This window comes from Caballeronia sp. GAFFF1, from assembly GCF_023630705.1.
In the GTDB taxonomy this organism is placed as follows: Bacteria; Pseudomonadota; Gammaproteobacteria; order Burkholderiales; family Burkholderiaceae; genus Caballeronia.
Map to the genome: position 1 here is coordinate 287,570 of NZ_JALQEM010000041.1, position 57,671 is coordinate 345,240.

Annotated in this window: 50 protein-coding genes and 1 riboswitch (1 of these 51 cut by a window edge); of the genes, 16 read left to right on the forward strand and 34 right to left on the reverse strand. The window is 63.6% G+C overall.

What is annotated here, in order from left to right; translation table 11 throughout:
- From NCR37_RS26650 to NCR37_RS26725, 16 genes are all read right to left on the reverse strand, one after another.
- Positions 1 to 670, reverse strand: partial view of a GntR family transcriptional regulator gene (locus NCR37_RS26650; RefSeq protein ID WP_250475802.1) — the 5' portion only. 53 nt of this gene lie to the left of the window's left edge; the window shows 670 of its 723 coding nt (coding positions 1–670); its start codon is at positions 668 to 670; its stop codon lies off the left edge, out of view.
- 520 nt (positions 671 to 1,190) lie between these two features.
- Positions 1,191 to 1,847, reverse strand: coding sequence for an HAD family hydrolase (locus NCR37_RS26655; RefSeq protein ID WP_250475803.1), 657 nt, complete (start codon positions 1,845 to 1,847; stop codon positions 1,191 to 1,193).
- A gap of 7 nt (positions 1,848 to 1,854) precedes the next feature.
- The gene (locus NCR37_RS26660; RefSeq protein WP_250475804.1) at positions 1,855 to 3,381 is read right to left on the reverse strand and encodes a xylulokinase; all 1,527 of its coding nucleotides are present in this window, start codon (positions 3,379 to 3,381) and stop codon (positions 1,855 to 1,857) included.
- A gap of 11 nt (positions 3,382 to 3,392) precedes the next feature.
- Positions 3,393 to 4,367 (reverse strand): shikimate dehydrogenase, encoded by a 975-nt coding sequence (locus NCR37_RS26665; protein WP_250475805.1) that lies wholly within the window; start codon positions 4,365 to 4,367, stop codon positions 3,393 to 3,395.
- Complete coding sequence (locus NCR37_RS26670) at positions 4,364 to 5,011, reverse strand: glucose-6-phosphate isomerase (protein WP_250475806.1); 648 nt, start codon at positions 5,009 to 5,011, stop codon at positions 4,364 to 4,366. Before NCR37_RS26670 ends, NCR37_RS26665 begins: the two co-directional genes overlap by 4 nt.
- 3 nt (positions 5,012 to 5,014) lie before the next feature.
- Positions 5,015 to 6,403, reverse strand: a complete 1,389-nt coding sequence (locus NCR37_RS26675; RefSeq protein ID WP_250475807.1) for an FAD-binding oxidoreductase — start codon at positions 6,401 to 6,403, stop codon at positions 5,015 to 5,017.
- A gap of 37 nt (positions 6,404 to 6,440) precedes the next feature.
- Entirely contained in the window at positions 6,441 to 7,226 is a 786-nt protein-coding gene (locus NCR37_RS26680; RefSeq protein WP_250475808.1) for an SDR family NAD(P)-dependent oxidoreductase, read from the reverse strand.
- Positions 7,223 to 7,987 carry a ribose-5-phosphate isomerase RpiA gene (gene rpiA, locus NCR37_RS26685; RefSeq protein WP_250475809.1) on the reverse strand — a complete coding sequence of 255 codons (765 nt, stop codon included), beginning with the start codon at positions 7,985 to 7,987 and terminating at the stop codon, positions 7,223 to 7,225. Before rpiA ends, NCR37_RS26680 begins: the two co-directional genes overlap by 4 nt.
- Positions 7,988 to 8,027: 40 nt before the next feature.
- Entirely contained in the window at positions 8,028 to 8,873 is an 846-nt protein-coding gene (locus NCR37_RS26690; protein WP_250475810.1) for a MurR/RpiR family transcriptional regulator, read from the reverse strand.
- Positions 8,873 to 9,586 (reverse strand): HAD-IA family hydrolase, encoded by a 714-nt coding sequence (locus tag NCR37_RS26695; RefSeq protein ID WP_250475811.1) that lies wholly within the window; start codon positions 9,584 to 9,586, stop codon positions 8,873 to 8,875. The genes NCR37_RS26690 and NCR37_RS26695 overlap by 1 nt, the downstream gene beginning before the upstream one ends.
- The gene (xylB, locus tag NCR37_RS26700; RefSeq protein WP_250475812.1) at positions 9,583 to 11,097 is read right to left on the reverse strand and encodes a xylulokinase; all 1,515 of its coding nucleotides are present in this window, start codon (positions 11,095 to 11,097) and stop codon (positions 9,583 to 9,585) included. The genes NCR37_RS26695 and xylB overlap by 4 nt, the downstream gene beginning before the upstream one ends.
- Positions 11,098 to 11,136: 39 nt before the next feature.
- On the reverse strand, positions 11,137 to 12,591 hold the full coding sequence (locus tag NCR37_RS26705; RefSeq protein WP_250475813.1) for an aldehyde dehydrogenase family protein: 1,455 nt from the start codon (positions 12,589 to 12,591) through the stop codon (positions 11,137 to 11,139).
- 14 nt (positions 12,592 to 12,605) lie between these two features.
- Entirely contained in the window at positions 12,606 to 13,643 is a 1,038-nt protein-coding gene (locus tag NCR37_RS26710; protein WP_250475814.1) for an ABC transporter permease, read from the reverse strand.
- Between the two features lie 11 nt (positions 13,644 to 13,654).
- On the reverse strand, positions 13,655 to 15,217 hold the full coding sequence (locus tag NCR37_RS26715) for a sugar ABC transporter ATP-binding protein (protein ID WP_250475815.1): 1,563 nt from the start codon (positions 15,215 to 15,217) through the stop codon (positions 13,655 to 13,657).
- Positions 15,218 to 15,286: 69 nt separating this feature from the next.
- The gene (locus NCR37_RS26720; protein WP_250475816.1) at positions 15,287 to 16,381 is read right to left on the reverse strand and encodes a sugar ABC transporter substrate-binding protein; all 1,095 of its coding nucleotides are present in this window, start codon (positions 16,379 to 16,381) and stop codon (positions 15,287 to 15,289) included.
- A 769-nt stretch (positions 16,382 to 17,150) separates the two neighbouring features.
- Positions 17,151 to 17,948, reverse strand: coding sequence for a spherulation-specific family 4 protein (locus NCR37_RS26725; protein ID WP_502800600.1), 798 nt, complete (start codon positions 17,946 to 17,948; stop codon positions 17,151 to 17,153).
- 53 nt (positions 17,949 to 18,001) lie between these two features.
- A riboswitch (cyclic di-GMP riboswitch) is annotated at positions 18,002 to 18,089 on the reverse strand.
- A gap of 268 nt (positions 18,090 to 18,357) precedes the next feature.
- Between NCR37_RS26725 and NCR37_RS26730 the strand changes: the two genes are divergently transcribed.
- Positions 18,358 to 19,053 carry a hypothetical protein gene (locus NCR37_RS26730; protein ID WP_250475817.1) on the forward strand — a complete coding sequence of 232 codons (696 nt, stop codon included), beginning with the start codon at positions 18,358 to 18,360 and terminating at the stop codon, positions 19,051 to 19,053.
- A 298-nt stretch (positions 19,054 to 19,351) separates the two neighbouring features.
- Complete coding sequence (locus NCR37_RS26735) at positions 19,352 to 21,610, forward strand: two-partner secretion domain-containing protein (protein WP_250475818.1); 2,259 nt, start codon at positions 19,352 to 19,354, stop codon at positions 21,608 to 21,610.
- A 225-nt stretch (positions 21,611 to 21,835) separates the two neighbouring features.
- On the opposite strand, the gene NCR37_RS28455 is transcribed toward NCR37_RS26735, so the two are convergent.
- Positions 21,836 to 23,389: a methyl-accepting chemotaxis protein gene (locus NCR37_RS28455; RefSeq protein ID WP_284507036.1), complete on the reverse strand. Its 1,554-nt coding sequence runs from the start codon at positions 23,387 to 23,389 to the stop codon at positions 21,836 to 21,838.
- A 511-nt stretch (positions 23,390 to 23,900) separates the two neighbouring features.
- Between NCR37_RS28455 and NCR37_RS26750 the strand changes: the two genes are divergently transcribed.
- Complete coding sequence (locus NCR37_RS26750; RefSeq protein WP_250475819.1) at positions 23,901 to 26,648, forward strand: hybrid sensor histidine kinase/response regulator; 2,748 nt, start codon at positions 23,901 to 23,903, stop codon at positions 26,646 to 26,648.
- A 333-nt stretch (positions 26,649 to 26,981) separates the two neighbouring features.
- The gene (locus NCR37_RS26755) at positions 26,982 to 27,632 is read left to right on the forward strand and encodes a hypothetical protein (RefSeq protein ID WP_250475820.1); all 651 of its coding nucleotides are present in this window, start codon (positions 26,982 to 26,984) and stop codon (positions 27,630 to 27,632) included.
- 104 nt (positions 27,633 to 27,736) lie between these two features.
- Here NCR37_RS26755 and NCR37_RS26760 read toward each other — a convergent pair whose 3' ends face one another.
- The 3 genes from NCR37_RS26760 to NCR37_RS26770 form a co-directional block, all read right to left on the reverse strand.
- Positions 27,737 to 28,087 (reverse strand): hypothetical protein, encoded by a 351-nt coding sequence (locus tag NCR37_RS26760; protein ID WP_250475821.1) that lies wholly within the window; start codon positions 28,085 to 28,087, stop codon positions 27,737 to 27,739.
- 102 nt (positions 28,088 to 28,189) lie between these two features.
- Positions 28,190 to 29,416, reverse strand: coding sequence for an MFS transporter (locus NCR37_RS26765; RefSeq protein WP_250475822.1), 1,227 nt, complete (start codon positions 29,414 to 29,416; stop codon positions 28,190 to 28,192).
- A gap of 455 nt (positions 29,417 to 29,871) precedes the next feature.
- Positions 29,872 to 30,948, reverse strand: a complete 1,077-nt coding sequence (locus NCR37_RS26770) for an MBL fold metallo-hydrolase (protein WP_250475823.1) — start codon at positions 30,946 to 30,948, stop codon at positions 29,872 to 29,874.
- A gap of 131 nt (positions 30,949 to 31,079) precedes the next feature.
- Between NCR37_RS26770 and NCR37_RS26775 the strand changes: the two genes are divergently transcribed.
- Positions 31,080 to 31,382, forward strand: coding sequence for a hypothetical protein (locus tag NCR37_RS26775; protein WP_250475824.1), 303 nt, complete (start codon positions 31,080 to 31,082; stop codon positions 31,380 to 31,382).
- 57 nt (positions 31,383 to 31,439) lie between these two features.
- Positions 31,440 to 31,793: a cupin domain-containing protein gene (locus NCR37_RS26780; protein WP_250475825.1), complete on the forward strand. Its 354-nt coding sequence runs from the start codon at positions 31,440 to 31,442 to the stop codon at positions 31,791 to 31,793.
- A 7-nt stretch (positions 31,794 to 31,800) separates the two neighbouring features.
- On the opposite strand, the gene NCR37_RS26785 is transcribed toward NCR37_RS26780, so the two are convergent.
- Positions 31,801 to 32,820: a GlxA family transcriptional regulator gene (locus NCR37_RS26785; RefSeq protein ID WP_250475826.1), complete on the reverse strand. Its 1,020-nt coding sequence runs from the start codon at positions 32,818 to 32,820 to the stop codon at positions 31,801 to 31,803.
- Between the two features lie 119 nt (positions 32,821 to 32,939).
- Here NCR37_RS26785 and NCR37_RS26790 point away from each other — a divergent pair, with 119 nt between their 5' ends.
- Positions 32,940 to 33,581: an HD domain-containing protein gene (locus NCR37_RS26790; protein WP_250475827.1), complete on the forward strand. Its 642-nt coding sequence runs from the start codon at positions 32,940 to 32,942 to the stop codon at positions 33,579 to 33,581.
- A gap of 20 nt (positions 33,582 to 33,601) precedes the next feature.
- Here the strand turns inward: NCR37_RS26790 and NCR37_RS26795 are convergent, their stop codons facing one another.
- Positions 33,602 to 34,369, reverse strand: a complete 768-nt coding sequence (locus tag NCR37_RS26795; RefSeq protein ID WP_250475828.1) for an SDR family oxidoreductase — start codon at positions 34,367 to 34,369, stop codon at positions 33,602 to 33,604.
- Between the two features lie 576 nt (positions 34,370 to 34,945).
- Here NCR37_RS26795 and NCR37_RS26800 point away from each other — a divergent pair.
- Complete coding sequence (locus tag NCR37_RS26800; RefSeq protein ID WP_250475829.1) at positions 34,946 to 36,703, forward strand: hybrid sensor histidine kinase/response regulator; 1,758 nt, start codon at positions 34,946 to 34,948, stop codon at positions 36,701 to 36,703.
- Between the two features lie 39 nt (positions 36,704 to 36,742).
- Here the strand turns inward: NCR37_RS26800 and NCR37_RS26805 are convergent, their stop codons facing one another.
- From NCR37_RS26805 to NCR37_RS26820, 4 genes are read right to left on the reverse strand one after another with little or no spacing between them, the layout of a single operon-like run.
- On the reverse strand, positions 36,743 to 37,195 hold the full coding sequence (locus NCR37_RS26805) for a thioesterase family protein (protein ID WP_250475830.1): 453 nt from the start codon (positions 37,193 to 37,195) through the stop codon (positions 36,743 to 36,745).
- A gap of 3 nt (positions 37,196 to 37,198) precedes the next feature.
- Entirely contained in the window at positions 37,199 to 38,146 is a 948-nt protein-coding gene (locus NCR37_RS26810) for an L-carnitine dehydrogenase (protein ID WP_250475831.1), read from the reverse strand.
- 19 nt (positions 38,147 to 38,165) lie between these two features.
- Positions 38,166 to 39,095 carry a 3-dehydrocarnitine:acetyl-CoA trimethylamine transferase CdhC gene (gene cdhC / locus NCR37_RS26815; protein ID WP_250475832.1) on the reverse strand — a complete coding sequence of 310 codons (930 nt, stop codon included), beginning with the start codon at positions 39,093 to 39,095 and terminating at the stop codon, positions 38,166 to 38,168.
- A gap of 58 nt (positions 39,096 to 39,153) precedes the next feature.
- Positions 39,154 to 40,092: a choline ABC transporter substrate-binding protein gene (locus tag NCR37_RS26820; protein WP_250475833.1), complete on the reverse strand. Its 939-nt coding sequence runs from the start codon at positions 40,090 to 40,092 to the stop codon at positions 39,154 to 39,156.
- Positions 40,093 to 40,272: 180 nt separating this feature from the next.
- Between NCR37_RS26820 and NCR37_RS26825 the strand changes: the two genes are divergently transcribed.
- A complete protein-coding gene (locus NCR37_RS26825) occupies positions 40,273 to 41,244 on the forward strand; it encodes a GlxA family transcriptional regulator (protein ID WP_250475834.1) in 972 nt (323 codons plus the stop codon).
- A gap of 2 nt (positions 41,245 to 41,246) precedes the next feature.
- Here the strand turns inward: NCR37_RS26825 and NCR37_RS26830 are convergent, their stop codons facing one another.
- The 3 genes from NCR37_RS26830 to betC all read right to left on the reverse strand — a co-directional run bounded on the left by NCR37_RS26830 (position 41,247) and on the right by betC (position 45,100).
- The gene (locus tag NCR37_RS26830) at positions 41,247 to 42,422 is read right to left on the reverse strand and encodes a porin (RefSeq protein WP_250475835.1); all 1,176 of its coding nucleotides are present in this window, start codon (positions 42,420 to 42,422) and stop codon (positions 41,247 to 41,249) included.
- Between the two features lie 153 nt (positions 42,423 to 42,575).
- Positions 42,576 to 43,523, reverse strand: a complete 948-nt coding sequence (locus tag NCR37_RS26835) for a choline ABC transporter substrate-binding protein (protein WP_250475836.1) — start codon at positions 43,521 to 43,523, stop codon at positions 42,576 to 42,578.
- A 41-nt stretch (positions 43,524 to 43,564) separates the two neighbouring features.
- The gene (gene betC, locus NCR37_RS26840; RefSeq protein ID WP_250475837.1) at positions 43,565 to 45,100 is read right to left on the reverse strand and encodes a choline-sulfatase; all 1,536 of its coding nucleotides are present in this window, start codon (positions 45,098 to 45,100) and stop codon (positions 43,565 to 43,567) included.
- 127 nt (positions 45,101 to 45,227) lie between these two features.
- Here betC and NCR37_RS26845 point away from each other — a divergent pair, with 127 nt between their 5' ends.
- The 6 genes from NCR37_RS26845 (at position 45,228) to NCR37_RS26870 (ending at position 51,541) form a co-directional block, all read left to right on the forward strand.
- Positions 45,228 to 46,127 (forward strand): choline sulfate utilization transcriptional regulator, encoded by a 900-nt coding sequence (locus NCR37_RS26845; protein WP_250475838.1) that lies wholly within the window; start codon positions 45,228 to 45,230, stop codon positions 46,125 to 46,127.
- Positions 46,128 to 46,248: 121 nt separating this feature from the next.
- A complete protein-coding gene (gene betI / locus NCR37_RS26850) occupies positions 46,249 to 46,836 on the forward strand; it encodes a transcriptional regulator BetI (protein WP_250475839.1) in 588 nt (195 codons plus the stop codon).
- A 30-nt stretch (positions 46,837 to 46,866) separates the two neighbouring features.
- Positions 46,867 to 48,336 carry a betaine-aldehyde dehydrogenase gene (betB, locus tag NCR37_RS26855; protein ID WP_250475840.1) on the forward strand — a complete coding sequence of 490 codons (1,470 nt, stop codon included), beginning with the start codon at positions 46,867 to 46,869 and terminating at the stop codon, positions 48,334 to 48,336.
- 11 nt (positions 48,337 to 48,347) lie between these two features.
- Positions 48,348 to 50,069, forward strand: a complete 1,722-nt coding sequence (gene betA / locus NCR37_RS26860; protein ID WP_250475841.1) for a choline dehydrogenase — start codon at positions 48,348 to 48,350, stop codon at positions 50,067 to 50,069.
- Positions 50,070 to 50,113: 44 nt separating this feature from the next.
- On the forward strand, positions 50,114 to 51,070 hold the full coding sequence (locus NCR37_RS26865; RefSeq protein ID WP_284507037.1) for a choline ABC transporter substrate-binding protein: 957 nt from the start codon (positions 50,114 to 50,116) through the stop codon (positions 51,068 to 51,070).
- A gap of 123 nt (positions 51,071 to 51,193) precedes the next feature.
- Complete coding sequence (locus NCR37_RS26870; RefSeq protein ID WP_250475983.1) at positions 51,194 to 51,541, forward strand: DMT family transporter; 348 nt, start codon at positions 51,194 to 51,196, stop codon at positions 51,539 to 51,541.
- 21 nt (positions 51,542 to 51,562) lie between these two features.
- Here the strand turns inward: NCR37_RS26870 and NCR37_RS26875 are convergent, their stop codons facing one another.
- The gene (locus NCR37_RS26875; protein WP_250475842.1) at positions 51,563 to 52,162 is read right to left on the reverse strand and encodes a cytochrome b; all 600 of its coding nucleotides are present in this window, start codon (positions 52,160 to 52,162) and stop codon (positions 51,563 to 51,565) included.
- Between the two features lie 320 nt (positions 52,163 to 52,482).
- On the opposite strand from NCR37_RS26875, the gene NCR37_RS26880 reads away from it, so the two are divergent.
- A complete protein-coding gene (locus NCR37_RS26880) occupies positions 52,483 to 53,607 on the forward strand; it encodes a VIT1/CCC1 transporter family protein (protein WP_250475843.1) in 1,125 nt (374 codons plus the stop codon).
- Positions 53,608 to 53,632: 25 nt separating this feature from the next.
- Here the strand turns inward: NCR37_RS26880 and NCR37_RS26885 are convergent, their stop codons facing one another.
- From NCR37_RS26885 to NCR37_RS26900, 4 genes are all read right to left on the reverse strand, one after another.
- Complete coding sequence (locus NCR37_RS26885; RefSeq protein WP_502800601.1) at positions 53,633 to 54,289, reverse strand: ankyrin repeat domain-containing protein; 657 nt, start codon at positions 54,287 to 54,289, stop codon at positions 53,633 to 53,635.
- On the reverse strand, positions 54,286 to 54,876 hold the full coding sequence (locus tag NCR37_RS26890; protein ID WP_250475985.1) for a c-type cytochrome: 591 nt from the start codon (positions 54,874 to 54,876) through the stop codon (positions 54,286 to 54,288). The genes NCR37_RS26885 and NCR37_RS26890 overlap by 4 nt, the downstream gene beginning before the upstream one ends.
- A 14-nt stretch (positions 54,877 to 54,890) precedes the next feature.
- Positions 54,891 to 56,630, reverse strand: coding sequence for a pyrroloquinoline quinone-dependent dehydrogenase (locus NCR37_RS26895; protein ID WP_250475844.1), 1,740 nt, complete (start codon positions 56,628 to 56,630; stop codon positions 54,891 to 54,893).
- A gap of 185 nt (positions 56,631 to 56,815) precedes the next feature.
- On the reverse strand, positions 56,816 to 57,115 hold the full coding sequence (locus NCR37_RS26900) for a hypothetical protein (RefSeq protein ID WP_250475845.1): 300 nt from the start codon (positions 57,113 to 57,115) through the stop codon (positions 56,816 to 56,818).
- Positions 57,116 to 57,671 lie beyond the last annotated feature (556 nt).

Here is a 57,671-nt window from a genome sequence, read left to right on the forward strand (position 1 = left end):
GCCATTCGAGCGGCTGCCGGTCGTAGCCGAATGCAAGACGTTCGATGACGACGGCCGGCGCGCCCGGTTCGATGTTCAGGAGTCTCGCGTGCCGTGAGCCGATGGCTTCGACGGTCAGGGTTTCAGTGGCGGACGCCACGATCTGATTGCACTGCGTTTCGTACACCGGGTAGAGAAGATCGCCGATCTCGTGCAAGTCCATCTTGGCAAACGCCGCAAAGCGCGCGTACGGCAACCATATTTCTTCGGCGAGCATCGGCACGCCGTCGATCAGCCGCAAACGCGACATCTGAATCACGCGAGCCGTCCGTGCTATTTGCAGTGTCGCGGCGACTGCCGATGGCGCATCGACGATCTCCCGGCGCAAGATCCGGCTCTCCGGGATGCGGCGTTCGCCTTGTCGCGTCTGGAAGCGGAAGAAGCGAAACAGCGAACCGTCGAAGTTCGCGCGGCGCACGAACGTCCCTCTGCCCTGGAATCGTTCGAGAAGACCTTCAGCCACGAGCAGATCGACGGCCTTTCTCACCGTACCGACGGCCACGCCGTAGCTTTGAGAGAGCGCCTGCTCGGTGGGAATCGCTTCGCCCGGTCGCCAATGACGCCCCGCGATCAGGGCAACCATTTCGTCGCGCAAGCGCTGGTAACGCGGCAACCGGTCATCGGACTGCATGGTGTCTCTCCGTCGAATTCATATAGATGATTACATGTTTTCGACGTTTGACGGATGGGGGATAACCCTGCTCGAAGATCGCGGGAACAGTTCAGGTTGCTCGCGACCGGACGTGCGAACGTTGTTGCCTGGCGCGGAAGGAACAGAGTGGAATGGCGAACGACTGAGCGTTGGTTCGCACGATGAAGAATGATGGCCGATAGCGTCAGAAGCCGTTCGGCCGCCGCATTTCCGGCTGCTATCCGGACTACCTTGCTGATGCTGGGCACATGGAGACTCAGCCTAGCGTTGAGGATCGAGTCCTCTTCGAGCGCCGAAGCGGTGTCGGACGCAATGCGAGCGATTGGACTTCAGCGAAGGTCTGACGTCCCGTCACGTAGACGCTTCGCTAACTCATTGCATTCTTGAACGCGCTCATGCCGCGCACCCATGCGAGCGGCGTCGACCATGTTGGCGGACATGCGCCGTCATGACGCAAGCGTTCAAGACATGGCGTTGACTGCGGCCCGAGGTCACCGCTCTATCGCAACGCCTCAAGGGGGAGCCCGAGCTTCGCCGCGAGTTCATCCAGCGAGCGCACGATGTCCGCTTCGGAGGGGAAGAGCGCGGCGGCTTCATCGTCAATAGGCCAGCCGATCACGCGCATGTGCGCGGCGATCGCTCCGAGCGCGCCCGTCGGACTGTCCTCGACCGCGACGACCTCTTCCGGCGCGAGCCGCAAAAGCCACGCTGCGCGTACGTACGGCTCCGGGCTCGGCTTGCCGTGACGCACGTCGTTGACGCTGACCGTGATGAGCGAGGGATCTTCGATTCCGAGCGCGCGCAGGTTCGCTTCGAGCAACATGCGCGACGCGTTCGATACGATCGCCTGCGTGATGCCGGCCGCCTTCGCCGCGCGATACACCTCGAGCGCGCCGGGACGCGGCGTGAGCTTCGGCGCGCCGTTCAGGTACGAGCGCGCCCGAAACGCCGACCATTCGCCGAAATCGACCGTCAGCCCGAATCGTTCACGAACGAGCGCATGCACTTCGCGCCCGGTCTTGCCGAAGACGAGCGGATGCATTTCATGACCCGCCTGCACGCCGTGATGCGCGAGCGCCTCGACGAGCGTCGCCAGATGCAGCGACTCGCTCTGGATGAGCGTGCCGTCCATGTCCCACAGAATTGCCTTGATCAAAGCCTGATTATCCTTGTCGTGCATGCGCTGCGAACGCGTGTGCGTCGAGCGCGTCGAGATCGTCGTAGAACTGCTGCGCCTGCGCGTAAAGCCCCTCGAAAATGGGCATCATGCGATCGTACCTGTCGCTTGCGCGCGGGTCGGGCTGCACTTCGCTCTGGAACTTGACGAAGGCGCTGACCGCATCCGCGAGACGCGCGAACTGTCCGTGCGCGGTGGCCGCGAGGACAGCGCAGCCTATCACGCCGCACTCCACTTCGGCAGGAACGAGAATCGGCGTGCGATACATGCTCGCCTTGATCGCGAGCCACAACGCGGCCCGCGCGCCGCCGCTCGCCGCCACGATCCGGTCGACGCCGCCGTCTTCCGGCCGAAGCAGCGCAATCTGACGCCGCACCGCGAACGCAACGCCTTCGAGGACCGCGCGATGCAAGTGCCCCAATCCGTGCCTGGCCGTGATGCCGAAGAATTGGGCGCGCGAGTTGGCGTGTTCGCCCAATCGCTCGCCTGTGAGATATGGGAGGAAGAACAGGCCGTCCGAACCGACAGGCGCGCTCGCGGCCTTCTGCGTGATGACATCGTAGGACAAGGCATTCTCATGGAACGCACGCCGCGCCCAGCGCATCGCGTCGCCGCCGGAATCCAGCAGCATGAAGCGGCCCCACGAACCGTCGCATGTCACGAGATTGGAGACGTCCGGGTGCAGCATCGGCGTATCGGCCATCACGGTGATGATCGACGACGTTCCCGTGATATCCGACGCGAGCCCCGGCGCATGAACGCCCGAGCCGAGCACCGATACCGGATAATCCGCCCCGCCGACGAGCACGGGCGTTCCCTCACGCAAGCCGGTCTGCGTGGCGGCATCTTGAGTGACGCCGCCGAGAATGTCGAGCGGCGCGCGGATCGGCGCGAGCTTCGCGGCATCGAGGCCGAAGGCGTCCAAAAGCGCGCAGGACCATGTGCGAGTGGATGCATCCATCAGATAGCTGGTCGATGCATCGCTCCAGTCGCATGCGCGCTCGCCCGTCAGCCGGAAGTTCACGTAGTCCTTCGGCATGAACACGGTCGTCGCGCGCTCGAACGCGGCGGGATCGTTCGCCTTCAGCCATTGCAGCTTGAAAGCGGGCCACGCGGGCGTCGCGGGATTGGCGGCCTGCCTTGCATGCGACGCGTAATCGGCTCGCGCTCGAAACGCGGAGACTTCGGCACTGGTGCGCTTGTCGTTCCAGAGCGGTGCGGTGTCGCGCGTGAGGTTGCCGTCGTCATCGATCAGGACGGTGCCGTGCATCTGGCCGCACGCGCACACCGCAACGACACGCGCCGCTGCACCCGGGACGCTCGCCAGCACTTCGCGAATGGAACGCGCGGCGCCCGACCACCAGTCGGCCGGACGCTGTTCGGACCAGCCGTAGCGCGGCACGATCTGCTCATGCTCGTGCGCGGCGATACTGCGCACGACGCCGCGCGCATCCACGAGCGCGGCGCGCACGCTGCCCGTGCCCACATCGATCGCGAGATAGAAGGCGTCCATCAGCCTCGGCGTCAGGCAGCGCCTGCGCGCGGCGCGGGCTTGCCTGCATCGGCGGCGATGCGGCAGAGCGCCTCGAAGGCCGGCCCGCGCGTCGCGATATCGACATGAAAAACTTCGGCCATCACGCGCGTCCAGCCGTAGATGAAGTAAGTCCAGCCGTCCTCGACCTGCAAGCGCCTGCGCTCACGCTGCGCCCGCGCCTGATCCAGAAACACGAGATCGCCGCGATAGTTCAGCTCCCATGCGATCGCGCGTTCGGGAAACACGGCGGCGCCCGTGAGCGGCGAGCCCGGCCTGTCCTTGCCGAGCCCGGTTGCATTGATGACGAGCGCCCCCGGCGACAGCCGCGCCATCACGCGGTCGTTGTCGTCGGGTTGAGAGACGAGCACGTATTCGCAGGGCACGCCGAGATTGAGCTCACGGTGAATGCGTTCGATGTCCCGCAAACGTTCGTGCGACGGGTCCGACACGATCACCTTCGAAGGCCGGTCCGCGCCCCGTTTCGCCTGCATCAGATGCCACGTGATCGCGATGGCCGATCCGCCCGCGCCCATCACGAACACTTCCGCTTTCGAGGTCGCAAAGTGCTGCGCGGGCACGAAGCCGTCGAGCGCAAAGCCGGCGGTAATCGGGTCTTTGGCGTGGCAGACGAACTTGCCGTCGCGCTTAGACAGGCAACTGGTCTCGTTCATTGCCCGCGCGTATTCGTCGATCTCGTCGAAGAGATCGTGGCACGCGGCATACAGGTCGATCTTGTGCGTCGTGACGAGCGCGCCGAGCGAAAGCGGATCATCGCGCAGAAAGCGCACCGCCTCGCGATACGCCTCGTGATCCGCATGCGGCGCGAAGTCGATGCCCTTCATCTGCACATCGCCCAAACCGAGATGCCTCGCCCACTCGGGAAACACGCGCATGATCGAACTCTGCGCGGTGGTCACGCCGATGAACCAGAACGTGGGCTTGCTTGCCGCTTCGTATGCCATCATTCGCGCTCCGTTCGTGCCAGCAGACCGGCGATCTGCGCCTCATTGCGCGCGACATACGCCGGGTTCGCCTCGCTGCGATAGCCGCCCCTGCCGTCATCGACAATGCGCAGCTTCATGCCGTTGGCGCGCTCGATGATCGCGTAGTCCTGCCCGGCATCCGCGGGATAGCAGAACAGCATGACGAAATCGTCGCTACCCAGATTCACCGAGCGATGAATCCATCGCGGCGGCACGTAGCACACGGTATGAGCCTCGATGTCGACGATACGCGTCTCGCCGTCGGGCGACTCCATCAACATGAGTCCATGCCCCTTGAGTCCGAAGTAGAGCTCGGGCCTGTCGATGTTCGCGTGAATGTGCCCGCGCGTCATGAAGAACTCGTTGCCCACCTTGCCGGGACTCATGCGCGTGACGCCGGTGATCAGGTCGCCCGGCGCGTCGCTCGGACGATGATCGGTCACGTCGTACACGACCTCGTCGCCGCGCGCGGCAGCCAGCGTGGAGAAGGCATCGGCATCGCCATAGAGGCCGTCAAGATCCTTCAAACGCTTTTGATAGCGCGTGCCCGTGCCCTCCATCAGGCCGCTCGACAGATCGACTCTGAACGCGCGAGGTTCGGGCCAGTTCGAGAGAGTTGGCTTCATCGGTCACACCACTTTGCCGGGGTTCAGAATGCCGAGCGGATCGAGCGCCGACTTGATCGCGCGCATCGCCGCGATATCGCTTTCGCGGCGGCTTCGAGGAAGATAATCGCGCTTCTTCGTGCCGATGCCGTGCTCGGCCGAGATCGAGCCGTCGAACTCGCGCGTGACGTCGTATATGACACGGTCGATCTCGTCGTGATCGTGCTTGCCCATGCTCGGCACATCCACGACGATATGGATATTTCCGTCGCCCAGATGGCCGTAGGTCATCACGAGCGCGTCGGGCCATTGCTCGCGCAGACGCGCTTCGCAACGCTCCGCGGCGACGCCTGCCTGCGCGATCGAAAAGCTCACGTCGTAGGCCGCGTGATTCGGAATGAAGCGCTGATATTCGCCGGGCGCATCGCGGATCGCCCAGAAATCGCGGGCGTGCGCTTCCGACGATGCAATGGCCGCATCCGTCACCACGCCCGCTTCGAGCATGCCGCCGAGAAATTCCTCGAAGGCTTCGTTGTGTCGCTCGGGATCGGTGCCGACGCTTTCCAGCAGCACGTAGAACGGATGCGCCTCGGCAAGCGGCGCGCGCAGCGCGGAGAGGTTGGCGATCACCGCGTCGTGATAGCCCGCCCACATCACTTCGAACGCCGATACGCCCGCTGCCAGTTGCGCCTGTGCGCGCGTGAGGAGCGTCGTGACGGCGGCGAAGTCGGGCAAGCCACACCATGCGGTCGCAGTGGCCGTCGGTTTCGGCCGAAGACGCAGCACGGCACGCGTGATGACCGCGAGCGTGCCTTCGCTGCCGATCAACAAATGGCGAAGATCGTAGCCGCTGTTGTTCTTGATCATCTTGTTGAGTCCGCCGATGACTTCGCCGCTCGCGAGCACCGCTTCGAGCCCCAGCACCTGGTCGCGCATCATGCCGTACTTGATGACGCGGTTGCCGCCTGCATTGGTCGCGAGGTTGCCGCCGATGGCGCAACTGCCGCGCGCGCCGAGATCGAGCGGGAAGTAAAACCCGGCGGCGCTCGCCGCTTCCTGCACCGTTTGCAGCGCGACGCCCGCTTCGACCGTCATGGTCGCGGAGACAGCATCGATTTCGACGATGCGGTTCATGCGCTCCAGACTTAGCGCAATTTCACCGCCACGCAGGTTCGCGCCGCCGACGAGACCCGTCAGGCCGCCTTGCGTCACCACGGGCTGACAGTAGCGCGTGCAGATCGCCAGCGCCTGCGCGACTTCGTCGGTATCGCGCGGACGGACCAGCGCGAGCGGCACGGCGCCTGGCAAGCCGCTCCAGTCCACCACGCGCTTGTCGCCGAATTCTTCCGGCAAGGCCACCACATCCGCGCCGAGGGCGTCGCGCAATGCGTGGATTGCATCGAGTGCGCTCATAGGTTCATCGTCTCCGTTCATCTTGTGAGTGGCTGCATCACCAGACCGTATAGCCGCCGTCCATCACAATGTCCGATCCCGTCATGAACGCGCTCGCACGCGACGCGAGAAAGACGACGCCCGGCGCGATCTCATCGGGCGTCGCCATGCGTTCGAGCGGCGTGTAGTCGAGCCAGACTTTGCGCCATGCCTCGTTTTCGAAGCCGCGCTTGGTCAGTTCGGTGCCGACATAACCCGGCGAGATGGAATTCACGCGGATGCCGTCCGCCGCCCATTCTACGGCGAGCGAACGCGTGAGATGAATGACGCCCGCTTTCGATGCGTTATACGATGCCTGCGGCTGGGGCTTGTTCGCGATGCTCCCGCTCATGCTCGCGATGTTGACGATCCGTCCGCTCTTTTGCCGCGACATGTGACGCGCGGCGGTGCGGCAGCAATAGAACACGCCGTCGAGGTTCACGGCGAGCACGGCGCGCCACGCGGCGTCGTCGGTTTCGAGCGCGGACGCATTCTTCACGACGCCCGCGTTGTTGACCAGCACGTCGAGTCTGCCGTGCTTGGCGACGATCGCATCGAAGCCCGCATCGATCGATGATGAATCCGTCACGTCCAGCGCGACGAAGCTGCCTGCGATTGCGTCGGCGGCGCGCTGCCCGAGCGTCGCTTCGCGGTCGGCGATGACGACCGTCGCGCCGGCATTGCGCAGCGCCTTCGCTATCGCGAGACCGATGCCCTGCGCCGCGCCGGTGACGACGCAGACTTCGCCGTCCAGACGAAAGACGTCGAGCGTCGCGCCAGTGTCTTCCTTTGCGATCTCGCTCATTGGCGCGCTCCGTCGAATACGACGATATTCGCCGTGCCGTTTGCATGACCCACGATCATCTCGCTCGCGATGCCGGTAAAGAGGCCGTGCTCGACGACGCCGGGAATGGCGTTGAAGCGCGGCGCGAGCGCGAGCGGATCGGGAATGGCTTCGAGATGGCAGTCGAGAATCCAGTTGCCGCTGTCCGTCACCACGAGCGCGCCGTTCTTCATGCGCCGTTCTATTCTGATGCCCGCATCGAATCCCGCCGATACGAAAAGCTCGCGCAGCAGACGCTCCGTGCTTTGCCAGCCGAACTGGATGACTTCGATGGGCAGCGGAAAACGCCCGAGCGTATCGAAGACCTTCTTGTCGTCGACGACCGCGACCATCTTGCGCGACGCCGCCGCGACGATCTTCTCCCACAGCAGGCACGCGCCGCCGCCCTTGATCATGCTGCCCTGATGATCGATCTCGTCCGCGCCGTCGATGGTCACGTCGAGCCGGTCGATCTGCCCGAGGTCGGTCAATGGCACGCCGAGCTCGATCGCCAGTTCGCGCGTCGCGTTCGATGTCGGCACGCCGACGATATCGAGCCCGTCCTTCACGCGCGGCGCGAGCGCACGCACGAACCAGTGCGACGTCGTGCCCGAGCCGAGCCCCACTTTCATGCCCGGCGCGAGATAGTGGTCGACCGCCTTGATGCCCGAGACGAGCTTCGCCTCGTCCTGCTTCGATTGCGGCTCCAGTCGGGCATAGCCCGGTTCGATATGCGTACCCAATTGCGTCTCCGTTGTTATCGAAACACCCCTGAAACAAGGGCTAATCCATGAACTTGTCGGTGAACCACGGGTCGAGCGCGGCGAGGTTGTCGGGCAGTTCGCGCCCTTGCCGCAAGCCCAGCATGGCGACCAGCATGTTCACCACGAGCAGATGATTGATGCGCGCCGTGAGCGGCGTGTATAGCTCGGTGTTCTCGTATGCGGGCACGGCGACGGTCAGGTCGCAGGTTTGCGCGAGCCGCGAGCCCGGCGCGCACACCGCGATGGTCACCGCGCCCTTGCCCTTCGCCATCGCGGCCGCCATCACGAGCGACTTGGTCGAGCCCGAATGCGAGAAGAAGACCGCCACTTCGTCGTTGCGCAAGGTCGGCGCGAGCAGCAGTTGACGCTGGCTTTCGAGCACGACGCGGCAATGCAGCCCGAGGCGAAAGAACTTGTGCTCGGCATCGAAGGCGATGGTCTCCGAGATGCCGAGGCCGAACAGGAAGATGCCCTTCGCATCGATCAGATACTGCGTCGCGCGCTCGATGGCCGCGGAATCCACGTCACGCGCGAAGCGTTGAATGGCATGCAGCGAATTGTTCACGATCTTGCTGCACACGCTCGCGGGCGTGTCCGTGTTCGTGATGGCTTCGTAATCGAACGGCGCCTGCGGTATCAGGCCCTGGCCGAGCCGGACCTTGAAGTCCTGATAGTCCGCGCAGTCGAAGCGGCGGAAAAAGCGCACCACGGTCGGGTCGCTGGTCTGCGCCGCTTCCGACAACTCGGCCATGCTCATCTTGAGCGCGGCTTCGGGCGCGCCCAGCAATACATCGGCGATGCGCAGCGTCGCGCCCGTCAACGATGGGTGTTCAAGCGCGATACGGCGCAGCAGGTCGTTTCTCATCAGGCTCCCGGCAGGCGCGACGCATTGAGCGCGGCGCACCTCGTCACTAACTCGGCGAAGGAATCGAGCCGCCTGTCATCGGGCACGGGAACATCCGGCCCGGTGCCCCAGTTGACGATCAGACAGCGAACCTGCGCGTCGCGTGCGCACTGCGCGTCGATGCGCGTGTCGCCGATATAGAGCGTGTGCTCGGGCGCGGCGTCCATCTGTTCGAGCGTCATCAGCAAATGCCGGGGATGCGGCTTTCTCTGCGCAAGCATATCGCCTCCGACGACCGCGCTGAAGTACCTGTCGATGCCGAAGTGAGCGAGCACCGCCTGCGCGAGTTGTTGCGCCTTGTTCGTGCAGACGCCGAGCTTCACGCCGGCCGCATGCAGCGCGGGAATCGCCTCGAGCGCGTCGGCGTAGAGCGTCGCCTTCTCGACCGGATGCTGCTTGTAGATGGACAGATACGTCTCGACGTCGGCGCTGACGCGCGCCGGATCGAGTTCGAGACCGAGCCCCTTGTACAACTTGTCGATCAGCCCGTGCGAGCCTTCGCCGATGAACTTCTCCACGAAGCCGACCGTCTGCGGCGCGATGCCGTGCGTTGCGAGCAGGCGGTTCACGGCGCTTGCGATGTCCGGCGCGGTATCGACGAGCGTGCCATCGAGATCGAATACGACTGCGTCGACCGTTCGTTCGGCCTCAAGGATGATTTCGTTGACGGTCATCGGCTCGGGTTCTCCATGGCGATGTGTTGATAGACCGGACGCAGCGCGTCGTACAGCGTGCGGAAGGTGTCGAAACGTGCGTCGTAGAGCGCTTTGAGCGACGCATCCGGGCTCACGCGACCCGTCACGCGCAGGGTGCCGACCGCTTCGTCGAGCGATGTCCACCAGCCCGCGCCCACGCCCGCCGCCAGCACCGCGCCGTACGCGCCGCCCTCGGATGCGCCCGTGACCGTGGTCACCTCGCGTTGCAGCACGTCCGCGAGCATCTGCAGCCACAGCGGCTCGCCGGTCGCGCCGCCCGAGACACGCACTTCGTCGCACGTGAGGCCTGCGCTCGCGCCTAGCGATGCGATCGCCCGGATGTTCAGCAGCACCCCTTCCATGACGCTGCGGATCATGTGAGACGCATCGTGCGTCGACGTGAGGCCGATCCATGCGGCACGCCCGTCCGCCGCGACGTGCGGGCAGCGCTCGCCGAGCAGATACGGCAGGAAGAGCAGTCCGTCGCAGCCGGGCGCGGCGGCTTTCGCCAGTTGCGTCATGCGTTCGAAAGACAGATCGGCCGTCATGCGCCGCAGCGCGCCGCGCAGCCATTCGAACGCGCCGCCCGCGGAAAGCGTCACGCCCATCACGTGCCAGCGGCCCGGCGCATTGCCGCAGGAAATCTGCAATTGCCCAGTGGCCTCGGGACACGTACGCAAGCCGCCCGCGACGATGCCCGCCGTCCCGATGGTCACGCCGAGCGGGCCGGCATCGATCGCGCCCATCGACGTCGTCTGAATGACTGAGTCGCCGCCGCCGCCGAATACGGGCAGATCGCCGGGCAAGCCCCACGCCTGCGCCAGTTCGCCGCGCAACGTCCCCGCGCGTTCGGTCGATTCGACGACCTGCGGCAAAAGCGATGCGGGCAAGTCGAGCGCGGACATCAGCGCGCCGGACCACTGGCGTTGACGCACATCGAAGAGACCGGTGCCCGACGCGTCGGACACATCGGTAATGTGCTCGCCTGTCAGACGCAGGCGAAGATAGTCCTTCGGATTCAGCATCCGCCGCATGCGCGCGAACAACTCCGGCTCATGCTCGCGCATCCACAGGAGCTTGCCCGCGGTGAATCCCGGCAGCATGCGGTTCTGCACCCGCGCGAGCAGACCGTCGAGACCGCCCGCGCGCGCGGTGACCTCGTCGCAATACGGCGCCGCCCGCTGGTCGCACCAGAGGATCGCGGGACGCAGCACCTTGTCGGCTTCGTCGAGCGCGGTCAGGCCGTGCATTTGTCCGGATAGACCGATGCCCGCCACCGCGCGACGATCCGGCAGCGCGTCGAGCACTTGCGCGAGCGCGGTCTGCGTCGCGCTCCACCAGTGCTCGGGGTCCTGCTCGGCCCAGCCGGCACGGGGCGAAACGAGCGGATACGCCGCGAGGGCCTTCGCCGCGACATTGCCCGCGCCGTCCACTGCAATGACCTTGCATGCGGACGTGCCGACGTCGATGCCGAGAAGATACCGTTCCATGGCCGCTCCGTTTGCGTATGCGTGGTCGTCGTGCGTCTCTTATGCGCGGTGACGCAGCCGCACGTGCTTCAGGTGCAGATAGCCTTCCATGCCTTCGCGCCCGTGCTCGTACCCCGTGCCGCTCTGCTTGCGGCCGCCGTACGGCGCGTTCATGATCCCCGCGTCGACGTTGTTGATGGCGACGTTGCCGAAGTCCAGCTCGCGCGAGAGCGCGAACGTCTCCCGCACATGTTCGGTGTACGCGTAAGCCGCGAGGCCCGCGGGCGTGCTGTTGGCCGCCTCGATGGCGTCGTCGAGCGTCCTGTAGCGCGCCACGCCGATCACCGGGCCGAACGTTTCCTCGTGCATCACGAGCATGTCGGGCGTGCCGTCGGCAATGACCGTCGGTGCATAGAAGAGGCCCGGTTCATTCGACACCATCGATTCGGGCCGGCCGCCGCCGCACAGAAGGCGGCCGCCGCGCTCGCGCGCATCGTCGAGATGACGGCGCACCTTCTCGACACCGGCGCGCGTGGCCATCGGTCCGACATCGGCCTTCTCGTTCGCGATGCCGTCCGCGACGACGAGCTTCTGCGCGCCATCGACAAGGCGTTCGAGGAAGGTGTCATAGACCGCTTCCTGCACGTAAGCGCGATTGATCGAAATGCAGATCTGCCCTGCGTTGCGGAACCCGCGGCGCAACGCGCCCGCGACCGCGAGATCGAGGTCCGCATGGGCGGTCACGATCAGCGGACAGCTTCCGCCCAGTTCGAGCGACAACCCCGTGATGCCGCGCACCGACTTGTAGATGTCCTCGCCCGCGCTGCCCGATCCCGTGAACGCCACCTTGTCGATGCGCGGATGTCCGACGAGCCGCTTGCCGGCCGCTTTCGCGCCCATCACGAGATTCGCGACGCCCGCCGGCAATCCCGCGCGATGCACGCAGCGAAACACGGCTTCCGCGCTCGACGGCGTGAATTCCGACGGCTTCACGACGATCGTGCAGCCCGCCGCGAGCGATGCCGCGAGCTTCCAGCCGATCAGTTCCACCGGATAGTTCCACGGCGCAATGGCCGCCACCACGCCGACCGGCTCCTTCTCCACGATACTGACGAAACCGTCGTCTTCATTCGGGATCGTCTCGCCGTAGATGCGCACGGCCTCTTCCGCGTAGTAGTGAAACGCCTTGGCGAGCTTGCGCGCCTCGCCCTGCGCTTCGGCGAGCGGCTTGCCCATTTCCGTCGTGATCGCCAGGGCGATGGCGCGTTCGTCCTCCGCGATGCAATCGGCTATCGCATGCAACAGGCGCGAGCGTTCGAACGGATTCACGCGGCGCCAGCTTCTGAAAGCGCGCGATGCCGCATCGACGGCGGAATCGATCGTCGCCTGATCGGCATCGGGCGCGCGGGCGACGATCTGCTCCGTCGCCGGATTCACGACATCGATCCATTCGCGAACGCCTTCCCTGCCGAAGCGCCCATCGATATACATCTCGCACTGACGAGGTTCTGTCATGGTCCGGATCAAGGTTATTGCGAAACGAAGTTGACGCGGATGGCATCCACCGCGACCGCGATGAAGATGAGAATGCCGCCGATCATCTGCACATAGAACGACGGCACTTCGGTAATCGCGAGGCCGACGTGGATCACCGTCAGCAGCAGCACGCCGCCGAGAATGCCGAGCGCGCCGCCGCGTCCGCCGAACACGCTTACGCCGCCGATGATCGGCGCGGCGATGGCATAGAGCAGGAAGCCTTCGCCCTGATCCGACGTGATCGCCATCTGCCATGCGGCGAGCAGATAGCCCGCGACGCCCGCGAGAAAGCCCGACAGCGTGAACGCGATGACCTTCACGCGATTCACGCGAATGCCGGCGGAATTGGCGGCGAGCGCGTTGCCGCCGGTCGCGTAGAGATAGCGGCCGAGCACCGTCTTGCGCAACATGAAGCCCATGCCGATGAGCACGACGAGAAACACGATCGGCATGACGGGCCAGTTGTTGACCGTGTACTGGCCGATCCAGATATAACCGGTGGACATGTCCGAGATGGTGTTGCCCTGCGTCACCGCGAGCAGCGAGCCTTGCAGCACGATCATGACGGCAAGTGTCTGAATGAGCGACACCATTTTCAGGCGCGTCACGCACAGCCCGTTGAAGAAGCCGATCGCAGTCGCCACCGCGATACCCAACGGCACGCCGACGGCGGGCGTGAGCCCGAGCCGCGTCGAAAGAATCGCCCCGATGGCGGCGGAAAATCCCATGTTGCTCGCAATCGACAAGTCGATCTCCGCCACCATCAGCGGCATCGACACGGCCAGCGCGAGCAGGCCGAGCACGGTCGCCTGCACCAGCACATTCTGCAGGTTCGACAGCGTGAAGAAGAAGGGATTGAGCACGCCGAACACGACGACGAGCGCCGCGAGCCACAGCCAGACGACGTTCTGGAAAACCCACTGCACGCCGCCTTTGCCGCGCTTGCCGCTTCCCGTGGCCGGCGCCGCGCCGCCATGACCGGCGAGCGCCGCCGGCGTAGGCGACGAAGAAAGGTCGCTTCGTGTTTGCATGGACTGTCTCCTCATGATTGATTCACCAGCGGCTCGGCGCGAACACTGTCGGTCGACGCCGGCTCCACATTGAAGGCGGCCTGCAGAATGGCGTCCTTCGCGATTTCCGCGCCGGTGTATTCGCGCTCGATGCGCCCGCCGACGAACACGGACACGCGATCGACCAGGCGCACCATCTCGTCGAGGTCGCTCGTAATGACGATCACGCTCAATCCCTCGCGCGTCAGCGTATCGATGATGCGATGCACTTCCTCCTTCACGCCCACGTCGATGCCGCGGGTGGGTTCGTCGAGAATCAGCAGCTTCGGAGACGTGGCGAGCACGCGGCCGAGGCAGACTTTCTGCTGATTGCCTCCGGAAAGCGTGCCGAGCAGCACCTCGGCGGTCGGCGCCTTCACGCGGAAGTGCTCGAAGTAACGCGCGACGACACCGCGTTCCGCGTTCGCATCGATGACGCCGGCCTTCGATACGTGCTTGAGGCTCGACAGCGTGATGTTGTGCGCGATGCTTTGCAGACCGACGAGCCCGTCGCGATGACGGTCGTCCGACAGATACGCGATGCCTCGCTGGAACGCCTCGCCCGGATGACCGGCCGGCGCGCTCGTGTTGCCGTCATGCGTGATCCGGCCGCGCGTCGCGCGATTCGAGCCGAAGAGCGCGAGCGCGAATTCCTTCGCGCCCGACCCCGGCAGTCCGGCGAACCCGACGATCTCGCCCGGCGCGATGGAAAACGCGTCTACCTGCACGCCCGGCGCCGCGAGACCCTCGACACGCCAGCCTTCACGGCCGGCCGCCGCCGTATCGCGCCGCTCGCGATAGAACAGCGGCACGTCTCGCCCGATGACGAGTTCGGACAGACCGTCCGAGTCGATCTTGGAGAGGTCGTCGTGCTCGCCCGCGAGCCTGCCATTGCGCAGGACGGACACGCCGTCGCAGATATCGAGAATCTCTTCGTTGTAGTGCGAGATGAAGACGAAGCTCACGCCGCGCGCCTTCAGGCTGCGCATGAAGTCGAACAGGTGCTCGCGGTCCGCGAGCGTGAGCGCGGTGGTCGGTTCGTCGAGAATGAGCAGCTTGCCGCCGCTGTGCAAAGCTCGCAGGATGTTGAGCTTGCGCTTGGCGACGGCGGACAAGGAACGCGCGGGCATGCGCGGATCGAAATCCGTGCCTTCGAGCGCGGCTTCGACGCTTTGCATCAATGCGCGCTGATCCACGCGACCGGTGATGCCGCGCTTCAGCGGCCAGCGCCCGAGCATCAGGTTGTCGGCAACCGACATGGAATCGACGATCATCGGTTCCTGCGTCACCAGGAACACACCGCGCGCTTCCATCTCCTGAACGTCGGAGCCCTGTACATCTTCGCCGTCCAGGACGATGCGCCCTTCGCTCGGCGCCGTTTGCCCGCTGATCAGCCGCACGAGCGTGGACTTGCCCGCGCCGTTTTCGCCGAGCAGACCGTGGATCGTGCCGCGCCGGATGTTGATCGAAACGCGGTCGAGCGCGAGCACGGCCTTGTAACGCTTGACGACGTCGTGGGTCCGCAGGATGTAATCGTTGCTGGGTGTATCCGACATTCAGAAAGTCTCCGGTCCGTATTCGGCGCGCTGAATGCGCGCCGTTTAACTCGTCTGGACTGGCGCGAATCAGGAATAGCGGATGCCCCATTCGTTATAGGCGATGTTGCCCCACTGCCGCTTGTCCTTGACCGAGCCTGCATCGACGACGAACGGCTGAATCACGAGACTCGGTCCCGTCTCGGACTTCGTGACCACCGCCTTCTCCCAGAAGTACTGATTGTTCTGGTAGTCGCCGTGCGGCACCGGCTGCCCCTTGAGCGAATACTTGTCCAGCATCTCGACCGTGATCTGCGCATAGGCGATCGGGTCCTGCGAGACGACGGCGTCCATGTAGCCATCGCCGATCCATTGCAGCGCGGCCGGTTCGCCGTCGATATTCACGAAAATCACATGCCCCTGCTCGCCCACCTTCTTCCACTTGCCCTTCTGCTGCAAGGCCGTGACGATGCCGCGCGCCGGCGAATCGCTGGGCGCGTGCACGGCGTCGAGATCGGGATACTCGGACAGCGTGGAGAGCGTGACCGACAACATGTTCTTGAGCAAGCCTTCCGTCGGACGGCTGATGACCTTGACGTCCGGATACTTCTTCATCGCTTCTTCGAAGCCTTCCTTGCGCAGACGCCACGCGACCGACTGCAACGCGCCGTAGCAGTTCAGGACCGTGCCCTTCGCGGACCCGTTCTTCTTCTTGAGCGCCGCCACGATGGTCTCGGCGGCCATGACGCCGCCCGCCTTGTTGTCGAAGTCGACGGTGATGGCGACATCGCCGCCGAGCGCCGGCGTGTCGATGATGCCGACCGGGATCTTCTTGAAGTTGTACTTCTTGATGACGCTGACGATGGCCTGACTGTCGATCGGGTCCGCGATGATCGCCGACGGGTTCTTCAGCATCAGGCTGTTCCACTGCTCCAGTTGCGACGTGTTGCTGAAGTTCGCATTCACGGCCTGAAACTGCCAGCCCTTCGCTTCGACCGCGCGCTTCACTGCTTCCTGCTGCGTGACGAAGAAGTAGTAGTCGAGACTCTTGTTGCTGAACGGCACGAACACTTTCTGCTGCGCGAAGCCGAGCTTCGATACCGACGACAGCGCAACGCCGCCGGCCGTGGCGGCAAGACCCGCCAGGAACTTTCTACGCGATGCGACTTCCTGTGCTTCTTCCATAGTTGTTGTCTCCTCAACACCGATATGGGCAGCGGCGCGTGCCACGGATAGCTCGACTGGATGCTAGTGATGTTCCTTTGCTGCGTAGTAATACAATCAAAATATACTGAGAACGGTGGAACGCGGGCAAGCTAGGGTTTACTCGTTGATGCGCTGCAACGGCCTAGTTTTCGGGCTTTGCCGGTAAATCGCAGGTTACAAGAGCGTAGGCGTCTTCGCCGGGAGAGCGTAGTCCTACTATCATGAGACTCGACGGGAACTGTCGCAGCCGACGCTGGCGGATGTGTCAGACAGCGCGCATGGATCGAGTCACGACTACCGGCGTGTGTATGACGGCGTTGTCAATGAGCGAGCCGCTACGACTGCCTGTTCGGGACGAAGGCGAGGCAGGCCTGTTGAATCGTGGAAGAGAGAGATGCCAGTCCGCACGCGGTGACGTTGGTGCGAACAAAGGAAATCGAAGTGCGAACCGAAGGCGATAGCTCGATCTATGTCGACCGGCGCGCGCTTAGCGTTCCGGGGGAGCGTCAACAGCAACGACTCGTGCCTGAGGATAAAGAAGCGCTCAAGCGGGCTCGTCGCGCCCTACGCATCGGCGAGTGACCATGCCCAAACTGCTGCACCGGCCGCGTCCCGCACGTTCGGCGTAGCGACCCTCGAGCAACGGGTCACCGAAGGACGCGTGATTCAGGCATCGCACTGCCGCATCCCTATTGCACAGGCCGACGGCAGTAACGCGACGCCCCACGCCCGCTACGCCGCGCCTCCTTCACTGCGCCGCGGCGTTGGCCACTTCATCGTTCCAATAGGCGGGAAGTCCCTTATAAGGGTTCGGCGCCGTCAGCGACGTCACATACACGCCGCCCGCGCCATGCGTTCTCGCATACGCCAGTACGCCAGGCATTTGCGCCGCGCTTACGTTGTAGACGATGTGCACGAAACGGCTCTTCGGATAAGCCGCTTGCCAGCTCATAGGCTGGAATTTCCCGTAATTCTTGGCGTTGTCCTCGAAGACGACGAACTGGTCCGCCGTCGGCAAGCTCGCGTAGACCTCGGGGATCGTGGTGCCCGGATTGCCCATGACCGAATACGTCGACTTCAGTCCCTTGATGTAGTTATAGACAGACTGATAGAACTGAACGTGCGACGTCTGACTGTCGGAAGTCATCTCATCGATGAAAAAGCCGTCCACGTTATAGAGGCTCACGTACGCATTGATGTCGGCCACGACTGCGGACAAAGAACGATTCGCGTAAGACGTCGATACGTAGCCTATGACCTTTCCGCCCGCCGCGTGCAGCTTGGCGATGGCGGCGGCGTAGTTGGCATCGGCGCTCGTGCCGGGTCCGCTATTCGGATTCAGGATAGCGGTGGTCGACACCCGGCTAGCAGACGCAGTGAGACTGTTCCAGTCTGCCGCGCTTTTGGTCGGGTAGAAATACGACGGCACGACGAGGCTGAGAGACGTGCTCGCCCCGCCCGTGCTGCCTGCCGCCAACACCGCGCCGCTCGTCATGACCGCCGCGAGCGCAGCCCCCAACTTCAAAAACGCCCGATTGAATTGCATTTCGCCTCCTGACACGGGCATTGCTGCCGCCGTCGATTGGCCCGCCGTTCGTGGCGGGCAACTGGCAAACTCACTCGTGGTCACGCGTGAGTCCCTTTAGCTTTGCGTCGCCGGATCACTCCGGGTTTGCCTCGTCGCATTATCGGCTCGGGCGGCGGAATCTTTAGCCGTTTTCGCTTCTTTTTCTTCGCGGCGCAGTCTGGCGTTGAAAGCACGGTCGGCCAAGCTGGGCTTGTATCGACATGCTCTGAAGGAAGAAGCGGCTTTTGCGCTGACGAAATGCCTGCGTGCGGCGTCGCACGCATGCTGCACTTTTTGGATCGGACACTAACCCTACGCTGCTTGCGAAAACGGATTCCCCATCTAACATACGTACAGTACTGCATATCATTTTTGGAGTTAGGCATCGATGCGAAAAATGCCGCCATTCCAGAAACGTATCGTCAGAGCAGCGGCCGTCGCATCGGGCGTCATCGGCGTTGCCCTGATCGGACTGGCAGCGCCGGCTCGCTTGTTCGCGCAAACGGGCGGCGCCTGCATTCCCGTCAATGAACGGACCACCGAGTACGGCTGCTTCGTCCATGCGGAACAGCATCTGCAAGAACTCCCGAACAGGCCGGTTTACTGGCATATCGATCGATTCGCAGACCGTTCATCGGCGCAAGCGGCCAAGAGTACGAACGGTACGGTCGTCGAAATCCTCGGGACGGTCTGGCTTTTCACTATCGCAGGCGAGTCCTGGCGCCCATCGGCGGGAGAACACATCGCCGATGTCGGCCCTCTGACACTTCCCCAGGCCAGCTCCTTGATGGCCACCTACATGGAGGGAAACTTCAGGCCCGGCATGCAATCCACGATCCATCGGCATCCGGGCACCGAAGCGTGGTTCGTTCTCACCGGCGCGCAGTGTCTCGAAACGCCGCATGGGGAACAACTCGGCCGGCCGGGCGCGCCACCCGTGATCGTTCCGCCGGGAGAGCCGATGCTGCTCACCGGCATCGGCAAAGAACAAGCCACTGGCTGGTGCTTATCCTCATGGACGCGACCATGCCGCGAGGATTGCCAGCCGACGACTGGACGCCGAAGCATACGTGCGAACGCTTGAGCATGGAATGACGATCGGGAGCAAAGGGCTCGCAGCAGTCCGTAGTAGACAGTGCACGCAGCGCGAACCGATGGCTCGTCGCTGATGAAACGTCGGACGTTACGTTCAAGGCACATACATCAAGCGGAGAGCCATCAGAAGCGCACACCCGTGCAGAGGACGGGCTTACGCGCGCATTGCATTCTCCTTATCGCGGCCTATGCTTAACGATGCACCCTTAGCTTCGTTGTGCTACGCAACGGGAGGCCTTATGCGCGCTGCGTTCGCTTGTCGTCATCGCCTGTCCCGGCCTGCGGTTGTGATCTTCCTGACATGCGCCTCGCTACCGGTCGCCTTCGCGGCCGGCCCGTTGCCGCAGAACGGCCGCTTCGTCGCGGGATCGGGCGGCATCGCGTCGGGTCCTGATCAGGTCACCATCACGCAGAATTCGGCACGGGGCGTGATCGACTGGAACAGCTTCTCCATCGGCGCGGGCAACAGCGTCAAGGTCAACAATGGCTCCGGCGCCACGTTGTCGCGCGTGACCGGCTCGAACATGTCGACCATCGACGGCAGCCTGAGCGCGACCGGCAGCTTTTACCTCGTCAATCCGCAGGGCGTGCTGATCGGACGGCAAGGCGTCGTCACGACCGGCGGCCGCTTCGTCGCCTCTACGCTCGATACGTCCAACGACGGCTTCATGGCAGGCGGTCCGCTGACCTTGTCGGGCGCGAGCACTGCATCCGTGCTCAATCTGGGCCGGATCAGTTCGAGCGGTGGCGACGTGTTCCTCATTTCCGTTTCTCGCACAGAAAACGAAGGGCGTATCGCTGCACCGAACGGAACGGCAGAACTCGTCACCGGCAAGCAAGTCTTGCTGAAGGAATCGGCATCCGGCACGCAAGTCTTTGTGCAGCCGGGTAGCCTGGGCGATGTCGTCAACGGAGGCACCATTCGCGCCGCGCAGATCCATCTCGAAGCGGCCGATGGCAACGTCTACGCACTCGCCGGCCGTCACGCCGCCTTGCGCGCGACAGGCACCGCCAAGCGCGATGGCCACGTGTGGCTCGTCGCTCGCGAGGGCGATGTACAGCAGCACGAGAGAATCAACGCGCGGAATGGCGACGGCACCGGCGGCACCGTCGATACCATCGGCAAGACAATGGAGTTCGAGCACAGCACGGTGGCGGCGTCGAAGTGGAACATCGGCGTGGGCGAACTGAACGCGGGACCGCACAACGCGGCGGCGCTGTCGCGCAGCCTTTCGAGCGGCACGTCGGTGACGATCAACGCGGACAGGGACATCAATATCGTTTCGGCCCTGCGCTGGAACGGCGCGGCATCGCTCGCGCTGAACGCCGGACATTCGATTCTGATCGGACCCGCCACCACGCTATCGGACACAGGCGCGGGCAACCTGACGCTGCGCGCCGATTCGAAGGGCGTCGACAATCACGGCAGCATCACGAACGCGGGCACCATCGACTGGTCGCGAAGCACCGGTTTCGTCGCGGCGCTCTACGATTCGAATGGTCGGTACACGCCGGGCACCGTACGCACGAACGCCGCGTGGGCCGCCGCGCCGTTCAGCGGACTCAAGACGCAAGTGACCGCTTACCGGCTCGTCAACTCGATCGACGAACTGGAGAACATATCGCAAAACCTCGCTGGCAATTACGCACTCGGGAAGGACCTGTCCTCGAAGGGTTTCTTCACGCCGATCGGTCTGGGCAGCACGACCGGCTTCACCGGCCAGTTCGACGGCTTCGGGCATACGATCGACGGCATCTCGGTCTACACGATCGAGGCCTCGGATTCCCCGCCACTAGGCACCTTCTCGACGATCGGGGCATCCGGCGTGGTACGCAACGTGAACCTGACGAACGCCAACGCTTCGACGGGGGGAACGCTGGCCGGCCTGCTCGCGGGGACATCGGCCGGCTTGATTGCCAACGTCAGCGTCAAAGGGCAGATGTACACCGCGGAGGAAGGCGCCGGAGCCATCGGCGGCGTGGTCGGTGACAACACGGGCACCGTCTCTCGCGCGACGAGCAGCGTGTCGATGTACGCGCAAGGGTCGATGGGCGGCATCGCGCTGTCCAACTCGGGGCTGATCATTCAGTCGTCGTCGAACGGTGACTACTCTGGCGGCTCGCATTCTCACGTGGGTGGCATCGCGGCGGAGAACGCGCCGAACGGGATCATCCGGCAGTCGTATGCGACCGGCACCGGCAGCGGCGTGACGGACGGCGGCTTGACCGAGCACAACGGCGGCAGGATCGAAGAGTCGTTTGCCGCGATGAGCATTCCCCCGGTTCTGCCGCCGGGCGGTACCGGGGGCATCACGTCGACCAACGCAGGCAACGTCGCCAGAGACGTCTTTTGGGACCGCGAAGTGTCGGGCCAGAGCGTCGGTGCCGCTGACGGGACGCCGATCCCGGCAGCCAACGGCCTGACGACCGCGCAAATGAGCATGGCGTCGAGCTTCGGGCCGACGTGGAATTTCGCGCCGGGCGGAGTCTGGACGTTCATCGCGGGCGTATCTCACCCGGTACTGCAATGGCAAGTGGGTAAATAGCGTTTGGCGCAATCGGCCTGTTTGTTCACACAGGCGCCGGTGCGAGTTGGTCACGAGTCGTGAGAGGCCATTGATCGCGCATCGAGTTACGTTTCCGGTACGCGCGCATTCCGATGCAGGCGTGATGCGCCCCTTCTCGTTCGACGCTCGACAAAAAAGGGCGACTGAGAGAGGCGCATGTTCCGCGCCCGTCTTAGTCGCCCTAAGCCGGTCCCTGCTCTACGCTCAGTGCGTCTTGAACGCAGACACCGCCAATCCCAGCCGACGCGCCTGATCGTCGAGCGACGTGGCCGCCGCCGCCGCTTGCTCGACGAGCGCGGCGTTCTGCTGCGTCACGTCGTCCATCTGCGCGACCGCCCGGTTGATCTCCTCGATGCCCCGGCTTTGCTCATGCGTCGCGGCGGAGATTTCGCTCATGATGTCGTTGACACGCTGAATCGACGTGACGATTTCCCGCATCGTGTCGCCGGCCCGACCGACGAGCTGCGTGCCCGCCGTCACCTTGTCGACGGAGGTCTCGATGAGCGCCTTGATCTCCTTCGCAGCCGATGCGCTGCGCTGAGCCAGCGTGCGCACTTCCGTCGCGACGACCGCGAAGCCCCTGCCTTGCTCGCCCGCGCGCGCGGCTTCCACCGCTGCGTTGAGAGCGAGAATGTTCGTCTGGAAGGAGATGCCCTCGATGACCGCAATGATCTCGGCCACGCGAGTCGAACTCTCCGAGATCTCGGACATCGTCGACACGACCTGCCCCACGACTTCGCCGCCCGTTTGCGCGGTCGCTGCCGCGTTCTCTGCGAGTTGAGCGCCCTGGCTCGCGTTCTGCGCGCTCTGCTGCACGGTGCTCGTCAGTTCCGCCAAGCTCGAAGCCGTCTGTTCGAGCGACGCAGCCTGCTCTTCCGTGCGTTGCGACAAGTCGGTATTGCCCGCCGACACTTCGCTCGATGCCGTGCCGATCGAATCGGAGCTCGTGCGAATCTGGGTCATCAGGTTCACGAGATTCGCTTGCATCGCAGCAAGCGCGGCCAGAAGCAGGCCAGGCTCGTCCTGACTGTCGGCTTCGATACGCGCGGTCAGGTTGCCCTTTGCGATGCCGTCGGCGGCATCCACTGCACGGCGCAGCGGAACGCAAATGGCGCGGGTCAGCCAGAGGCCGAGCATCGAGGCCAGCGCCACGGCGATCAACGTGCCGACCGCGAGAACGGCTACCGTCACGGATCGAAGGTGCTGGACTTCATCGCTGCGCTGCGTCAGCAGCGAGGCCTCTGCTTCGCGGAAGTCCCGCAGCGTCGCCCGCATCTCGTCCATCTGCTGCTTGCCGGATTGCGACTTGAAGTTACGCGCGAACTCTTCGAGCGAACCGTTGCCCGCCGCGACCGCGCGGCGCGTTGCCATCATCGGCTCGACGACCGTCGCATACCAGGCACGTTGCTGCTCGCCGAGCACCTTCAGGCGCGCCTGCTGCTGGGCGTTGTCGGCTGTCAGCGAGCGCAGTTGCTCGAAGCGCTCCGCGAAGCGTTGCTTGCCCGAGTTGAGCGGCGCCAGGACTTCGTCGTCGCCGCTCACGGCGAATGCGCGCAACCCGGTTTCCATATTGACGAGCGACAGTGTCGCCTCGTCTGCCGCCTGGAGGACCTTATAGGAGTGGTCATTCCATGCAACCGCTTCGGATAACCGCGACAGGTTGCTGTAGCTCACGCTCGAGAGAAGCACGAGGATCGCCAGCACGGCGCCGAAAGCGAGCGCCAGCTTCTTTGATACCGAGAAATTTCGAATGCTCATAGATAATTCGGTCGTCGGCGTGGCACCCGCCACGCCTGGAACACCGTAGTACGTCCATCGGAGCGCGCATACGCACTTACGCACTTGCTGTCGCATCCCCGTCGCAAGGCCCGTTGTGCTTCGGTTGGGAATGCAGTCCCGTTATCGGCGCGGTCATGCCGGTTCTTTAGCGAATTCGCTTCGCTGAGATAGCCGCTTGGCACGCGGCGCCACGCCTTTGCCAGAGCCAGCAATTGTTACCTCCGGTTCCGCTGATCCATCGCGCCGCTGCTTATGCCTCGAACGGTCGAGGTTCAATCCGAGCCGACGCACGGAAACATTCGCTACCAGCAGCCGACTCGCTGACATCGATGCGTCATCCCGATGTGCGCCTTTCGTCTAAAATGAGCCGTTCCCAGCTGCATCGTGAGTGCGATGCGAGAACCCGCTGACGATCGTTCGAAGCAGTCATGCCCGGACCATCGTCGCATTCTTGAGTTCTAGTAAACGCATGCACGCTAACGAAGACGCATTGACACTTGCATTGCTGGACGCGAACCCCGCCTTGTGCGCGGTTCTCGGGCCAGACTTCTGCGTCGTCGAGGCCAACACGCGGTTCAAGCAACAGTTCGGATGGTGGCCGGCCGGTGTCTGCGCCGAGCCGTTTCTGTCCGTCATACGCGCCAGGTTGCCGTTACCCTCTCGCGACGCCTCTTGTGCGCGGCTCACGTCCGTGGCGACGCAAGCACTCGATGAGCGTCGCGTGGTCAGCACGACCGAAGCGTTAGCGGACGAGTCGGGCGCCGGCGGCATCCGGACGTGGCGCTTCGAATTTCGCCCGTTGGCGAGCGGCGATTCCGCCCCTTCCGCGCCGGCCGTGCTCCTCATCGCGCAGCCGGATTCGCGACCCGCGCTCTCAGAGTCCGAGCGCGAGGCGCCCGACTCCGGCGAGCCCAGCGCTTCAGCGGACCGCCAAGCAACAGCGGGCGACTATAAGCTGCTTGCCGAGGTCATGCCCCTCATCGTCTGGACCGCGCGGCCCGACGGCGCGCTCGATTACTTGTCGAGCGTCGTGTTCCAGCACACGGACCCGGATCAGCACTTGCTCGGGCGCGCATGGGAAGCGCTGCTGCACCCGAACGACCGGGAGAACACGCTGGCGCGCTGGGCGGCATCGGTCGCCAGCGGCACGGATTACCTGATCGACCATCGCTTCCGGCAGACGGACGGCACCTATCGCTGGATGCGCTCGCTCGCGAGCCCCATGCGTCACAGCGACGGCGCGATCGTCCGCTGGGTCGGGGCGACCATCGACGTCGGGAATCCCGGCAATGTCGAGCTGGACCGCATGCGCCTGGAGTCGCGCTATCGCGCGCTCGTGACCGTGGCGAGCGCGGTGGCGTATGTCTGCGATGCGATGGGCCGGTTCGTCGCGCCGCAGCCGTCCTGGGAGCGCTACACGGGGCAGCCGTGGGAAGAGCACCGCGGTTATGGCTGGGCCGAGATGATTCACCCGGACGACCGCGCGACGTCCCAGGCGGCGCTCGACCAGTCGCTTCACACCGACACGCCGTATCGCGCGGACGTGCGCGTGTGGCACGCCGCGTCCTCGACGTTCCGGCGCTGCCAGGTCCGCGCGGCCGGCACTCACGACGAGCAGGGCGAGATATTCGAGTGGGTCGGCATGATCACCGACGTCGAGGAAACGCTGCGCACCGCGCAAAGCCTGCGCGACGAACGTCATCGTCTTCATCTGGCGATCGAAGCCGCCGATATCGGCACGTTCCATTGCCCGCTGCCGCTCGACCGCATCGTGTGGAATACGAAGTGCAAAGAGCACTTCTGGCTGCCGGCGAACGCGGGCGTGAGCATGGACCTGTTCTACTCGCGGATTCACCCCGACGACCGCGACAAGACGCGCGTGGCCGTCGAGCAGTCCGTTACGCACGGCGTTCCGTACGACGTCGAATTCCGGACCGTTTCGGCATCCGGCGAGATCCGGTGGATTCGCGCCAAAGGCGGCACGCACGTGGACGAGCAAGGCCAGCCGCTGCGGTTCGACGGCATCACCATCGACATCTCGCGCCACAAGACACTGGAGTTCGAGCGCGACCGGCTGCTGGCGAACGAGCGCCTGCTGCGCCTCGAAGCGCAACACACGAACCAGCTGAAGGACACGTTCCTCGCAACCGTGTCGCATGAACTGCGCACGCCGCTCAACGCGATGCAATCGTGGCTCTTTCTGCTCAAACAGGAGAACGCGAATCCCGGCCTGACCGCACGCGGCATCGAAGCGATCGCGCGCAACGTGCAGTTGCAGTCGCGGCTCGTCGACGATCTGCTGGACCTGAGCCGCATCGCGGCGGGCAAGATGCTCATCAGCGCGGAGCCGTTCGATCTCGTGCCGCTGCTCAAGTCGGAGATCGGCGACATCGAACTCGCAGCCGGCGCGAAGCGCGTCACGGTGACCACTGATCTGCCCGATACGCTCATCGTCGAAGGCGATCAGATGCGGCTGCGCCAGGTCTTCTCGAACCTGCTCAGCAACGCGCTCAAGTACAACGGACAGAACGGCCGCATCTGCGTGCTTGCGACAAGCAAGAGCAACCGCGTCGATGTGCAGGTCGCGGACAACGGCGCGGGCATTCCGGCTTCTTTCATCGACCGCGTGTTCGAACCGTTCGCGCAAGCGTCGCAGGCGACGACGCGCACCTTCGGCGGACTCGGCATCGGGCTCGCGATTGCGCGCAGCATCGTGACGCTGCACGGCGGCTCGATCACGGCGCATAGCGACGGCGAAGGACGCGGCAGCACGTTCACGGTTCAGCTTCCGCTGGCGTCGGCACAGTGGTCGCTGCAAAGCGCATCCGGCGCGGCGGACGTCGCGTCGTCTTCCGACGAGGCGCTCGCGAGCCTCTCGATCCTGCTCGTCGAGGACGAAGCCGACGCGCGCGAGGCGATGCGCGCCGTCCTCGAATCGGCGGGCGCGGCGGTGCGCGATGCGGAATCGGCTGCCGAAGCACGACAGTGCATTGCGGCGCAAGCGTTCGATGTCGTGCTGTCGGACATCGGCATGCCTCGCGAAGACGGCTACGTGCTGCTGCGATCGTTGCGCGAGGCGGGCTGGACGTTTCCCGCCATTGCCGTGACGGCGTTCGGCAGGCCCGAGGACAAGGCTCGCGCATTGCAGGCGGGGTTCGACCTGCATCTGGCGAAGCCCGTCGATCCCGAAACGCTTTTCAACGCGATCAGGCAAGTGACGGCGACGCATCGCCGGTAGAGCATCTGACTGCGTGGGTGAGACGCAGCGCCGCGTAGGCTGGCGCTGCGTCGGACAATCGAACGCCTTGCGGGCCGCTTCGACGGAAACGAGCCGCCGCCGTAAAACGCGACGATGCCATGCGTCGATGGCGCGTGCAGCCAATGCATGTCACGCTCAACGGGACGTCGACCGCCTTCGTCGCAAACGAAGCGCCGGATACAACCCGAGGCGGACACGCGATCACGCGACCTCAAGATTGTTCGAGCGGCTCCGTAAACACAAGTATCAGAAGACATCGGCGCGTCGCCCATCCAGCGCGACGCGTTCTCCTCCAAGGAAGCTCTCGCAATCATGAAGTTCTTGCTCGCTGTCGCGGCAGGCGCCGTCGCGCTCTCCGCCCCGCTCGTTCACGCAAGCGAAATCTATGGGCAGATCGGCACCGAAGGCGCCGGCATTGGTTTTTCACAGCCGCTCGGCAGCCGCGACAACGTGCGCGCCGAGTTCAACGGCGTGCAGTTCTCGCGCAGCTTCAGTTCAGGCGATCTGCATTACGACGGCACCGCGCATATCTATCACGGCGGGCTCTACCTCGACTTCTTTCCCGCGCCGGACACCGTGAGCTTCCGGTTCACGGCGGGCGCGCTGATCGGCAACGACAACGTCGATGCCACCGCCACCAGCCCGAGCGGCACCTACACGATCAACGGCACGCCGTATTCGACGCTCGGCGAAAGCATTCACGCCAGAGCCCGCTTCCCGACGGTGCGGCCGTATCTCGGCATCGGCTTCGGCCATACGCCGGTGGCGCAAAAGGGCTTTTCCGCTTTCTTCGATGCAGGCGTCGCCTATGGCCGTCCGCATGTCAACCTCGACGTGCCGGCCGATATCGTTGCCGAAGCCGGCGCGGCGAACATCGAAGCCGAAGAGCGCAGATTGCAGGACAAGGCGGACAAGCTGCGGTTTTATCCGATCGTCAAGGTCGGCGTCACGTATCGGTTCTGATACGTGACGGAGGGTCGTGGTGGCGGGATCGTTCGGCCGCTGCGAAACGTCGCGCGCCTTAAACGGCGGCGATGGACTCGTGCGGTTTGCGAGAGCGTCTTGATCTAGCCCTGCTTGTCGCGGTCTGGCGGCGTGGGCGTGGCTGCGTCGATGGTGCGGCCACCGGCCCGCTGAAGCGCGGCCTCGACGTCATGTGCGCGGGCTTCATCGACGCGCGCAGTCAATATGTAGCGCGACACCTCGCCCTGATGTCTGAAGCGCCTGTCGTATTCCTCTTCCGTACCGAGCGATGTCACGCTGTCGCCCGCCAGAAAATTGCCGCGCACAGGACCCGCTTCGTCCGCTTGAAACGCGATATCCACCGCGTCCGCTTCGACGCCCGCCTTTAGAAGCGCTTCGCGCGCCTGCTCGGTTTCCTCAAGAGACCGAAACACCCTTGCAATCGTCGTCTCCATGTTCCTCTCCTGTCGGCTTCATGGTGACGCAATCGGCGTGCCGCAGACGGTGTTCTCGCTCGCGAAAGTCCCCGCCGCGATCCCAGCCGAACCGATTGAACGTCAGTCGAGCGACGGCTTGGCCGCCATCGCCATGCCCGAGCGCCCCAGCGCCGTCACGCGATGCAACGTCACGAGGCCGAGCACCGCCAATACGGCGCCGAGCATGAAGTCGGTTTCCACGCCCGCATGGTCGACGATCGCGCCGCCCACGGCCGACCCCGTCGCAATGGCCACCTGAATGATGCTGACGAACATTGCGGAGCCAGCCTCCGGATAATCGGCCGTCCCGCTTTGAATCCACACGCTGAAGCACAGCGGCAGCGCGCCGAACGCAATGCCCCAGATCAGCATGGCGGCAGTCTCGCCGATGTGCGAATGCCCGAGTAGCAGCATCGACATGATCGCGGCGAGAAGCAGCACGATCATGGCCCCGACGGATTTGACGAGATGTTTCGCCACGATCATCGACATAAGCGCGTTAGAGAAGAAGCCGATGATGCCGAAGCCCAGCAGCAGCAAGGTGATGGCATTCAGCGAGAAGTCCTGCTCCAGCAACGGTGCGATATACGTGTAGGTCGAAAAGTGCGCGCCGAAAGCGAACGCGACCATCACCATGCTGAGGCGCGCCTGCGGCCGCGCGAGCAGCGCCCGGAAGTCTTGAAGACGCAGCGCGGACGCGGACGGCAGTCGCGGCACGAGCAGCGCCTGAGCGATCAGCGCGACCGCGACGAGGCCCGCCGTCGCTGCGAACGAAAGGCGCCACGAAGCGAACGATGCAATGAAGATGCCGAGCGGCACGCCGATGACCGTGGCGAACGTCACGCCCGTGAGAATGATCGCCGTGGCTTTCGCCGCATCGTTGCCTTGCACGAGTCGCGGGGCCGCAGCCGTCGCGAGCGTCCAGAATCCGCCGAGCGCCGCGCCGAGCAACGCGCGACCCACGAGCATCGTGACGAGGCCGGGCGCCATCGCGCAAACGACGTTGGAGACGAAGAGCACAGCCGTGAGCAGCAGAAAGACGTATCGACGGTCCATGCGGCCCGCGCCGACAAGCAGCGTCGGGGCGAAGATGGCGGCCATCACGCCGGGCGTCGTCACCATCAGGCCCGCGACGCCCGGACTCACGCCCAGGTCGTGCGCGATCTGCGGCAGCAGGCCGACCGGCAGGAATTCCGCCGTCACGAACGCAAACGCGCTGACTGCGACGGCAAGCACCGCAAGCCACTGACGCAGCGTGGTTGCGTGGCCGTTCGATGTTCCGGAGTTCGTAGGGGTGTCGAGGTGCATGAGGATCGAGACGAATAGGGAGCAACGCTTCGGCGTAGCGTTCGACATCGAACGGCCGGCGCGACGAATGCCACACTGTAGGGGTATACGCGATCACGAAAAAGGCCGGAGCCTCGAATTGACAATCCGGGGCAGGCGAACAATCGCGCGTGGAATTTCAGGCGGGGCCTAGGCGTGCGGCTGGTGATAGCGCGCGTAGCGTGCAGACGGCCTCGCTGCCGCTGGCGATCTGACCGAATAGGGCGGTTCGTCCGTCACGTTTTTACTGACGTCTCGCATTGTGAACGAAGCCATGTCTTCTTGCGTCGGATGTCGCCTTCTTGTGAGCGATCGAGCCGCAGAAAGACAAGGTTCGTCGAACGTAGGACTTCAGTGGGGGCAGTTGGGTACCCCACGGGCGGCACGCTCATTAGCGTGTCGCACTCAGTAGGCGGGGACTCGGACCGGCGCGCCCTTCAAGTGCCGCCCATGTAAAACTCATCGCGGTTATTGCCGCTCGTTCGAATGCAGATCGGCGACCGATACAGCGGCTCGGCATACTTCGTCCCCGGCAGTTCGTCGCGTATCTTCGTGAAGAGCGGCGCGAGGCCGTTGTCGAGCCACAAACCCCAGATCGCATCGTGATGATCGGGCAGGAAGAGCTTGGGCTTGAACAACTGGAGATGCTGGAACGTGAAGCTCAACTGCGTTTCCGCGATCGGATGCGGCGTCCACGGAAAGATGCCGACATCCACGCCCGGCGCCACGCTCGTCGCGAGCTGCAACTCTTCGGGGCTGGGATTGCTCACGCTGTCGAACCACACGATCTTGAAGCCGTTCGGAAACGTGAACGTGAAGCCCATCGTGCCTTGCGTAACGATGTTCGGATCGCTCGATCCGCGCGCCGAAACCGCATCGTGTTGCTGCTGCTCGGCGGCGGTCAGCGGTGGCGCATCGAGTGCGTAGAGCGCGGCGAGCTGAGTCGTCAATCCGGCTTCGATCGTGCTGTGAATGATGTGCGTCGGGCTGATGCTGATATCGCCATACGTGAACTTCTCGGTATTGTTGCCCGTCACCGTGGTGGTCTGCGCGACGGGCACGCCGAGCACCTGGGCTTCCTTCGTCGTAATCGCGGAGCCGATGACCTGTGCCTTCGTCTGCGCCGCGACCGCAGCGACATCGCTGATGTGATCGGAATGCGCGTGACCGATCAGAATGACGTTCGCCTTCTGCACCTGCGACACGGTGAAGCCGAGCGGAGCCGTGCGCGCGGGCCGCTCATAGTACGTGTCCATGATGACGACCACGCCGTGATACGCGAGCTCGTAGTTCGCGGTGCCGAGCCAGCGCAGCACTGCGGTGTCGCCTTGCGGCAGCGGCCCGCCTTGCGATGCGGGAACGAGACTCTGACACGCGGGATCGGATGCGAGCGGCGCGTCCGCCGCGTTGGCCGGCGTGATGCCGGAATCGTGGTCGTGACCGCACGCGGATAGCAACGAAGTCGATGCAATCAGCGCCGCGATCAATGTTCGCAAATGGCCAGCCCTTCTCATGACATGTCTCCTTGGTGGACTACCGACAGAAAACCTGAATCCTCGGGTCATGCGAAAGCTGGCTTCGAAACGATACTAGTCCCCGAGAAACGCGCGCGTCTATATGCCCTGCAGCATTTACTTCAGAGCGAATGGATTTCGTGTCCGGCGCGGTCACGAGAGTGGCCGGGCCATCCGCCACGCGCATGCGACGCACCCTGCCGCTGCATGCGCAAGCTGGCGACACTGCTGTAACATCGCCGACAAAGCCTTACGCCATCGCCGGAGGCCGCGCGACGTTGCTCTCCATTCAGCGGAGGAATAGCCTATCCATGCTCAAGCCGACGCTGCCGAAGCACGCGGGCTTCGCCGTCAACGCGCTCTGCAAGGAACTCAAAGAAACGGCGGAGTTTCGATCAATCCGCCGCAGCGGCCGTGGCAACGAACACGAATAACGTTCGATCACGGCCGACAGACGCAGTCTGACCCGGTGGACATCTCAGGAGACAACCATGGCTGGCGTAGGAAGCGAAAAGGTGTTCGAGAACGACAAAGTCATCGTGTGGAACTTCGCGCTTCAACCGGGCGAAGAGACGCCGGTTCATACGCATGAGCACTCGTACATGTGGTACGCAATAGAAGGCGCGCCGCTCCATATCTACGACAAGGACGGCGCGGACCTAGGCATCTTCGAAGTACCGACGGGCGCCGTGTATTCGCTCAAATGCGAGGGCGGCTATCTCGAAGTGCTCTCGGAACTCGGCAAGGGCGCCCGCGTGCCGGCGACGCACAAGGCGCGCAATGACGGCACGCGGCCGTATCGCGAAGTGCTCGTCGAATACAAGGACGCCATGCCGGCAAGCTGAAGCCGGCTCAGGGCCCCGGCCGCCTCCTCAGGCGCGCCGAACTCGCGTCCGCACCCTCGTCAGCGCGTGCAAGGGTCATGAAACGCTTTCGGTACTCCGAAGGCGTCACGCCCACGTGCTTGACGAAGGTGCGCCGCAACACGTCCGCATTAGCGAACCCGCATTTCGCAGCGAGCTGTTTCGGCGCATCGCCGCGCGTCTCGATGAGATTGCGCGCAGCCGCCACGCGCGCCGATTCCACCCAGACCGCCGGCGTCACGCCCACTTCTGCCTGAAAGAGCCGGGCGAAATGGCGCGGGCTCAAACGGGCATGCGCGGCCATGCTGGCCACGCTATGGTCGAGCTCGGGTCGCGCCGCGACGAGCCGCTGCACTTCCTGCAAGACCGAGCGGCCCGCTGGCTGCGCCCGGCCCTTGCGGCTGAACTGCAACTGTCCGCCGGGGCGCTTGAAGAACATCACAAGCTGACTGGCGACGCGCATCGCGATATCGCGCCCGAGATCCTCCTCGACGAGCGCGAGCGCCAGATCGAGGCCGGCCGTCACGCCCGCGGCCGTTCGCAGCTTGCCGTCGCGCACATAGAGCGCGTCCGGCTCCGCGGTCACTGTCGGATAGCGGCGCGACAACTCGTCGATGCAAGACCAGTGACTCGTGATGCGCTTTGTCTCCAGCAAGCCTGCTTCGGCAAGAATGAACGCGCCGGTGCATACGGAGCCAAAGCGTTTTGATCGCTTCGCAACTGTCCTCAACCACTCGCGCAACGTGGTCGAAATCGTCATGGTCGATGCATGAGGCGCGCCCGCGACAAGCAGCGTATGCACTGCAACGAAGTCGTCGCCGACTATCTCGTCCGGCAGCAGCCGCGCGCCCGACGAACTTCTCAACTGCCCTGCCCGAGTGCCGACGATCTTCAGGTCATACTCGTCGCGCCCCGTCTCGACGTTGGCTTGCGCGAACACGTCGAGCGGTCCGCAAACGTCGAGCATCTGCACGCCGGGCACCGCAAGGATGGCAATTGTCTTGGCCATGACAGCATGATTCTCCAGGTCCGAATGTCGCGCGAAATGGCAGGATTCGACGTTTCACGCGTAACAGTGCCAACGATACCACGCCTGACAATAGTGCTCATCACCCTCAGGAGAACACCATGAGCACTAGCGCGAATACCGTTGCCATTCCGGATAGCCAGCTTGCCCGGGCAATCACGGAGTTCGTCCGCGATACGGAAACGGAGCTGCTTTTCAATCATTCGAGCCGCGTGTATTACTTCGGCGCCCTTGCCGGCCAGCGGCGCGGCGTGAAGTTCGACGCGGAACTGCTCTACGCCGGCGCCATGTTTCACGACATGGGCCTCATGCCTTCGCACAGCAGCCAGACCGAGCGTTTCGAAGTGGACGGCGCGAACGCCGCGCGCGACTTTCTGAGGCAGCACGGCATCGCCCCCGCCGACATCGACCTCGTGTGGACCGCCATCGCGCTTCATACGACACCGGGCGTGCCGCAACATATGCATCCGGTGATCGCGCTCGTGACCGCGGGAGTCGAGATGGATGTGCTCGGTCTCGCTTACCCGGAGTACAGCGAGGCGGAAAGAACCGCTGTCGTCAATGCGTATCCGAGGACCGAGCACTTCAAGGAGGACATCATTCAGGCGTTCTACGACGGTATCAAACACAAACCTCACACCACGTTCGGGAACGTCAAGGCCGACGTCATCGCGGACAAGGAACCGCGCTTTCGGCCGGGCAACTTCTGCTCCGTTATCCGCAACTCGGCGTGGCGCGGGTAGGCGCCGGGGCTGCGCGAGCGTCAGAGGACCGCGAGCCAGCCACCGTCGACGTAGATGATCTGTCCGTTGACGTAGCTCGATGCGGACGACCCGAGATAGACCGCCGTGCCGACGAGTTCTTCGGGCCTGCCCCAGCGCCCTGACGGGTTGCTGCTCTTGACCCACCGGTCGAAGTCGGCGTTGTCGACAAGCGCCTGATTCATGTCGGTCAGGATATAGCCGGGGCCGATCGCGTTGGCCTGAATATCGAACGGCGCCCACTCGGCGCTCATGGCGCGCGTGAGCATCTTGATGCCGCCCTTGGCAGCCGTATAGGGTGCCACCGTCGCGCGCGCGCCTTCGCTCGTCAACGAGCCGATATTGATGATCTTGCCGCCGCCCTTGCGCTCGATCATGCGCCGCGCCGCTTCTTTCGCGACGATAAACGCGCTCGTCAGATTGGTGTCGATCACGCGTTGCCAGTCGGCGAGCGCGAGCTCGATCATCGGCTTACGGAACTGAATGCCGGCGTTGTTCACGACGATGTCCACTTCTATACCTTGCGCGTCCCACGCTGCGAATGCGGCTGCAACGGATGCTTCGTCGGTGACGTCGAAGGCTTGACCACGTGCGTCGAAGCCTTGCGCGAGCAGCCGGCTCACGGCCACATCGACGGTCTCGGTCTTCGTCCCGTTCACGATGACGCGTGCGCCAGCCGAGCCAAAGCCCTCCGCGAGCGCATAGCCGATGCCGCGCGCCGAACCCGTGACGAGCGCCGTGCGGCCGCTCAGATCGAACAACTTGTTCATGCTGTTTCCTTGTGTGATGCGCGTGATGAGCGCGAGCGCCGTCCTTTATGGCGATGCATAAGCCGTCGTGCATCGGCAGCGAGCGCGGTGGTCGCGCCTCCTACTGCCGGACAATAGCGGAGGAGCGCATGTTGCGTCTGTTGAACGAGCGGACTGTGGCACGCCGTGAGAATCGCGCCGTGAACGCGAGGTCCGCGGGCACGTACCTGCCCTGCCCCGCGACGGCAGGATGCATCGCACCGAACGCGCATGATCCACGTGATCGCTTGCGGATCGGATTACGGCCAATGGGAACGCGGCAGTACGATGGTTTCGCGAATGCGCCCTGCGCAGGCCTGCTCGCCCATGTGACTGAGCACTTGCCGCTGCAACGTCCGCAACGAATACGAGCCGCTCCAGATCATACGCAGAAGATGGGGAAGCTAGCAGAGGGCAATACTAGGGAACAATCAGGGTTCACCCTCCGCGTGAGCCGAACAAGGACAGCGGTCGCCGAGGGGAGGCACGCGGGCTGCTAGCAGACGTCGGTTGGCGCATTGCGCCGTGCATTGCGTGGGCTCCGGAGGACGCTGACACATGAACACCGACCGCGACTTACCAGCCGACGCGTACCGGATCGTCTTCAGGCTGCTGCCGAGCCCTTGCCTGCTGCTCTCGGTCGACGAGGGCTACACGATCCTGGACGCGAACGAGGCATACCTGCGCGAGACCGTCAGTGAACGCGAGCATCTGGTCGGCCGCCCGGTATTCGACGCGTTTCCCGACAATCCCGGGGATCAGAAGACGCAGGCGACGAAGATTCTCGGCGACTCGCTACAGCGCGTCGTCCGGTTGCGCCGCACGGACGCAATGGCGTTGCAGCGTTACGACGTGCCGGACCGATCGAGCGATAAGGGCGCGTTTATCGTGCGCTACTGGAGTCCGATCAACATCCCGCTCTTGAACACGGATGGCTCCGTGGCGTTCATCATTCATCGCGTCGAGAACGTCACGGACTTCGTGATGGACGTACACAGCCGCACGACGACGCGGCACATCCCGGCATGCGATCGCGGAAGCAAGCACGTCGAAAGCGAATCGGAGCTGATTCGCCGAAGCCGGCAGCTATCGAATTCGAATCAGGAACTGCGCAGGCTGAGTGAGGAGGCGTTCGCGCTCGCTGCCCGGCTGAAGGACGAGAGCATCAGGAAGGACGAGTTTCTCGCGATGCTCGGTCATGAGCTGCGCAATCCGCTGGCGGGTCTCGCATCGGCGTTTCAGCTTATCGACAGGACGGATGCGGAGCAAGGCGTGCCGCAGGAGATCGGCTCGCTGATCAACCGCCAGATCGGCACGCTCACGCGTCTCGTGGACGATCTGCTGGATGCGTCGCGGGTTTCGCGTGGCACCATCCGGCTGCATCGTGAGCCGATCGATCTGCGCATGGTCATCGAAACGGCCGCCTATTCGGTCCGAAAGGAATTCGAGGCGAAAGGACATTCTCTCGTCATCGACCTCGCGCCGGGCGATTACGCGATGAACGGCGACGCCACGCGCTTGCAGCAGGTGGTCGCGAACCTGCTCTCGAACGCGGTCAAATTCACGGACGCCGGCGGCAACATCTGCATGCGTTTGTCCGCGAGCAAGGCGAACGAAGAACGGCAGGCCGTGCTTATCGTCGAGGACAACGGTCGTGGCATTCCGGCGCGCCATCTCGAGTCCATCTTCGAATTGTTCGCGCAGGTCAATACGACGCTCGACCGCGCCGAGGGCGGTCTCGGCATCGGACTGAATCTCGCGCGCCGGCTGGTGGAACTGCACGACGGCACGCTCGTGGCGCGGTCCGAGGGCGAGGGAAAAGGCAGTCGGTTCATCGTCGAGCTACCGCTTTCGATCGAAGCGCAGCGAGCGGTTCCGGCGTCCGAGCAGTTGATCTTCCATGGCGATCAGGATGTCTCCATCCTGCTGGTGGAGGACAACGAGGACGTGCGAGCGGCGACCGCCGCGATGCTGGAGTCGCTCGGGTACACGGTCGCGACTGCATGCGACGGCAAGAGCGGCGTGGACGCGATGGTGGCCCAGACGCCCATGGTGGCGATCGTCGATATCGGCTTGCCCGGCATCGACGGATTCGAGGTGGCGCGGCGAGTGAAGGAAACGCTCGGAAACAAGCGTCCGCATTTGATCGCGCTCAGCGGCTACAGTGGCCCTGAAGTGACCGAGCGCGCCATGGAAAGCGGTTTCGACGATGTTTTCGTCAAGCCGATCGATATCGGATTGCTGCGGCGATCCATTCACGGCGTCATGGCGAAGCGCCACGCGGCAGAGCTAGGGTTAGGGGAGCCGAGCGCGTGAGTCGCGGGCTTTGATTCAAAGCATTACTAACGACCACGCTCAAGGAAAGCCGATGACCCTGCCCGCATAGACCGCCTCCGTCCCGGAGATCGTCGCCTGTGCCGCAATGTTCGCTGCGATGTCTTCATCGAACGAAGCGGCCTTCGGCGCGCCGCTCGTGTCGATATGCATGAGCATCTGTTCGCAAGCGGACGCGGGCTCGACGCTCTCTCCCTCGAACATCTGCAAATACAGATGTATGCGCTTCCTGTCGTGCGCGATGACGCGCGCATCGACGCGCACGGCCGCGCCTTCCTTCAGTTCGCGCAGATAGCTGACATGCGCCTCCAGCGTGAAGAGCGTGCGATGCCGCGCGCGCCGCTCGCTGTCTCCGAGGCCGATGTCGTCCATGAAAGCATCCGTTGCGAGACTGTAGATCAGCATGTAAAAAGCATCGCGCAGATGCCCGTTGTAGTCGACCCACTCGGGCCTTACCGTGTCGCGATAAATCATCTGTCAGTCCTCGATGCCATGACGCGCCTTCGCCTCTGCAATCGCCTCGATCACGCTCGTGATGCAGTCGTCGCGATACCGTTCCAGATCCTTGATGCTACGTCCCTTCGTCTGCTTCGCGGTGCCGTCCACCACACGGTCGATGAGTTCATCGGTCAACTCGGGCGCGACGAGCTTCGTCCACGGCAACTCCAGCGCCGGCCCGAACTGCTGCATGAAATGCCGCATGCCCGCTTCGCCGCCCGCGAGCGTGTAGGTCAGGAACGTCCCCATGAACGACCAGCGAATGCCCGCGCCGTAGCGAATGGCGTCGTCGATCTCGCCTGTCGTCGCCACGCCTTCATTCACGAGATGCAGCGCCTCGCGCCACAACGCTTCGAGCAGCCTGTCGGCGATGAAACCGGGCACCTCGGCGCGCACGCGCAACGGCCGCATGCCGATGGAAGCGTAGAACGTCATGGCAGCGTCGATCGATTCTTCCGATGTGCTGCCGCCGCCCAGCACTTCCACGAGCGGCAGCAGATACACCGGATTGAACGGATGGCCGACGACGCATCGTTCGGGACGAACGGCACTCGCATAGAAGTCGCTCGGCAACAGTCCCGATGTCGACGACGCGATGATCGCCTCGGGTTTCGCCGCGCGGCTCACGCGTTCGTGCAGCGCGAGCTTCAGGTCTTCGCGTTCGGGCGCGCTCTCCTGTATGAAGTCCGCATTCGCGACGCACTCTTCCACGCTCGGCACCACGCGAAGCCGTTGCTGCGAGGCGCCCGCCGTCAGCCCGACGCGCTCCAGCGCGGGCCATGCGTTCGCGACGTTCGCGCGGACCACCGCTTCGGCGTTCGGCGCCGGGTCCCACACGGTGACATCGAGACCATGCGCGAGGGCGCGCGACACCCATCCACTACCGATGACGCCCACGCCCAGCGCGGCGAATTGCTTGACTTGCATGTGCTCGCTCCTTCGGTGCTCACGCGAATTGTTCGACTGCACGCTTTTCCAGCGGACGCTCGCCGCGCGCCGGCAGGCCCAGTTTCCGGCGCCCCTCGGCAGGCGTGAGCGCGCGGCCCCCCAAGCGTTCGATGATCTCGACGGCCCGCTGCACCAGCGTTCCGTTGCTCGCCGGCACGCCGCGATCCAGCCAGAGATTGTCTTCGAGGCCGACGCGGACATGGCCGCCGAGCAGCATGGCCTGCGCGACCATCGGCATCTGCATCCGGCCGATGCCGAAGCCAGCCCAATGCGCGCCGGTCGGCATGTTGTCGACCATCGCCTTCATCGTGCCCGTGTCGGGCGGCGCGCCCCACGGAATACCCATGCACAGCTGAAAGAGCGGCGGCGCATCGAGCAGACCCTCTTTGAGCAGTTGATTGGCGAACCACAAGTGCCCGGTATCGAATATTTCGAGTTCGGGCTTCACGCCCAACTCCTGTATGCGCTTCGCGCCCGCTCGCAATTGCGCGGGCGTGGAGACGTAGATGTAGTCGCCATCGCCGAAGTTGAGCGTGCCGCAATCGAGCGTGCAGATCTCGGGCAGCAACTCTTCGACATGCGCGAGACGCGTGAGGCCGCCGACGAGATCGGTGCCCTTGCCAAAGCGCATCGGCTCTTCGCCCGGACCGATCTCCAGATCACCGCCCATGCCCGCCGTCAGGTTGATGATGACATCCACGTCCGACGAACGGATGCGGTCCACTACCTCCCGGTAGAGCGCGGGATCGCGGCTGCCTCGTCCGGTGCGAGGATCGCGCACATGGCAATGGGCGACGGTGGCGCCGGCGCGCGCCGCTTCGATGGCTGCATCGGCAATCTCCTTGGGCGTTACCGGAATCGCGGGATGCCTGTTGGTCGTGTCGCCCGCTCCGGTGACTGCGCAAGTAACGATGACTTCGTAGTTCATGTTTATCTGGATACCTAATTACTTCAAGGGACCGGTGATCGCGTCACCGGGGCGGAAATCAGAGGCCGAGATACTGCCTGACGGCGGGCAGACCGTCTTTTCCATCGACAGTCTTCACGCCCGCAAGCCACGAATCGAGCAATTGCGGGTTCTGCTTGAGATAAGCCTTGGCTGCATCGGCGGGGCGTTCCTTGTTCATCACCGGCTGCATGAGGCGGTTTTCGAGGTCGGTCGTGAAGCGCAGATTCTTCACTAGCTGGCTCGCGTTCGGGCAGCGCGCGAGGAAGTCCGGGTTGGTCAGCGTGTAAACGCGCGCCTCGCCATAGTTCGGGCCGAACACGTCGTCTCCGCCCGCCAGATAGTTGATCTTCATCTGAATGTTCATGGGATGCGGCTCCCACGCGAGGAACACGACCGGCTTCTTCTCGCGGATCGCGCGTTCCACTGTCACGAGCATCCCTGCCTCGCTCGATTGAACCAGCTTGAAGCCGCCGAGGCCGAACTGGTTGGTGTCGATCATCTTCTGAATCTTGGCGTTCGCGCTGCTGCCGGGCTCTATGCCGTAGATCGTGCCATCGAGCTCGTCCTTGTGCTTCGCGATATCGGCAAACCTCTTGATGCCCGCGTCGTACGCATAGCTGGGCACCGCGAGCGTCGCCTTCGCGCCGGAGAGATTGGGCGGCTCGATCTTGTCGATGCTCTTCGCATCGAGAAACGGCTGCACCGCCTTCTCTTGCACCGGCCACCAGTAGCCAAGCGACACGTCGATCTGTTTGTTCTTCAGGCCCGCGAGCGAGATCGGCACCGATGCGACCGTGGTGCGCGGCGTATAGCCGAGCCCTTCGAACAGCACGGACGCGAGCGCCGTCGTCGAGGTGATGTCCGTCCAGCCGATGTCGACGAAGCGCACGGTGCGGCAGGTCGCATCGTCGTTCGCGTAGGCGACGTGCGCGGCGCATGCGGATGCTACGAGAAGCGAGAGCAGGCGAAGTTTCATGGTGGCGTGACCGTCGAAAGAACGTGTGTAGAAAGTACCGCTGCATTAAACCATTGGAACGCCTCATTGCGACCACGAGTTGACCGCGAGCGACCTGCGGGTTTACAGGGACACGCCCGATTGCGCGCGCTTTTTGCACTTGATAGCGTGACGGATCGCTGACTGGTGCCCCTTCATTCGATGCCCGTCCCTCAAGACTTCCACTTCCTGCTGCTGCCGCAGTTCTCGTCGATCGGCTTCATGTCGGCGATCGAGCCGCTGCGCGTCGCGAACCGCTTCAGGGGCGAGCTGTATCGCTGGCACATTGTTTCGGTCGATGGCGGGCCGGTCGTCGCGAGCAACAGCATTTCGCTCAATGCGGACCATTCCATCGACGAAGCCGCCGATGCGCGCACGCTCATCGTCGTATCGGGATTCGAGCCGCTCGCCGCGTACACGCGCGGCATCGGCGAGTGGCTGCGCAAGCTGGATCGCGCAGGCGCCACGCTCGGCGGCATCGATACAGGAAGTTTCATTCTTGCCGAAGCGGGGCTGCTCGCAGGCAAGCGCGTGACCTTGCACTGGGAGGCGCTGGCGGCTTTCGCGGAGCAGTATCCGTCCATCGAAACGAGCCAGGAGATCTTCGAGATCGACGCGCGACGCATCACGTGCGCGGGCGGCACGGCATCCATCGACCTGATGCTCGACCTGATCGCCCGCGATCACGGCGCGGAACTCGCCGCGCAAGTTTCCGAGCAGTTCGTGCTCGGGCGCATCCGGCAGCGCAGCGATCATCAGCGCATGAAGATCGCCGCGCGTTACGGCATTCATAACCGCAAGCTGATCCAGGTGATCGGCGTGATGGAGCAGCACATGGAAGAGCCGCTTGCGCCCGATGCGCTGGCCGAATCCATCGGCGTCACGCGGCGACAGCTCGAACGTCTATTCTGCTCGGCGCTGAAGGACACGCCGACGCATTTCTATCTCGGCCTGCGTCTCGCGCGCGCCCGCGAACTGCTTCAGCAAACCGATATGTCGATACTCGCGGTCTGTGTCGCGTGCGGCTTCGAATCGCCTTCGCATTTTTCGCGGACGTACCGGGCGCGCTTCAATGCGAGCCCGCGGCAGGACCGCAGCGCCGTGCGCGCCGCGATCACCGCCCGTGCCGCCTGACGTCAGAAGGAGTGGCGCATGCCGACGCGCACATCTGCCTGCGTGTTCGATGTCGACGGCGTGAAGCTGTAGCCGATGACCGCATCGACCGGGCCGGAAGAACGCAGATAATCGCCGGAGATATAGACGTCGGTGCGCTTCGACAAGAGATAGTGCAGCCCGAGCGATCCCTGATTCCAGTGATTGCCCTCGAAGCGCGTGTGCTGGTAGCCGCCGTAGAGCGCGATATCCGGCCTGAAGTTATACGAAGCGCCCGCCTCGTAGACGCGCATGTAGGACGTCACGCCCAGCCCCTTGACGCTCGTCCATGTGAAATTACCCGACACCATGAGATCGCCGATGGTCCAGGCGGCGCCCATTGCGAGCGCGCCTTGCTTGTCGGTCGGAAACGCGTTCGTGCTGTAGAGGTCGGTGCGCGCGCCCGTCACGGGATCGATGCTGACGACAGGCTGCCCGAGGAACGTATGCGCGCCGATCATCGCGTACGGATCGAACGCATAGATGCCATTGGGGTTATTCAATTGCGTATAGGCGATGCCGAGGTTGAACGTATTCGCGGCATAGTGCCCGCCCACGCTCCATGCGCTATTGCGATGAAAATTGCCCGCCACGTTGCCGAACGAATACATGCCGCCGAACGTGAAGCCGCCATAGTTGTTGGACAGGAACTTCACCGAGTTGGGCAGCCGGTCGCCGTTCATGCGGTCGAAGTCGCCCTGGTGAATGGCATAGCCGCTCGCCCACGCGGAGATGTTATACAGATAGACGAACTCTTCGGTCATATCGAGCTGATTACCGAACGACACCTGGCCCCACTCTTTGCTTGCGAGACCCACGTACGCCTGACGGCCGAACTCCGCGCCGCCGAACGCGTAGCTTCCGTTGCCCAGATGGAAGCCGGATTCCAGCACGAAGACCGCTTGCAGTCCTCCGCCCAGATCTTCCGTTCCGCGAAAGCCGATACGGTTGCCGTAGGAGATGCCGTCGTCGAACTTGACGACATGCGAACCGCCGGTGTTGTTCACATAGGTAATGCCTGCGTCGAGAATGCCGTAGAGCGTCACGCTGCTTTGTGCTTGTGCTTGAAGAGGCGCGATAAGCGCGCTTGCTGCGAGGACGAAACCGGTGATGCACGACGCGCGTCGTGCGTGGCGTTGTACGGCATTCGGTGTGTTCATCAGCGTGTCCTTTTTATTGTGGATCGACACGTAAAGTAAATTGCCATATACGTGGTGGCTCGACTAATTGCGACGCAAATGTGTTCAGTTGCGACGAGATCGCGCTGCACGCGTCGGCGCAGCGATGCTCCGGCGCGCGCTTGAGAGGGCTTGCTACTTCACGCCCAGCGCGCTTTGGACCGCTTCCAGTCCATTGCCGCCGTTAGCCGTGGTCACGCCTTCGAGCCATGTTTTGAGGAGCGCAGGATTGCGTTTGAGCGCATCCGTTGCGGCCGAATCGATCTTCCGCTTCTTGTCCAGCACGTCGGAGATGACGCTGTTCTCCAGATCGACGTTGAACGCCATCTGCCGGAATAGACGCCCGACGTTCGGGCATTGCTGTTCATAGCCGCTGCGCGAGACCGTGTTCACCGTCGCGCCGCCGAAGTCGGGACCGAGATACTTGTCGCCGCCGTCGAGATAGACGAGCTTGAACTTCGTGTTCATCAGATGCGGCTCCCACGCGAGGAAAACGATGAACTTCTTGTCGCGTATGGCGCGCTCGACTTGCGTCAGCATGCCGGTTTCGCTCGATTCCACGACCTTCCAGTCGCCGAGACCGAAGGCTTTGTCGTCCACCATCTTCTTGAGGTTCTGGTTGGCCGGCGCGCCCGGCTCGATGCCGTAGATGCGCTTGTCGAACTTGTCCGCGTTCTTCTCCAGGTCCGCGAATGAATGCACGCCCGCCGCCGCCACATAGTCCGGCACGGCGAGCGTGAACTTGGCGTTGGTCAGGTTCGGCCGCACCACGTCGATGGATTTTTCGTCGACGAACGGCTTCACGAGCGGCGCTTGCGCGGGCATCCAGTTGCCGAGAAACACGTCGATCTGCCCTTTCTTCAAGCCCTGATACGTGATCGGCACCGAGAGATTCGCGACGTCCTGCCGGTAGCCCAGCGCCTTCAGCACGATGCCGCTCATCGCGTTGGTCGCGTCGATGTCGGTCCAGCCGGGATCGGCCATGCGCACCTGCGTGCAGGACGGCGGATCGGCGGCGAATGCGACCGACGCCGCGCAGCCGAGCGCGGTACATAAAACTGCCTGAAAAAGGACTGTTTTCATCTGCGTTCCTGTCGGTGAGTGCGGTTGATGGTCAAGCGGCTTCAGTGCTCGACGGCGGGAAAGCGCGCCATCGCTTCGAGATCGTCGAGGTCGAGATGATTGCGCATGTAACGCTGGCTCGCGTCGACGCGGGGCTGCCAGTCCCACGACTGAATCGCGCCGCGCGTGGTCGACGCGAAATGGAAGTGACGGCGGCGCTGGCTCGCCAGCACGTCGCGATGCAACGCGTCGAGGTCCCAGCGGCGCGCCACTTCCTCGCGAAACGCGGCAACGAGCTCGCGGTGCCGTTCGTCCTCCGCGAGATTGCTGCGCTCGAACAGATCGGCTTCGAGGTCGTAGAGCTGGTCGGGATCGACCTTCGTATGAATGAACTTGTACACCCCGCGCCGGATCATGACGATAGGCGCGATCGCGCCTTCGGCCAGATACTCGCCGATCGCTTCGTCATGACCGCCCGTTCCGGTCAGATGCGGCATGAGGCTGCGTCCGTCGATGGCATCGGGCCAGTCGCGCGGCGATGCATTACCCGCCAGATCGGCGAGCGTCGGCAGCAGGTCGAGATGCGAGACCGAGTCGGCGACGCGATGCGCCTCGAAGCGCCCCGGCCGATGCACGATGAGCGGCACGCGGCAGCCGCCTTCGAAGAACGTCATCTTGTACCAGAGGTTGCGCTCTCCGAGCATTTCTCCGTGGTCGGATGTGACGATGATCGTGGTGTCGTCCGCGAGTCCGGCCTGTTCCAGCGCTTCCAGAATGGCGCCGAACTGGTCATCGACATACGACACCGCGCCGTAATAAGCGCGCCGCGCGTTGCGGATCTGCTGGTCGGTCGGCGGCGTGCGATCGGCTTCGTAGACATGCCGCAGACGCCGCGAATGCGGATCGCTCGCTTCGAGCGAGTCGCGATGAAGCGGCATGTCCACATCCTCATCGCGATACATGTCCCAGTATTTGCGCGGTATCGCATACGGATCGTGCGGATGCGTCAGCGACGCCACCATCATGAAAGGCCGCGCGTCCTTGCCCGCTTGCCGCTCGCGGGCGAGATCGAAAAGCTTTTGACGCACGGTGAACGTCACTTCGTCGTCGAAGTCGAGTTGATTGGTTCGCACGCACGGGCCCGCATCGATGACGGAGCTCATGTTGTGGTACCACGAAGGGCGCGTTTCGAAGTCACGCCAGTCGGGCGTCCAGCCGAAATCGGCAGGATAGATGTCGGTGGTGAGCCGTTCTTCGAAGCCATGCAGCTGATCCGCGCCGCAAAAGTGCATCTTGCCCGACAGAATCGTGCGGTAACCCTCCGCGCGCAGATAGTGCGCGAAGGTCAGCGTCTCGGACGGAAACTCGGCGGCGTTGTCATATGCGCCGATCTTCGACGGCAGCTTTCCCGCCAGCAAGGAGAAACGCGACGGCGCGCACAGCGGACTCGCGCAGTACGCCGATTCGAACACCACGCCGCGACGCGCGAGGGCGTCGATGTGCGGCGTCTTCGTCACGCGATTGCCGTACGCGGCGAGCGCGAACGGCGTCAGTTGATCGGCCATCAAAACAAGGATATTTTGTTTCGCTTCAAGCATGGCGCACGCCTCGAATAGAATCGGATGCCGGAATCCGCGCGCCCGGGGTGTTCGCGCAACGCCACTATTGCCGTCCGATTTCCGTCTGTGAAGACGACATTTCGTTATGCGCTCATAAGGAGCCGTTATGCCGCGACAAGACCGCCTGCCGCCCATGCAGGCGCTGCTGATGTTCGAATCCGCCGCGCGGCTCGCGAGCTTCACGGCGGCTGCGCGCGAACTCGGCTCGACTCAGCCCGCGGTGAGCCAGCGCGTCGTACAACTGGAAGAAGCGCTCGGGACAGCGCTTTTCGAGCGCGGCCATCGCGGCGTGACGCTCACCGAAGACGGCGCGCGCCTCTTCGACGCGGTGCGTCAGGGCCTCGACGTCATCCGCGAAGCCACGAGCGATATCCGCGCGCGCCGCGCCCAGCGCGCGCTCACCTTGTCGACCGACTTCGGCTTCGCCACCTATTGGCTCATGCCGCGCCTGCCGCAATTCAAGGCGTTGATGCCCGATGTCGACGTGAAGATCATCACGTCCCAGCAGATGCCGAGTGTGTCCGGCGACGGCGCGGACGTGGCCATCGTCTTCGGCGACATGCACGGCGACTGGGGCGCGCGCCGGGCCGTGAAGCTCTTCCCCGAACGGGTGACGCCGGTATGCAGCCCCACCTTCGCGGCAACGCACGACACGTCCTATCTCTCAAAGCTGCCGCTGCTGCACGTCGAGCGCACGCAACCGGAGCGGTGGCTCTCCTGGAACGCGTGGTTCGACGCGCACGGACAGGCCGCGCCGCCGATGCACGGCGGGCTGACATTCAACAGCTACGCCCTCGTAGCGCATGCGGCGGTCATGGGCCAGGGCGTCGCGCTCGGCTGGTCGCCGCTCGTCGACGAACTGGTGTCCACCGGCCAGCTCGTCGGGTTGAGTGAAACCTCGCTCGTCACCGATCGCGGCTACATGCTGCTCACGCGACGCGAAGAACCACCCGCCGTGCGCGCGTTTCAGGACTGGCTGCTGGACGAGTGCGACGCAAGCGTCTGACGCAGAACGCTCGCGTTTTTCTCGCGTTTTTGTTGATTGACCGTTCAATATAAAAAAAGTAGCATGTGCCGACACACTGGTCAATGCCGAAGGCGGCCGCGCTCTCACAGGTCGATCAACCATGCCAAAGCTTGGAATGCGCGAGCTTCGTCGCGCGCAACTCATCGATGCCACGCTGCTGACCATCGACGAAGTAGGACTCACGGGCGCCACGCTCGCGACAGTGGCGCAGCGCGCGTCGATTTCGACTGGCATCGTGAGCCATTACTTCGGGGATAAGGACGGGCTGCTGGAGGCCACGATGCGCCATGTGTTGCGATCCTTGTGGCAAGGCACCTCGCGCCGGCGCAAGGCCGCGAAGCCCGATGCACGTTCGAAGCTGCGCGCGGTCGTCGCTGCCAACTTCGACGTGGAGCAGGTCAACGGACCGGTCATGAAAACGTGGCTCGCGTTCTGGTCCGAAAGCATGCACAAGGAACAACTGCGGCGCTTGCAGTACGTGAATACGCGCCGTCTCTATTCGAACCTCTGCACCGACTTCTCGCGCGTGCTGAGCCGCCCTGCCGCCCGCCGCGCGGCGACGGGACTCGCGGCGCTGATCGACGGTCTGTGGTTGCGCGGCGCGCTCGCGGGCGAACCGTTCGATACGAAGAGCGCGCTGCGCGTCTCGTACGACTACATCGATCTCATGATCGGGCCACGCGACTGATCCCCATAACGCACTCAGGAGACGCAGGCGATGCCCCTTTTCGACGAGCAACGGCTTTACATCGGCGGCGAATATGTCGATGCGACGAGCGGCGAAACCTTCGACACGCTCGATCCCGCCACGGGTGAAAGCCTCGCGCGCGTGCAGCAGGCCTCGCAGGCCGACATCGACCGCGCGGTTCGGTCAGCGCAGGCCGCGCAGCAGGAATGGGCCGCGTTGACGTCGATGCAACGCTCACGCATTCTGCGTCGCGCGGTGGACTTGCTACGCGCGCGCAACGACGAACTTGCCACGCTCGAAACGCGCGATACAGGCAAGCCGATCGCCGAGACGCGTGCCGTGGATATCGTCACGGGTGCGGACGTTATCGAGTATTACGCGGGGCTCGCGACGGCCATAGAGGGCGAGCAGATACCGCTGCGCGAAGCGTCGTTCGTCTATACGCGGCGCGAGCCTATCGGCGTGTGCGCGGGCATCGGCGCGTGGAACTATCCCATTCAGATAGCATGCTGGAAGTCGGGGCCCGCGCTCGCGGCTGGCAACGCGATGATCTTCAAGCCCAGCGAAGTCACGCCCTTGAGCGCGCTGAAGCTCGCGGAAATCTACACGGAAGCGGGCGCGCCGCCGGGCTTGTTCAACGTCGTGCAAGGCGATGCCCGCGTCGGCGCGATGCTCGCGGAGCACGCCGGCATCGACAAGATATCGTTCACCGGCGGCATCGAGACCGGCAAGAAGGTGATGGCTCGCGCGGGCGGTTCCACGCTCAAGGACGTGACGATGGAACTGGGCGGCAAGTCGCCGCTGATCGTCTTTGCCGATTCGAACCTCGAACGCGCCGCCGATATCGCGATGAGCGCGAACTTCTTCAGCTCAGGCCAGGTATGCACCAACGGCACGCGTGTGTTCGTCGAGCGCGGTGTCGCCGAGCAGTTCGAACGCCTCGTGCAGGGACGCGTGAAGCGCATTCGTGTCGGCGCGCCGGAAAATCCGCATACCAACTTCGGGCCGCTTGTGAGCGCCGCGCAGATGCAAAAGGTGCTCGGCTACATCGAAGAAGGCAAACGCGAAGGCGCGCGGCTCGTTGCAGGCGGCGCGCGCCTCACCGATGGCGCATTCGCCCGCGGCAACTACGTAGCGCCGACCGTGTTCGCGGATTGCCGCGACGACATGCGCATCGTGCAGGAAGAGATATTCGGACCGGTCATGTGCATCCTTTCCTTCGACGACGAGGCCGAAGTCATCGCCCGCGCGAACGACACGGTCTATGGGCTCGCGGCCGGTGTCGTCACCGAGAACCTGTCGCGTGCGCACCGCGTGGTGCATCGGCTGCATGCGGGCATCTGCTGGATCAATACGTGGGGCGAGTCGCCTGCGGAGATGCCCGTTGGCGGATACAAGCAGTCCGGCATCGGTCGCGAGAACGGCATCGTCACCCTGCACGCCTATACGCGCATCAAGTCGGTTCAAGTGGAACTCGGACCGTATCAACCCGTGTTTTAAGGAGCATGCCGATGAGCGTGAAAGAGTTCGACTACATCATCGTCGGCGCCGGTTCGGCGGGCAACGTGCTCGCGTCCCGTCTGACCGAAGACGAAGACGTGACTGTGCTGCTGCTGGAAGCAGGCGGTCCCGATTACCGCTTCGATTTCCGCACGCAGATGCCGGCCGCGCTCGCGTATCCGCTACAAGGGCGCCGTTATAACTGGGCCTACGAAACGGAGCCTGAGCCGCACATGAACAACCGCCGCATGGAATGCGGACGCGGCAAGGGGCTCGGCGGATCGTCGCTCATCAACGGCATGTGCTATATCCGCGGCAATGCGCTCGACTACGACAACTGGGCGTCGATGCCGGGGCTCGAAAACTGGAGCTACCTCGATTGCCTGCCGTATTTCCGCAAGGCCGAGACACGCGATATCGGCCCGAACGAATACCACGGTGGCGACGGCCCGGTGCATGTGACGACGAGCAAGCCCGGGAACAATCCGCTCTTCGCCGCCATGATCGAAGCCGGCGTGCAGGCGGGCTATCCGCGCACGGACGATCTCAACGGCTATCAGCAAGAAGGCTTCGGGCCGATGGATCGCACCGTCACGGCGAACGGCCGACGCGCGAGCACCGCGCGAGGCTATCTCGACCGCGCAAGGCATCGCGCCAATCTCACCATCGTGACGCATGCCGCAACCGACCGCGTGCTGTTTTCGGGCAAGCGCGCAATCGGCGTCGCTTATCTGCATGGCGGTCAACGGGAGACGGCGCATGTGCGTCGCGAAGTGCTCGTGTGCTGCGGGGCGATTGCGTCGCCCCAGTTGTTGCAGCGTTCGGGCGTGGGGCCGTCTTCGTGGCTGAAGGAGCTGGAGATTCCGTTGGTGCACGACTTGCCGGGCGTCGGCGAGAACCTTCAGGATCATCTGGAGATGTACATGCAGTACGCATGCAAGGAACCGGTGACGCTCTACCCTGCGCTGAAGTGGTGGAACCAGCCGGCCATCGGGCTCGAATGGATGGTCAAGGGAACCGGCATCGGCGCCACGAATCATTTCGAGGCGGGCGGTTTCATCCGCACGCGCGACGACGATCTCTGGCCGAACATCCAGTATCACTTCCTGCCCGTTGCGATCAATTACAACGGCTCGAATCCCATCGAGATGCACGGCTTTCAGGCGCACGTCGGCTCGATGCGCTCGCCGAGCCGCGGCCGCGTGAAGATCAAGTCGCGCGATCCGAACGCGCATCCGAGCATCCTGTTCAACTATATGGCCGATCCGCTGGACTGGCGCGAGTTTCGCGACGGAATTCGCATCACGCGGGACATCATGCGGCAGCCGGCGCTCGCGCGCTATCGCGGAGAAGAGCTGCATCCCGGCGCCGATGCAATGAGCGATAGCGAACTCGATGCCTTCGTGCGCGCGAAGGCGGAGACGGCTTACCACCCCTCATGCTCGTGCAAGATGGGCTATGACGACATGGCAGTCGTCGACGCCGAGGGACGCGTGCATGGCATGAGTGGCCTGCGCGTGGTGGACGCATCGATCATGCCGCAGATCACGACGGGCAATCTGAACGCGCCGACCATCATGCTCGCGGAGAAGATCGCGGACCGCATTCGGGGCGTCGCGCCGCTTCCTAAAGTCAATACTCCTTATTTTGTGGCTGACAGCGCCAGGAAGCAGCCCGCTTCTGTAGGCGCGAACGCGCCGCTACCGTCCGTCGTCAGCGTCAAAGAGCTTTGAAGAAAGCAGCAATCACACGATAACCCCTTCCAACTGGAGCAGCGATGAGACACTTCGTAGCCGGATTGACATGCACCTTCGCTATTGCTTTTGCCAGCAGCTTCGCCGTGAGCGCGCAGGCGGCGGATCCGGCTAGCTGCCGCACCGTTCGCATGGCCGACATCGGCTGGTCCGACATCGCTGCGACGACCGGGCTCACGACCAACGTCCTGCAGGGCCTGGGCTATGCGCCGTCGAAGATGATGGCCTCGGTTCCCATCACGTTCGCCGGCGTGAAGTCGAAACAGATCGACGCCTTTCTCGGCTATTGGTCGCCCTCCATGGACCCGGTGATCGAGCCGTTCGTCAAGTCCGGGTCTGTCAAGGTCGTGAACCCGCCTAATCTGACCGGCGCGAAATATACGCTGGCCGTTCCCGACTATGTTTATCAAGCGGGTATCAAGAGCTTCTCCGATATCGCGAAGAATGCGGACAAGCTGCAGTACAAAATCTATGGAATCGAGCCCGGCAACGACGCGAACATCCTCATCGACAAGATGATCAAGGCCAATCAGTTCGGTCTTGGCAAATTCAAACTCGTGGAGTCCAGCGAGGCGGGCATGCTCGTGCAGGTGAACCGGGCGATTCAGAACAAGGAGTGGATCGTTTTCCTCGGCTGGGAACCGCATCCCATGAACGTGCGAATGAAGATCGACTATTTATCGGGCGGCGATGACGTGTTCGGCCCGAACTACGGTGAAGCGAAGGTGTACACCGTGCAGCCGACCGACTACGCGACGCGATGCCCGAACGCGGCGAAGCTCTTCTCGAACCTTCGCTTCAGTACCGCGATGGAAAATCAGATCATGACTCACATCATGGACAAGGAAGACCCGAACAAGGCCACGCTCGATTGGCTAAAGGCCAACCCGTCTATTCTCGACGGCTGGCTCGCGGGCGTGACGACAATCGACGGAAAGCCGGGACTGCCCGCAGTCAAGGCTTATCTGGCGAACCACTGAGAAGCGAGCGGACTCATCGCCTAAAAGCGGCGGTTCGACTGCGGACGAAAACAAAGCGTGCTGCTGGCGATTCGATTCGATTCGCCAGCAGCTTGCATTCGACGACGAAGCCCTGAGCAACTCATGACCCATGAAAAGACGTCGGCCTATGGCGCATTATTCGTAGCAATACTGCTCGAAATCGGCGCAACGACTTGCCTGCAGAGGTCCGAACAGTTCACGAAGCTCGCCCCGACGTTCGCAATGGCTTGCCTTTACCTAGGCGCGTTTTATTTTCTCTCTATCGTGCTGAAGACTATTCCCGTTGGACTGGCTTACGCCATCTGGAGCGGGCTGGGCATCGTGCTCATTTCGGGCATCAGCATCTTCGTGTTCCATCACAAGCTGGATGCGGCCGCCTTTCTCGGTCTTGCGCTGATCGTAGTGGGCGTCGTCGTCATCAATGTCTTTTCAAAAGCGAGCGTGCATTGAGCGTTGGCTATCTGGACTAGCTCAAAGGTCACGCCGCTTCAGCCCCGGCAGCATGCGCGCCAATACCGCATCGCGCACGATCCAGTGATGGAACAGCGCCGCGGCCGCATGTGCCGCCGCGAGCACGATGATCGCCCAACCGATGAACTCGTGCGCTTCGCCGATGTTGTGATGCGACGCCTTGCTGAACGGTGCGAACGGCGGCGGGATCAGGAGGCCGAAGAAGCTCATCGACTCGTCTCCCGACCATCTCAACACGAAGCCGAGCACGGCTTCCGACATGAGTAACGCATACAGCAGATAGTGCACGCCCTTGGCCGCGAGTTCCGCCCATCCGGACGTGGCGACCGGCGCCTGATGCCCGGGCGACACGCGCCACAGAATGCGCGCAATGATCACCGCCGCCAACGTGATGCCGAAGGACATGTGCGCCACGATCAGCAGATGCCGTGTCGGGCGGGGCGTGAATCCCCACACCTGAGACAGAATGAATTGAGCCAGCACGAGAACGGCGGTCAGCCAGTGCAGCGTGATGGACACGCGGTCGTACGAGGTTCTGTCGTCGCCGGCCGCGATTCGCGTCGCCGTCATGGCGGGATTCGAAGGTTGCTTGCGTTGCATGGTGCAATGTCCGGCAAAGTGCCGCTCGGGTTGTTCAACGTTTAGAAATAAGGCAAGACTAGCGGGTCCGCAGACGGCGATGCCCTCGGCATCGCAAGATAACAGAGAAGCCATGAAACTTTCGCGACTGCGCGAACAAGCCCCAAAGTCTGTTACGCCGCTGCTTAAGGCTCGCTTAACGGCGTGCCACGCATGCACGAGTGTGCGCATGCGCGAATGCAAACCATTGGCATTCTTGGTCACCGCGCGCTTGAGGGCTTTTCGCGCTCCCGTTTCGCGCTGGCGATACAGTTGTGATTCTGATCCGCAGGCCCACCGTCATGGCATCAAAACAAGAATTGAAGCGGTATCGCGCGAATCTTGCCGATGAACTGCACAGCGCGGCCCTCTACGAGACGCTCGCGCGCGTCGAAGCGCGAGCCGACCGCAAGCGTATTTTCGCGGAACTCGCGGCATCCGAGAAGCAGCACGCGCAAGTGTGGGCGGACAAGCTCCGAGCGAATCACGAACGCGCTCGCACAGGGCCGGCTCTGAAAACCGCCCTGATGAAGGGACTGGTTCATGTGTTCGGCGCGCGCTTCGTGCTTCCGACGCTTGCCGCATCCGAGTTCGCCGACCGGAACAAATACGCGGGCAATCCCGATACCGCAACGATGTCAGCCGACGAGCACCGCCACGCAAACGTCGTGCAGTCGCTAGCCAATGAAGGCAAACGAGCCGCGACCAAAGGCGCTGAAATTGCCGATGCCGAGTCGTGGCACCGGGGCGTCTCATCGGGCAACGATCTGCGCGCAGCAGTGCTCGGCGCCAACGACGGTCTCGTGTCCAACTTCTGCCTCATCATGGGCGTGGCCGGCGCGAGCGCACCCAATCGAGCCATTCTGTTGACTGCGCTCGCGGGCATCATAGCGGGCGCGTGTTCGATGGCGCTCGGCGAGTGGCTGTCGGTCACGAACGCGCGTGAACTCGCCCGGACACAGATTCAACGCGAAGCGGACGAACTCGAACACACGCCGGAAGCCGAAGAGCACGAGCTGCGCATGATCTATCGGGCAAAGGGCCTGGATGGCGACGAAGCAAGCCGCGTCGCGTCACAGATCATGCGCGACAAAGACAAGGCGCTCGATGCGCTCACGCGCGAAGAGCTCGGCCTCGACCCGGCCGAACTCGGCGGCAACCCGTGGTCCGCGGCCGCCGTATCGTTCTGCCTGTTCTCGGCGGGAGCCGTGTTTCCCGCGATGCCGTTCCTGTGGTCCACGGGACGCCCCGCGATCGTTCAATGCATCGCACTGAGCATACTGGCGCTCGCGGCCATCGGCATGTTCACGTCTCTCTTCAATGGCCGCGGCACGATCTTCTCCGCCGCGCGTCAGATTCTGATCGGACTTGCCGCCGCTGCATTCACGTTCGGCGTCGGACATCTGCTCGGCGTCTCGGTATCCTGAACACGTCCGGTCTTGCAAGGCCGCTTCACTGCGCTCTAAGCAACGCGGACACGTGCACCGAACGCGTCTCTTCCGCGATATCGAGCGCCGTCTTGCCGCGATCATCACGCAGATCGCGATTCGCGCCGCGCGCGAGCAGCATCGATGCGGTCTGCGCCTGATCGTAACCCGCTGCCCACATGAGCGCGGTCAGATGGTTGTGATACGCGGCGTTGATATCGACACCCGCATCGAGCAGACGTTGCACGATCGCCGTCTGTCCGCGCCCCGCAGCGTATTCCATTGCGGTCTTGCCGACGCGATCGGTCGCTGCCGTATCGGCCTGATGCGCGATGAGCAGCGCCGCGATTTCATCGTTGCCCTCGAACGCGACGGCCATCATCGGCGTAATGCCTTGCACGTCGGCCTGATTCACGTTCGCGCCGCGCTCGATCAGCATGCGCGCAAGCGGCGTCATGCCTCGCTTGCACGCGCTGATAAGCGGCGTGTCGCCGATGCGGTTGCGTGAATTGACATTCGCGCCCTGATCGAGCACCTGGGCGACGGCCTGCGCATCGCCATTGCGCGTTGCAATGAGCAGCCGTTCGTTGAGCGCGTATGTGTCGGTGTCAGCGTCAGCTTGCGGCATGACCGCGAGCGCCGCGCAGGTCAGAAGAAAGGTGCCTGTGAATCGCAGCTTCATTGCAGATTGGCGATGTAGTTCGCGAGATTCTCGATATCCGCGTCGGTCAGGTTCTTGGTCACGCTCGTCATGTTGCCCGCATCGTTCGTACGCTTCTTCTCGCGGAAGTCCTGCAACTGCTTCACGATATACGCATACTGCTGACCGGCCACGCGCGGTATCTCGTTCTGCCCTTTGAAGCCGCCGAGATGACACATGGTGCAGAGCACTTCGTCGGACTTCTTCTTGCCGGCTTCCAATTTCACCGAATCCGCCTTGAAGTCGGTCGACGCGAGCGTCTGCGCGGCGAAGTAGTCGGCGAGATCGTGCATGTCTTCCGTTGAAAGATTCGCCGCCATCGGCGACATGCGCGGGTCGCTGCGGCGGCCCGCCTTGAAGTCACGCAGTTGCAGAAATATATAGCGCGACGACTGCCCCGCGAGCGACGGATAGTCGCCGCTCGTCGAATTGCCGTTCTGGCCATGACATGCCGCGCACACGGCGGCTTTCGTGGCGCCTGCCTGCGCATCGGCCTGCGCGAGACAGGGCAGCGAAAGCGCCACGCACGCGACGATCGCGGCCGTCTTGCGTATCCGCGGAAGCATCATCATCTGCAACACGCTCAAGGCAACGCAAACACGAGCAGACTGTTGCCGCGCTTGAAGTCGAGTTGCGTATTGCCGCCCGCCGCGACCGCGATGTATTGCTTGCCGTTCACCATGTACGACACCGCCGGCGCGTTGACGCCCGCGCCGCACTGGAACTCCCACAGCTTGCGGCCGGTCGAGGCGTCGAAGGCGCGGAAAAGACCATTGCCCTCGCCGTTGAACACGAGCCCGCCCGCGGTCGCGAGCACGCCGCCGATCAATGGCTGGTCCGTCTTGTATCCCCACGCGATCTTGCCCGTATCGACATTCACCGCGACGAGCCTGCCCCATTGCTGCTCGCCCGGAATGGTCTTGAACGCGCCGCCGAGCCACAGCTTGCCGCCCGGATACGCTGCGTCTTCGACCTGATACGTCATCGGCTGATGCAGGTTCGCCGCATAAGCCATGCGCGTCTGCGGATTGAACGCCATGGGCGACCATTCGACGCCACCGTTCGCGCCGGGCAACATGCGCGCGCCGCTCGGCGTCGGCAGCGTCCATACGCCCTCTTGCGGGATCATCGCTTCGGAAATGCGGATGATGTGTCCGTCGCGGCGATCATGCACGTACACGAAGCCCGTCTTGCCGCCATGAATGATGGCGGGGACCATCTGCCCGTTCTTGTCCTTCACGTCGACGAGAATGGGGGGACTGACCGCATCCAGATCCCATACGTCATGCGCAATGTACTGGTAGTGCCACTTGTACTTGCCCGTATCGAGATCGATGGCGACGAGCGAATCGGTATAGAGATTGTCGCCGGGACGAATCGCGCCATAGAGGTCCGGCGAGGGATTGCCCACGACGAAATACACGGTGCGCGTCGCGCGGTCCACTGCGGGCGCCATCCACACGCCGCCGCCGAGCGTCTTTTCGAAATCCCGGCCCTTGTCCGCGAGCGTCTTCTTCTCCGCTTCGATATCGCGCTTCATGTTGCGGCCAACGGCGTCGTTCTCGGCCCAGACACCTTCGCTGCCGGAATCGGGAATCGTGTAGAACGTCCAGAGCAATTGACCGGAATTCGCGTCGAACGCTTTCACGAAGCCGCGTATGCCGTACTCGCCGCCGTTCGTGCCGATGAGCACCTTGCCGTCCACGACGACGGGCGCCATCGTTTCCGAGTAGCCGTCCTCCGGGTCCGCGATCTGCGACGACCAGACGAGATTGCCCGTCTTCGCGTCGAGCGCGACGAGCTTGGCGTCGAGCGTGCCCATGTACAGCCGGTCGCCGGATATCGCGACGCCGCGGTTATTCGGCCCGCAGCAGAAGGTCGTCACCGGCCCCATCTTGTGCTTGTAATGCCAGAACTCTTTGCCGGTGACGGCGTCGATGGCATACACGTGGTTATACGAGGTCGTCAGGAACATGACGCCGTTGAACACGATCGGCGCAGTCTCCATCGACTCCATGACGGCAGTCTGGAAGATGAAAGCGGGCCGCAGTTTCGCCACATTGGAGCGATTGACCTGGCTGGCCGGCGCATACCGCGTTTCGGAATACGATCCGTTGGAATGCAGCCACGAAGCGCTGTCGTTCGCGGCTGCATCGAGCTGCGCTTGCGATATGGGCCGCAAGGTAGCGGGAACGGGCGCGGATTCCGTCGTGTTGGTGTTCTGGATCTCGTCGGCCGCGCGGGCCGGAAGCGCTGTCGATGTTCCCCAAGCGCCGATACAGACTGCTATCGAACCAAGCAAAACGCGGGAATAGCCTGTCATGACGTCTCCCTATTCGTTTTCGTTCTTCGCGTGTGGGTCGGGTGTGTCGGCTGCGTCGGCTGTGAGCGGCCTCATGAATCGCCCGGAACCCGGAGAAAGCATAGGCAATTTAACGAGCCACTTCCAGAACGCGATGATGCGCAAAGCGCGGTGGCGCTCTTTGGGGAGATCGCTCTACAGACTGGCTATTCGGTTCCCGATTTGACCTTTCCGCCACCTGTGCCTTGACTCGTGCCAGGCGTCACCGGCTGCATGCCGCCTGCCGAGCCTTGCGCGGCCGGTCGTGCGTTGCCTGATGAAGTGTCGGTGGTGCCGCCGGGCGTGGCGGGCTGCATGCCGCCAGCTGATCCCTGCCCGCTGACGCGACCGCTCCCCTTGCCCGTATCGACCGAAGACGCTGCATCGCCGGTTCCTGCCGCGTAGACAGACCCGAAGAGGGCCAGCGCGAGCGTGCATAGACACGCTTTCAACACGAGCGGTTTCATTGCAGTCTCCCAAGGTGAGTCGGGGCACCCTTCTACTTGCCGATGCGGTTCGCAATGGTCGCGGCGTTGCCGTCGGCCGGGTCAAGTATGCATCATTGGCGGCGGGGCGAGCATGGTGTTTCCCCGACTCGTGGCACGGCGCCCGGCGTGCGGGACGTGTCTGATGAAAGAGAGTCGTGGCTCGTCGTTCTCGCTGATCGTTGCTCGCATGCGCCAGCGCGTCGCGTCGCGTCGCGTCGTACACTGATCGAACACCGTACACCGCGAGGACATCATGAGCAAAGCACAGGATGCAAAGAAGGCGCAGAAGAAAGCCGCCACCAAGACGCCGAAAGAAAAGAAGCAAGCGAAAAAGCTCAAGAAGGACGCAGCAAAGCGGCAGTGATCATGGCGTTGCGCCATCACTAAGGTTTCGCCCGGGTGACGGCAGTGCGGAGCCGTTCTATCGAACGCTCGTGCTGGAAACCGCCGACCGTAAGCCTTTGGGATCTGACTGTCGAGACCTCTTTCTTGCTCAAATCAGGCTTCGTCGCCCGTCGCTATTCGTCAACCTCTG

Coding starts and splice junctions, on each gene's coding strand:
- NCR37_RS26660 (WP_250475804.1), bottom strand. CDS start 3,381: ATGGACGCCTTCTATCTCGCGATCGATGTGGGCACGGGCAGCGTGCGC.
- NCR37_RS26665 (WP_250475805.1), bottom strand. CDS start 4,367: ATGATGGCATACGAAGCGGCAAGCAAGCCCACGTTCTGGTTCATCGGC.
- NCR37_RS26670 (WP_250475806.1), bottom strand. CDS start 5,011: ATGAAGCCAACTCTCTCGAACTGGCCCGAACCTCGCGCGTTCAGAGTC.
- NCR37_RS26675 (WP_250475807.1), bottom strand. CDS start 6,403: ATGAGCGCACTCGATGCAATCCACGCATTGCGCGACGCCCTCGGCGCG.
- NCR37_RS26680 (WP_250475808.1), bottom strand. CDS start 7,226: ATGAGCGAGATCGCAAAGGAAGACACTGGCGCGACGCTCGACGTCTTT.
- NCR37_RS26690 (WP_250475810.1), bottom strand. CDS start 8,873: ATGAGAAACGACCTGCTGCGCCGTATCGCGCTTGAACACCCATCGTTG.
- NCR37_RS26695 (WP_250475811.1), bottom strand. CDS start 9,586: ATGACCGTCAACGAAATCATCCTTGAGGCCGAACGAACGGTCGACGCA.
- xylB (WP_250475812.1), bottom strand. CDS start 11,097: ATGGAACGGTATCTTCTCGGCATCGACGTCGGCACGTCCGCATGCAAG.
- NCR37_RS26705 (WP_250475813.1), bottom strand. CDS start 12,591: ATGACAGAACCTCGTCAGTGCGAGATGTATATCGATGGGCGCTTCGGC.
- NCR37_RS26710 (WP_250475814.1), bottom strand. CDS start 13,643: ATGCAAACACGAAGCGACCTTTCTTCGTCGCCTACGCCGGCGGCGCTC.
- NCR37_RS26715 (WP_250475815.1), bottom strand. CDS start 15,217: ATGTCGGATACACCCAGCAACGATTACATCCTGCGGACCCACGACGTC.
- NCR37_RS26720 (WP_250475816.1), bottom strand. CDS start 16,381: ATGGAAGAAGCACAGGAAGTCGCATCGCGTAGAAAGTTCCTGGCGGGT.
- NCR37_RS26725 (WP_502800600.1), bottom strand. CDS start 17,948: ATGCAATTCAATCGGGCGTTTTTGAAGTTGGGGGCTGCGCTCGCGGCG.
- NCR37_RS26730 (WP_250475817.1), top strand. CDS start 18,358: ATGCGAAAAATGCCGCCATTCCAGAAACGTATCGTCAGAGCAGCGGCC.
- NCR37_RS28455 (WP_284507036.1), bottom strand. CDS start 23,389: ATGAGCATTCGAAATTTCTCGGTATCAAAGAAGCTGGCGCTCGCTTTC.
- NCR37_RS26755 (WP_250475820.1), top strand. CDS start 26,982: ATGAAGTTCTTGCTCGCTGTCGCGGCAGGCGCCGTCGCGCTCTCCGCC.
- NCR37_RS26760 (WP_250475821.1), bottom strand. CDS start 28,087: ATGGAGACGACGATTGCAAGGGTGTTTCGGTCTCTTGAGGAAACCGAG.
- NCR37_RS26765 (WP_250475822.1), bottom strand. CDS start 29,416: ATGCACCTCGACACCCCTACGAACTCCGGAACATCGAACGGCCACGCA.
- NCR37_RS26770 (WP_250475823.1), bottom strand. CDS start 30,948: ATGAGAAGGGCTGGCCATTTGCGAACATTGATCGCGGCGCTGATTGCA.
- NCR37_RS26775 (WP_250475824.1), top strand. CDS start 31,080: ATGGATTTCGTGTCCGGCGCGGTCACGAGAGTGGCCGGGCCATCCGCC.
- NCR37_RS26780 (WP_250475825.1), top strand. CDS start 31,440: ATGGCTGGCGTAGGAAGCGAAAAGGTGTTCGAGAACGACAAAGTCATC.
- NCR37_RS26785 (WP_250475826.1), bottom strand. CDS start 32,820: ATGGCCAAGACAATTGCCATCCTTGCGGTGCCCGGCGTGCAGATGCTC.
- NCR37_RS26790 (WP_250475827.1), top strand. CDS start 32,940: ATGAGCACTAGCGCGAATACCGTTGCCATTCCGGATAGCCAGCTTGCC.
- NCR37_RS26795 (WP_250475828.1), bottom strand. CDS start 34,369: ATGAACAAGTTGTTCGATCTGAGCGGCCGCACGGCGCTCGTCACGGGT.
- NCR37_RS26800 (WP_250475829.1), top strand. CDS start 34,946: ATGAACACCGACCGCGACTTACCAGCCGACGCGTACCGGATCGTCTTC.
- NCR37_RS26805 (WP_250475830.1), bottom strand. CDS start 37,195: ATGATTTATCGCGACACGGTAAGGCCCGAGTGGGTCGACTACAACGGG.
- NCR37_RS26810 (WP_250475831.1), bottom strand. CDS start 38,146: ATGCAAGTCAAGCAATTCGCCGCGCTGGGCGTGGGCGTCATCGGTAGT.
- cdhC (WP_250475832.1), bottom strand. CDS start 39,095: ATGAACTACGAAGTCATCGTTACTTGCGCAGTCACCGGAGCGGGCGAC.
- NCR37_RS26820 (WP_250475833.1), bottom strand. CDS start 40,092: ATGAAACTTCGCCTGCTCTCGCTTCTCGTAGCATCCGCATGCGCCGCG.
- NCR37_RS26825 (WP_250475834.1), top strand. CDS start 40,273: ATGCCCGTCCCTCAAGACTTCCACTTCCTGCTGCTGCCGCAGTTCTCG.
- NCR37_RS26830 (WP_250475835.1), bottom strand. CDS start 42,422: ATGAACACACCGAATGCCGTACAACGCCACGCACGACGCGCGTCGTGC.
- NCR37_RS26835 (WP_250475836.1), bottom strand. CDS start 43,523: ATGAAAACAGTCCTTTTTCAGGCAGTTTTATGTACCGCGCTCGGCTGC.
- betC (WP_250475837.1), bottom strand. CDS start 45,100: ATGCTTGAAGCGAAACAAAATATCCTTGTTTTGATGGCCGATCAACTG.
- NCR37_RS26845 (WP_250475838.1), top strand. CDS start 45,228: ATGCCGCGACAAGACCGCCTGCCGCCCATGCAGGCGCTGCTGATGTTC.
- betI (WP_250475839.1), top strand. CDS start 46,249: ATGCCAAAGCTTGGAATGCGCGAGCTTCGTCGCGCGCAACTCATCGAT.
- betB (WP_250475840.1), top strand. CDS start 46,867: ATGCCCCTTTTCGACGAGCAACGGCTTTACATCGGCGGCGAATATGTC.
- betA (WP_250475841.1), top strand. CDS start 48,348: ATGAGCGTGAAAGAGTTCGACTACATCATCGTCGGCGCCGGTTCGGCG.
- NCR37_RS26865 (WP_284507037.1), top strand. CDS start 50,114: ATGAGACACTTCGTAGCCGGATTGACATGCACCTTCGCTATTGCTTTT.
- NCR37_RS26870 (WP_250475983.1), top strand. CDS start 51,194: ATGACCCATGAAAAGACGTCGGCCTATGGCGCATTATTCGTAGCAATA.
- NCR37_RS26875 (WP_250475842.1), bottom strand. CDS start 52,162: ATGCAACGCAAGCAACCTTCGAATCCCGCCATGACGGCGACGCGAATC.
- NCR37_RS26880 (WP_250475843.1), top strand. CDS start 52,483: ATGGCATCAAAACAAGAATTGAAGCGGTATCGCGCGAATCTTGCCGAT.
- NCR37_RS26885 (WP_502800601.1), bottom strand. CDS start 54,289: ATGAAGCTGCGATTCACAGGCACCTTTCTTCTGACCTGCGCGGCGCTC.
- NCR37_RS26890 (WP_250475985.1), bottom strand. CDS start 54,876: ATGATGCTTCCGCGGATACGCAAGACGGCCGCGATCGTCGCGTGCGTG.
- NCR37_RS26895 (WP_250475844.1), bottom strand. CDS start 56,630: ATGACAGGCTATTCCCGCGTTTTGCTTGGTTCGATAGCAGTCTGTATC.
- NCR37_RS26900 (WP_250475845.1), bottom strand. CDS start 57,115: ATGAAACCGCTCGTGTTGAAAGCGTGTCTATGCACGCTCGCGCTGGCC.